This window comes from Aeromonas sp. ASNIH1 (assembly GCF_002934285.1).
Classification (GTDB): Bacteria; Pseudomonadota; Gammaproteobacteria; order Enterobacterales; family Aeromonadaceae; genus Aeromonas; species Aeromonas caviae.
Window position 1 is genome coordinate 3,363,715 of record NZ_CP026228.1, and the last position, 56,612, is coordinate 3,420,326.

Sequence of the window (56,612 nt, forward strand, 5' to 3'; positions counted from 1 at the left end):
GGATGAACTTCTCGGTGATCGCCTGGCGCTGGGCCGGGGCCATGCCGTTGATGATGTTGGTGGTCAGGTTGCCAAGGACCATCAGACTGAGATCCACCGGTGCCTTGTGTTTCTCCAGGGCGGTGATCAGGTCGTTCATCAGGGCGTCAAACTGCTCGTTATTGTACTTTGATACGATGGGCATAATCTTGGGTTCACCTCGGTTCAAAGCGCCTTATAATACTTCACCCTTTCGGCTAACACTATGGCTTTGTGACATGAGTCTCGATATCGACAAGATCATTCTTCACTCCCTGCGGGCGGGCAACGATGGCCAGCCCCACGCCGATACCCGCAGCCAGACCCTGCCTGCCGACGAGGCGGTACAAGGGCTGATGGCGGAGCTGCATCGCATCTACAACGGCAAGGGGGGAAAGGGCTTTGGCTTCTTCGCCGATCCCGAGGCCGCCGTCGCCGAGCTGGCGGAGGGGGAAGACGCCCCCAAGCAGCCTTCCCCCGCCTTTCGCATCGCCCTGGAGCAGTTGCTGGCGGAGCAGACCGAGTTCGTCCCCTTTTCCGTCAACCTGACCCAGATGCTGGTCAAGCAGCTGGTGGAGCATGCCCTGGACGAGCAAGGGGTGTTGCTGATTGCCAAGTACAACTATGTGGGGGTGGATTACCTGATGATCGCCCTGCTGGAAGGCAAGGAGAGCGTCACCGTGAGCGAGGCGCTGGAGCTGCGCCACATCCAGTACCTGGATATCGGCAAACTCAATCTGGTGGCCCGCATCGATCTCACCGAGTGGAAAACCCAGGGGGATTCGCGTCGTTATATCACCTTCAGCAAGGGCCGGGTCGGTCGCAAGCTGGGGGATTTCTTCATGGATCTGCTGGGGGCCCGGGAGGGCATGGATGCCAAGATCCAGAACAAGGGGTTGCTGCAGGCGGTGGACGATTACTGCGACAGCCGCCAGCTCGAACCGGCCGAACGCAATGACTACAAGAAGCAGGTCTTCAAATATTGCACCGAGCAGGCCAGCGCCGGCGAGGAGATCGAGATCAAGGAGCTGTCGGCGGAATTGCCCGGTGATGGGGACCTCGATTTTTACAGCTTCATCGGTCAGGAGTACGAGCTGGAGGAACGCTTCCCGGCGGACCGTTCCACCCTGCGGGGCTTGACCAAGTTTGTGGGCTCCGGTGGCGGCCTGACTCTGAGCTTCGAGCAGAAGTTGCTCAACAGCCGGGTCTTTTACGATCCCCAGACCGACACCCTGACCATCAGGGGAGTCCCGCCCAATCTCAAGGATCAATTGCTGCGCCAGTCGTAATGTGATCCAGCCGTCATTTCTTGCAAAAAGGCACCGGAGTCCGCTCCGGTGCCTTTTTATTTAAGGGGGTGATGTAGATGGAAACCACCTCAGTACTTTTGTTAACACATTGAACAAAATATCGGGAATGAAAGGGTTTTCAGTGGGGTGAAATCCCTTTCGATGACGTAAATTGATTTCCTTTCTGTAATTTAATTTCCATATCTTGGCAAAAATATGGGGATATCCCTTCCTAAGTCGCTGAAATAAGAAAATGTTTTCATAACTTTCTGGAAGAAAATACGTAATTGCATTTCAAAAATGCGAGGCGTGTCATGTGAGGCATTGACTGCTTGGGATAATATGCATCTGCACACAATGCTCTTACAGCGCGGAACTAATACAAGGAAAGGCTCATGAAAAAGAAATTGCTGTCATCCCTGATCGGTCTGGCTACCCTGGGCGTGGCCTGCTCTGCCACTGCTGCCATTGATGAAGGTCAGCTGACCATCTGGATCAACGGTGACAAGGGCTACAACGGCCTGGCCGAAGTCGGCAAGAAGTTTGAAGCCGAAACCGGCATCAAGGTCACCGTCGCCCACCCGGATCAGGTTGAAGTCAAATTCCAGCAAGCCGCCGCCACCGGCAACGGCCCGGACATCTTCTTCTGGGCTCACGACCGTTACGGTGAGTGGGTCAAGTCCGGTCTGCTGGTTCCCGTGACCCCGAATACCGCCACCAAGGCCAAGTTCGAGCAATTCGCCTGGGATGCCATGACCGTCGATGGCAAGACCTATGGCTACCCGGTCGCGGTAGAAGCCGTCAGCCTGATTTACAACAAGGATCTGTTGCCCAACCCGCCGAAGACCTTCGAAGAGATCGCCAAGATCGACGAAGACCTGAAGAAAAATGGCAAGCGCGCCATCATGTGGGCCTATGACACCCCCTACTTCAGCTACCCCCTGGTGGCTGCCAACGGTGGTTACGCCTTCAAGAAGACCGCCACCGGCTATGACGTCAAAGACACCGGCGTGAACAACGCAGGTGCCAAGGCCGGCGTCGGCTACATCTCCGAGATGATCAAATCCGGTCACCTGGAGAAGGGCATTGACTACGGTGTGATGGACGCCAAGTTCAACAAGGGCGAAGTGGCCATGATGATCAACGGTCCCTGGGCTTGGAGCAACCTGGACAAGAGCGGCATCAAGTATGGCGTAGCCCAGCTGCCGACCCTGAAAGGCAAGCCCGCCAAGGCCTTCGTTGGCGTACTGGGTGCCACCATCAACGCCGCCAGCCCGAACAAGGATCTGGCCATCGAGTTCCTCGAGAACTACCTGCTGACCGATGCCGGTCTGGCGCCGATGAACGCCGACAAGCCGCTGGGTGCCGTGGCCCTGAAGTCCTTCCAGAAGACCCTGGAAGCCGACCCCAACATCAAGGCCACCATGCTGAACGCCCAGAACGGCGAACCGATGCCGTCCGTGCCCGAGATGAGCCGTTTCTGGTCCTCCTTCGAAACCGCCCTCAAGAACATCACCTCTGGCCGTCAGGGTGTTGACGAAGCCCTGGATACCGCTGCCAAGCGTATCGTCCAGTAAGCATGCACTACCCGGGAGGCCTTCGGGCCTCCCACTCTCTCAATCTCTCTTGGCGCAATAAAGGTTAATTGGCATGGAAGTAGTACCTTCTATCGAATCCTATGCCGGTCCGAAGAAAGACAAGTACGTCTGGCTGAAATGGACCATGGCGGCACTGATCGCAGTGCTTAATGGTTATGCGGCCGTGATGATGTATGCCAGCGGCGAGTGGGTATTTGCCCTGCTCGATCTGGTGGTCGTCTCCGTCGGTCTCTATGTCTTCATGAACAAGAAGACCTATGCCCACCGTTATATTTTCCCCGGTGTGGCAGGCATGGCTGTTTTTATCATCTTCCCTCTTGCCTACACGATCGGCATCGCCTTCACCAACTATTCGGGATCCAACTTGCTCTCCCTTGAGCAGGCACGGGATTACCATCTGAAAAAAACCTACAAGGTGACCGGCGGTGAATTCGATTTCACCCTCCTGGGTGGTGAGAACAATCAGTTTCAGCTGCTGCTGAAACAGGACGACCAATCCTTTATCAGTCAACCCCTTACCTTGCTGAACAACAAGGCGCGTACCCTGGCCGTCCGTGAAGGACGGGTCCGTGACGAGCCCCAGGTTGTTCAGTTGCAACCCCTGGCCGGGGAGGCGACCGACAAGGCGGCACCCATTCGTGCCATCGTCGATCACCGCACCCACCTGAGTGCCCTGGATGTGGTACTGCCCGAAGGCAATATCCATCTGACCCTGAGCAGCCTGCGCAAGTTCGCCGCCCAGAAACAGCTCTATACCCAGCTGGTCGACGGCGCCGTGCTCAAGTCCGGCGTCATGATCAAGGACAGCAACCTGCTGCGTGACAACCAGAGCGGCGAGCTGATGCAGCCCAACGGTGACACCGGCTTCTACCAGTACATCGATGCGGAAGGTCACTTCGTCGGCAAGGGCATTGCCCCCGGTTTCGTGGTGAGCGTGGGTTGGAAAAACTTCATGCGCATCATGACGGACCCGGGTATCCAGAGTCCCTTCATGCAGATCTTCGTCTGGACCGTGATCTTCTCCGCCTGTTCGGTGGCGTTCACCCTGGCGATTGGCATGGTGTTGGCGTGTCTGGTGCAGTGGGAGCAGCTCAGGGGGCGTGGTTTCTACCGGGTCATGCTGATCCTGCCCTATGCGATACCGGCGTTCATCTCCATCCTGGTGTTCAAGGGCTTGTTCAACCAGAACTTCGGTGAAATCAACCTGTTCCTGGAAGCGGCCTTCGGCATCAAGCCGGACTGGTACACCAATCCCTTCCTGGCCAAGGTGATGATCCTCATCGTCAACACCTGGCTCGGTTACCCCTACATGATGATCCTCTGCATGGGCCTGCTCAAGGCGATTCCGGAAGATCTCTACGAGGCGTCTGCCATGGACGGGGCGGGGCCGGTACAGAACTTCTTCAAGATCACCGTACCGCTCTTGATGAAGCCGCTGACACCGCTGTTGATTGCATCCTTTGCCTTCAACTTCAATAACTTCGTACTTATCCAGTTGTTGACGAACGGGGCGCCGGACATCATCGGGGCCACCACGCCGGCCGGGACCACCGACTTGCTGGTGAGCTACACCTACCGGATCGCGTTCCAGGGCTCGGGTGGTCAGGACTACGGTCTGGCCAGTGCCATCGCCACCGCCATCTTCCTCATCGTGGGTGCGCTGGCCTTGCTCAACCTGAAATTGTCCAAAGCCGACAAGCAACTGTAAGGAGGCTTCAACATGGCAATCGTACAACCCAAATCAGTCAAATACCGGGTGTGGGCAACCCACCTGGTGATGTGGGGCTTCCTGGCACTGATCATCTTCCCGCTGATCATGGTCATCGCCATCTCGTTCCGTAACGGCAACTTCTCGGTGGGGGAGATCATCCCCACCAATCCGACCCTGGATCACTGGAAGCTGGCGCTCGGAATGTCCATCACCAACGCCGATGGCAGCATCACGCCGCCGCCGTTCCCGGTGCTGACCTGGTTGTGGAACTCCATCAAGGTGGCGGGCATCACCGCCCTGATGATAGTGGTGCTCTCCACCACCTGTGCCTACGCCTTCGCCCGTCTGCGGTTCCGTGGCAAGTCCACCATCCTGCAGGGCATGCTGATCTTCCAGATGTTCCCGGCGGTGCTGGCACTGGTGGCCATCTACGCGCTCTTCAACAAGATCGGTGACTACATCCCCTGGCTGGGTCTCAACACCCACGGCGGCCTGATCCTGGCCTACATGGGGGGCATTGCCCTGCACGTCTGGACCATCAAGGGCTACTTCGAGACCATCGACTCTTCCCTGGAGGAGGCGGCGGCCATCGATGGCGCTACTCCGTGGCAGGCGTTCCGCCTGATCCTGCTGCCCCTGTCGGTGCCCATTCTGGCGGTGGTGTTCATCCTGGCCTTCATCGGCTCCATCACCGAGGTGCCCATGGCCTCCATCCTGTTGCAGGATGTGAACAATCTGACCCTGGCGGTCGGGGCCCAGCAGTACCTCTATCCGCAGAACTACCTGTGGGGTGACTTCGCCGCAGCCGCCGTGCTGTCAGGCTTCCCCATCACGGTCGTCTTCCTGCTCGCCCAGCGCTGGCTGGTGGGCGGTCTGACCGCAGGCGGCGTGAAAGGTTAACGGTTCATGGCCGGGGGAGCTGGCTCCCCCCGTCATCACGATTTGCAAAGATTCAAGAGCGGAGCTCGACATGGCTGAAGTAGTACTCAACAACGTTCGCAAAAATTACGACCCGGCTGTCCACAAGGACACCCTACGCAGCATCAACCTCGATATCAAGGAAGGGGAGTTCATCGTCTTCGTCGGCCCGTCCGGCTGCGGCAAGTCCACCCTGCTTCGGATGATCGCGGGTCTGGAAGACATCACCAGCGGCGAGCTGACCATCGGCGGGCGCTACATGAACGATGTGCCGCCGGTGGAGCGCAACGTGGGCATGGTGTTCCAGTCCTACGCCCTCTACCCGCACATGAACATCTACGAGAACATGGCTTTTGGCCTCAAGCTCAAGAAGATGGACAAGGAGAACATCCACAAGCGGGTGATGCGCGCCGCCGAGATCCTGGGTCTCGAGCCGCTGCTGGACAGAAAGCCCAAGGCCCTTTCTGGCGGTCAGCGTCAGCGGGTGGCCATCGGCCGCAGCATAGTGCAGCAGCCGCAGGTGTTCCTGTTTGACGAACCCCTGTCGAACCTCGACGCCGCCCTGCGGGTCAAGATGCGCATCGAGATCGCCAAGCTGCACAAGGAGCTCAACTCCACCATCATCTACGTGACCCACGACCAGGTGGAGGCCATGACGCTGGCCAACCGCATCGTGGTGCTGAGCCCGCTCAAGGGCGAGGCGGCCACCAACCTGGAGCAGTTCGGCACCCCCCTCGAGCTCTACCACAACCCGGACAACAAGTTCGTGGCAGGCTTCATCGGCTCTCCCAAGATGAACTTCCTGGCGGGCGAGCTGGTGGAGATCGGCGAGCAGGAGTGCGTGGTCAAGCTCACCTCCGGCGATACCGTGCGTGCCCGGGTGGATGCCCGTCGCGGCGCGGTGGGCGACAAGGTGGAGCTGGGCATTCGCCCCGAGCACCTGGTGCCGCTGGGTCATGCCCATGCCGACAGCCGCGTGAGCGGCGTGGTGCAGGTTGCCGAACACCTGGGGGCCGAGTCCTTCGTCTACATGGACGTGGATGGTCATGACTTCACCGTCAAGGCGAGCTCCGACATCGACGTGGCCACCGGCCAGGAGTACAGCGTCGGCATCCCGGCCGAAGCCTGCTACCTGTTCGATGCCAAAGAGCAGGCGTTCCCGCGCACGGCCAAATATATCCGCGCCTGAGAGGGCGAGAGTGCCAGGTTTTCCTTTCTATACGTTCAATGCCTTTTGCCGGTCGCAAGACCGGCTTTTTATTGCCCGTCATCCGAGGCCCGGGTTCCGGCCAGCGGGCGGCTGGCCGGGGCCCGTCACTGTCCGTGCTTGTCTGACTCGAGGGCGGCGGTGACGTCCGGCACGAAGTGCTGGCTGGTGAGCGGCGGGCGCTCATACCCTTCGGTCTTGATGGGGGGCAGGGTGATAGGTTCGTAGTGGATCGCCTCGTAGGGCACCTTGCCAAGGAGGTGGGAGATGCAGTTGAGGCGGGCGCGGCGCTTGTCGTCGGCGTCCACCACGAACCAGGGGCAATCCTCGGTATCCGTGTAGGTGAACATGTCATCCTTGGCGCGGGAATACTCGACCCAGCGGGAGCGGGATTGCAGATCCATGGGGCTGAATTTCCAGCGCTTGATGGGGGTGTTGATGCGCTCCTTGAAGCGTTTCTCCTGCTCTTCGTCGCTGACCGAGAACCAGTATTTGATGAGGGTGATGCCGGAGCGGATCAACATCCGCTCGAATTCGGGGCAGGCACGCAGGAATTCGCGATACTCGTCGTCGCTGCAAAAGCCCATCACCCGTTCGACCCCGGCCCGGTTGTACCAGGAGCGGTCAAACAGCACCATCTCGCCCGCCGAGGGCAGGTGCGCCACGTAGCGTTGGAAGTACCACTGGGTGCGCTCCCGATCCGAGGGGGCGGGCAGGGCGGTGACCCGGCAGACCCGGGGGTTGAGGGGTTCGGTGATCGCCTTGATGACGCCCCCCTTGCCCGCGGCGTCGCGCCCCTCGAACAGCACCACCACTTTGAGCCCCTCCTGCTTGACCCACTCCTGCAACTTGACCAGCTCCTCCTGCAGGTGGGTGAGGTGATGTTCGTAGGTCTTCTTGTCCAGACGCGGGCGTTTCTTGCTCTTTTCCTTGGCCATCATCCTCTCCTTGGTGACTCCTCGTTGTGAGTCTCTCCAGCTTGCACCAGGCGGGCACCCCTGCCAAGGGTGGCGTGTTACACTGCCGCCTCATCAGCCGCTGGCAACAGAAAAACAGGAAAGCCAGTTTCATCGCCGCTGGCAACAGGAGAAAACATGAAGCAGTTTATGGAGATAGCGGGCCGCCGCATGGCCTATCTGGACGAGGGGCAGGGTCCGGCACTGCTCTTTGGCCACAGCTACCTGTGGGACAGTGCCATGTGGGCACCGCAAATCGAGGCCCTCAAGGGGCAGTATCGCTGCATCGTGCCCGAGCTCTGGGGTCACGGGGATTCCGATGTGCTGCCCGAGGGGCCCTGCACCCTGGCGGCCCTGGCCCGGGATCACCTGGCGCTGCTCGATGCCCTCGGCATCGACGAGTGCGTGCTGGTGGGGCTCTCCATCGGTGGCATGTGGGGCGTGGAGCTGGCGCGCATGGCACCTGCTCGCCTCAAGGGAGTGGTGCTGATGGACAGCTTCGTCGGCCTTGAACCCCAGAGCACCTGCGAGCGCTATCTCGACATGCTGGCGATGATCGAACAGGTCGGCGCCGTGCCTGCGCCCATCGCCGATCAGGTGGCGCCGCTCTTCTTCGCCCATCAACCGGACGCGGCCCTGATGGCCGGTTTCAAGGCACGGCTGGCCCAATGGCCCGCCGACAAGGTGGCGAGCCTGGTGGCGGTGGGGCGCAGCTTCGTGACCCGGGAGGATCGCATCGACTGGCTCGAAGAGATGAGGCTGCCCGCACTGGTCATGACGGGGTGCGAGGACAAGGCTCGCCCTGTGCTGGAGGGGTATCTGATGGCCGAGGTGCTGGGGTGCCCGTTCAGGGAGATCCCGGGGGCCGGTCACATCTCGACCCTGGAGAATCCCGTGTTTATCAACCGGGCGCTGTCGGCATTTCTCGCCGAAGTGGCAGGGTGACGCTGCGCCGGATAGCCGTAAAAAAGGAGCCATGGGCTCCTTTTTTGTTGCCCAGTCCGGATGGGGCTACCAGATGTAGCCCACCCCGAAGCCTGCATAGAGTTCTCCCTGATGCTGGACGATGGGGCTGTCGGCGATGTCGTCGTCGTAGCGTTCGTAGTTGATGCCAAAGCCGCCAATCCAGTTGGCGCTGAAGCGATAGCTGCCGATGAGGGAGACCATGGGGGAGAGGGTGGTGCCCGTGTTCCACGCCGGCCTGTCCGCCCTCGCTTCGTCTTGAGAGACACCGCCGAAGTAGTAGTTGGCGAGGTTGTGGCTGCGCAGCATGACGCCGGCTCCCGGCATCAGCAGCAGGGGGCCGCGGATGATGGGGAAGTTGGCCCACAGCATCAGCTCCTGACCGTCGCTGGTGCCGGTCACATCCGTGGTGGCCCGCACGCTCCAGAGGGCGTAGGGAGTGATGAGATCGGCCCCAACACCGGCCTCGAACTGCCCCTTGCGCTTCTCCATGCCATGGAGGAAGGGATCGTCGTCCGGGTCCAGGTTGCCAAAGCGCATCCGGCCGAAGGCATAGGTCGAGAGGTTGCCATCCCGGCTGAGGTAGTAGCGGGCCCGATCCCCCAGATACATCAGGTTGTCACCAAAATAGAGGGCCCCCGGGATGGGCATCAGGGTGTCGTCCTGGTGCTGGTAACGGGCCTGACCGCCGATGACGGCCCCGCCCAGCACCAACCCCTTGGGAATGGGGCTGTCGGGGCTGTCGCTGGAGAAGGTGCTGAGGGCCCCGATGTCGAGGTCTGCCCGGACGGGTGAGCAGAGCAGCAGTGCCAGAAAGGCACCCAGAGAGGCATGGCGCAGGGCAGGGAGTGGGGGCATGACAGATCCTTGTCGGTGGGTAGGCAGTGGTAACGAATCAGACCAGCGTAGCAAGTCAGACGGATGTCGGCTTTCAATTAAACCCGACAAGGCAAGCATGAGCCAGCGTCACGGAGGTGCTGCTGGTGGCCGGTATCTGGAAGGGGCGAGACCCGGCCTCGCCCCTTGCCAGGGTCAGGGGGCGGGGCGGGGGAGATCTTCCCGCTTGGGCCAGGCGTTGAGCACCGCTTTGACCAGTGTGGCGAGGGGAATGGCGAAGAAGACGCCCCAAAAGCCCCACAGACCGCCAAACACCAGCACGGCGATGATGATGGCTACCGGGTGCAGGTTGACCGCCTCGGAGAAGAGCAGGGGGACCAGCAGGTTGCCGTCGAGGGCCTGGATCACGAGATAGGCCACCATCAGCCAGGCGAAGTCGGGGGTCAGCCCCCACTGGAACAGGGCCACCATGGCCACCGGCACGGTCACCGCGGCGGCGCCAATATAGGGGATGAGCACGGAGAAGCCCACCGCGACCGCCAGCAGGGCGGAGTAGCGCAATCCCATCAGGGCGAAGGGCACATAGGTGGCGATGCCGACGATGACGATCTCGATCACCTTGCCGCGGATGTAGTTGATGATCTGGTCGTTCATCTCCACCCAGACCCGGTTCACCAGGGTGCGGTTGCGGGGCAGGAAGCGGCGCAGGCCCCCCATCAGCACCTGTTTGTCCTTGAGCATGAAGAAGACCATCAGGGGCACCAGGATGGCGTAGATGAGGATGGCCACCACGTTGATGAGGGAGCTCAAAGAGGCACTCACCAGTTGTTCACCGCCGGTCAGGATGCGCTGGCGAATGTTGTCGATGATGGTCTCCACCAGGCTGACGTCGATGATCTCGGGGTATTTTTCCGGCAGGGTGCGGACATAGTCCTGGGCATGGGCCAGCATGGCGGGCGCCTCCTTGGCCAGGTTGACCCCCTGGCTCACCAGCGTCGGGATGAGGCCCAGCAGCATCAGGGTCGTCACCGTGATGAACAGCAGCAGGACCAGGCTGGTGGCGACGGTGCGAGAAAGGCCGCCCCGTTGCAGGCGACTCACCGGCCACTCCAGCAGATAGGCCATCACCAGGGCCACCAGCAGCGGTGCCAGCAGATCCCCAAACAGCCAGAGCACGGCAAAGCAGAAGACCAGCAGCAGGAAGAGGGTGACGGCATCGGGGTCGGAAAAACGGGTCTGATACCAGCGCTTCAATACATCTAACATCGAGGCTTCCTTGAATGGCGGCTCACGGGGTGGGTGGCATGGGCTCGGGGGCGAGCAGGGCGTCCCGGGTGGGACGGGCAACGACGAGCAGCAGGGAGAGGCGGGCAGCTGACTCTTCCCGGGTCTGGACATGGTGACCCTGACGGCGCAGATAGGCGGGAATGTCCTGCCGGGAGCCTGCATCCCCGAGCTGGATGCACACGGATTGACCGGGCCGGGCCTGGCGCAACCAGAGCTTGAGCCGGATGAGGGGCTCGGGACAACGCCAGGGGGTCAGGTCGAGCTGTTCCATGAGAACTCCATCTCGTGCGTGGCGGTCATTATGGCCGTGATGAGAGGATGAAACAACGCTTGTGGGCCTTGAATGGCAAGGGTATTCTGCCGATGCCCGCTGGGGTCTGATTGGAGATAGAGATAACGTGGCACGTTTTTCCCCCCTGATAGCATCGCTTCCCCTGTTGGTCACCCTGATGGGGGCGACCTTCCACGCCCAGGGGAGCAACCAGTTGCCCGACATCGGTACCGCCGGGGTCGCCGCACTGCCCATCGAGCAGGAGGTGCGCTACGGCAACGCCTTCATGCGTTTTGCCCGGGCGGGCCTGCCCATCATCGATGACCCCGTGCTCAACGAATACATCGACGATCTGGGCCAGCGGCTGCTGACCAATGCCGACGGGGTGCGCTTCCCGTTCACCTTCTTCCTCATCAATGATTCCAGCATCAACGCGGCGGCCTTCCTCGGTGGCCGGGTCAAGGTGCACACCGGCCTCTTCCTCTACGCCGAGAGCGAGAGCGAGCTGGCCTCGGTACTGGCCCACGAAATCACCCACGTGACCCAGCGTCACATCGCCCGTTACATGGAGGCACAGGCGAGCAGCTCCGCCATGACCCTGGCCGGCCTGGTGGGCTCCATTGCACTCGCGGTGATCAACCCCACCGCCGGCATCGCGGCCTTGCAGACCACGCTTGGTTTGTCGATGCAGTCGGCCATCAACTACACCCGGGACAACGAATACGAGGCGGATCGCATCGGCATGAAGACGCTGTATGACGCCGGGTTCGATCCCATGGGCATGGCCAACTTCTTCCAGAAGCTGGCGGCGGAGTACCGCTATGCCAGCAAGCCGCCGGAGATGCTGCTGACTCACCCCCTGCCGGAGACCCGGATCAGCGAAGCCCGTGCCCGGGCCGGGAGCTATGGCGCGCGCGCCCTGCCGCCGAGCCTGGACTTCTGGCTGGCCAAGGTACGCATCCAGGTGCGCTATGGCACCGAGACGCCCCAGGCGCTGCTCACCTACTTCGACAGCCGCCTGCAGAAGGGGGATTACCCCCTCAAGGATGCCGCCATCTATGGCAAGGCGCTGGCCCTGTTGCAGCTCAAGCGCACCGACGAGGCCGATACCCTGATGCAGGAGCTGGCGACCCGTCACCCGGAGGATCTCTTCGTGGTGGATGCCCTGACCGACATCGATCTCGCCAAGGGGCGCAGCGCCCAGGCCATCGCCAGACTGGAGCGCTTCCGCACCCGGATGCCGGACAACGAGGTGGTGGTGGTGAACCTCGGCAACGCCTATCTGGAGGGGGGCAACTACAAGAAGTCCATCGCCATCCTGGACCCTTATGCCCGAGAGCACGACGAGAACAGCCTGGCCTGGAGCCTGCTGTCGGACGCCTACCGCAAGGCGGGCAGAATGACGGACCTGCACATGGCACGGGCGGAGACCCTTTCCCTGCGCGGGGACTACCAGGCGGCCATCGACGAACTGATCGTGGCGCGGGGCACCACCAGTGACAAGCTGACCCTGGCCCGCATCGAGGCGCGCATCACCCAGCTGGAGCGGGCCAAGAAGGATCTGGACAGCCTCAAGGGCTGAGTCCGGAGCGGGTTGATGGCAGGCGGGGTGCTCCTTTGGGGGCACCCCGCCTTGTTTTGCAGGCTAAAATAGGGCCTTTCATCGGTTTCAACGCATCTTGATGATGAAGAAATGAGAGTGATGGATGGCTCTGCTATGGGGCGCTCGCCACGCGGCGTTTTATCTCGGCGAGCTTCTGTTCGTCCAGCTCCCCCACCAGGGTCTCCAGCAGCGTGCCCCTGGCATCGAGCAGATAGCTGGTGGGCAGCGCCCCGGGCCTTGGGAACGGGAGGCGGGCGTCGTCATCCGGGATCATCAGGGGAACCCTGATGGCGTGGCGCCGTGCCAGCTCGGTCAGTTCGGCGGGGGAGGCGGGGTCATAGTTGATGGCGATCACCCGGATCCGCCCTTCCTGGTGCAATGTTGCCAGCAGGGGCATCTCCCGCAGGCAGGGGGCGCACCAGGGGGCGAAGTAGTTGACCAGCAGCGGCTTGCCACCGAGATCCGCGAGGCTGACCTTCTTTCCCGCGCCGTCGGTGAAGTCGGGTGCCGGGCTGCAGGCCCCCAGCAGGGTTGCCACAATCAGCCAACAGATCCGTTTCATTTCCATAGCCTTCCCGCTTACCCTGACCATCCGTTTCCCCTACAATAGCGCCATTTCTTGTCCCATCTTGCGATTAATCAGGGAGTTATCATGAGCGAGACCCAAATCTACCACAATCCGCGCTGCTCCAAGAGCCGTGAAACCCTGGCCTTGCTGGAACAGCATGGGGTCGCCCCCGAGGTGGTGCTCTATCTGGAGCAGGCACCGAGCGAGGCACAGATCCGCACCCTCCTGAGTCAGCTTGGCTTCACGGATCCCCGGCAGCTGATGCGCACCAAGGAGGATCTCTACAAGGAGCTGGGGCTCGGCGAGGTGAGCGGCGATGACCTCATTCGTGCCATGCACCAGCACCCCAAGCTCATCGAGCGCCCCATCGTCATCAGAAACGGGCAGGCCCGCATCGGTCGTCCGCCCGAGCAGGTGCTGGAGATCCTCAAGTGAGCACCCGCTTCGCTCGCCTGCTGACCCTGGCCGGTTTTTTCGGCCTGCTGGCCTGGGTGCTGCTCTGGCACCTCTGGCTCTCGCCCCACCCCGACCTCAATCCCTGGCTGTTGCCGGTGATCTGGACGGTGCCGCTGCTCTTCCCCCTCAAGGGCATAGTGCAGGGCAATCCCTACACCCACGCCTGGGGCAACTTCGTGCTGATGCCCTACTTCCTGCACGCCCTGACCCTGATCACCACGGATGAGGGGGAGCGGTGGTTGGCGGTGGTGGAGCTGGTGCTCACCACCCTGGCGTTTGTGGGCACCATCTATTATGCCCGCCTGCGCGGCCGCGAGCTGGGGCTGAGTATCCGCAAGAAGGAAGGCTGAGCCCCTCCCTGTCCGCCTGCTGGCGGGCAGGGTATGTGTCTGAAACCGACGCAAGCCAGCGAATGGCATCTTGCCGTATCGCCCCGAAGTGGCTTGCTTATCTCTTTGATTAATTTATGGATATTGATCGCTGATTGGCAGGGAAGCGCCTCTGTTGACAGATCTGCCACCTGGCTTGCCAGCCTCAGTCAGCCCCTGTTATGCAAAAAGGGGTATGCTTGTGTTTTCACCAGACTCGAGTGATCCATATGACAATCCTGCGTTCCCCCCTGTTGCACAAGACCCTGCTGGCCCTGACCGTCTCCCTCTCCGTCAGCTCCCTCGCCGATGCCTGTACCCGCGCCGTCTATCAGGGGGAGGGAGCGCTGGTGGTGACCGGTCGCACCATGGACTGGCGCAGCGCCATGCCGACCAATCTCTGGGCGCTGCCCCGTGGCATCGCGCGGGAAGGGGAGGCCGGCGCGCACTCCATGACGTGGACGTCACGCTACGGCTCCGTGGTGGCGGCAGGCTTCGATGCAGGCACCGCCGACGGCATGAACGAGAAGGGGCTGGTGGCCAACCTGCTCTATCTGACCGAGTCCGAGTATGTGACCCCGAGCGACAAGGATCCGCGCAAGACTCTCTCCATCTCGCTCTGGGCCCAGTACGCGCTGGACAACTTCGCCACCGTGGCCGAGGCGGTCGAGGCCCTGTCGAAGGACGAGTTCTATGTGGTGACCACCCTGACCCCGGATGGCAAGCCGGGCCAGCTGCACCTCTCCCTCTCCGATGCGAGCGGCGATTCCGCTATCTTCCAGTACGTGGGGGGCAAGCTGCAGATCTACCACGACCGCAGCTATCAGGTGATGACCAACTCGCCGACCTTTGACAAGCAACTGGCTCTCAACGACTACTGGGAGGAGATTGGCGGTCTCACCATGCTGCCCGGCACCAACCGCTCGGCGGACCGTTTTGCCCGCGCCTCCTTCTACATCAAGACCCTGCCAAAGACCGACCAGGCCAACGAGGCGGTGGCCGGGGTGATGAGCGTGATGCGCAACGTCTCGGTACCCATGGGGATCAGCACCCCGGATCAGCCCAACATCTCCACCACCCTGTGGCGCAGCGTGGCGGATCAGCAGCATCGCCGCTATTTCTTCGAGCTGACCCATCTGCCCAACACCTTCTGGGTGAGCATGGACAAGCTGGATCTCGCCGCGGGGGCCCCGGTGCGCAAGTTGCCCCTGACCGAGCAGCAGCTCTATGCGGGGGAGACGGCGGAGAAATTCGTCCCGGCCAAGGCGTTTCGCTTCCTGCCGGCCAGCCCCAAGGCCTGAGCGTTCCCCCGATGACAACGCCCCGCTCGGGGCGTTTTTTTATGGCGGGGATGAGGTGGCAGTGCGATGGGCGGCGATCTGCGCCTCGCAAAAGCGCATCAGCTCCGGGTAGAAGTGCAGGAAGGCGTGCTCGGCCTCGGTCCAGCGAGCCTGATCCAGGGCGTGGAGCGCCTCCCCGAGCGGCACGGGGCGGCGCAGCCGACGACCGATGCCGTTGAGGGCCGCCCCCACCCCTTCCCGGTACTGGTAGGAGGCCAGCCAGTCCTGCTCGGCCATGCGCCGCAGGGCCATCGGCAGGCCCTGTGGCAGGCTGTGATGATCCAGGAGAAGTTGACCATAGCTCTGCGCCAGAAAGTGGGGCAGGGGGGCTGCGCTGAACCTCTGCCAGTGCTGGCTGAGCCAGTGATCGTAGAGCATGTCCACCACAATGCCGCCGAAGCGGCGCCAGGGGGGGGCGAAGCTCGCCACGGCGGCCCGATGGGCCGGGTGGGCATCGGTGAAGGCGTCTATCTTGCGGTGCAGCCAGATCCCCTCGTCGAAGTGGTCAGCCAGACCCGTCGGCAGCGGGCCCTTGATGAAGTCCCCCAGCAGGTTGCCGGTGAGGGAGCTGCCGGTATGGGCCGCCAGATGGAGATGGGCGAGAAAATTCATGGGATGGGGCTCGCGTGCCTGGGCGTGAACGGGTGATCCGAGCCTAACGAATCGTGGCCGGATTGACCATGGGCAGGATGTTTCATCCCCAAGTCCCCTTGCCGGGCAAATTTGAGGCGTGGTAAGGTGCTTGCCATCTTTGTCACAGGACGCGACAAATCACCATGATGCGCAAAGCCAGAGGCTTTTTTCTGGCCTTCTACTTCAAGCCTTTCTATCTCTCCGAGTGGTTCGACGAATAGGTCGAGGCCCCGGAGCAGTTCATTGACGCCCATGGCGGCGTAATCCCGCTCATCTGCAATTTGCCGTTTGTTGGCCATCGCTTGCCTCTGCCTGCGATGCCTTGACCGCGCCTGTGCGCTTTTTATGTAATGGAGTACTCACGATGAAGACCACACTGACCCTGTCAGCCCTTGTTGCTGCCTGTCTGCTCGCTGCCCCCGTCACCGCCAAGGAGTGGAAGACGGTACGCTTTGGCGTGGAGGGGGCCTATCCACCCTTCTCATGGACCGATGCGTCCGGAGAGATCAAGGGATTTGACATCGATCTTGCCAACGCCCTGTGCCAGCAGATGGCCGTCAGGTGCGAGCTGGTGGCCCAGGATTGGGACGGCATGATCCCGGCCCTGCTGTCGCGCAAGTACGACGCCATCATCGCTGCCATGTCGATCACCGACGAGCGGCGCAAGAAGGTCGACTTCACCGAGAAATATGCCCACATTCCCAACCGCTTCGTGGCGGCCAGGGGCACCGAACTGACGCTGACGCCGGAAGGGATGGCGGGCAAGCGCATCGGCGTGCAGCGGGCCACCACCCACGACAAGTACCTGACCGACAACTTCGGCTCCAGCGTCATCATAGTGCGTTACGGCAGTGCCGATGAAGCCTACCTCGACCTGAAGGCGGGACGGGTGCTGGCCCTGCTGGCAGACGCCTCAGCCATCGAACAGGGGTTGCTTGGCAAGGAAGGGGGCGACAAGTTCGACTATGTGGGGCCGGCCCTGACCGACCGTCAATGGTTTGGCGACGGCATGGGGATCGCGGTGCGCAAGGGGGATCAGGATCTCAGGGCCAAGCTGAACGACGCCATCAAGGCCCTGCGCGCCAACGGCAAGTATCAGGAGATCAACCGGAAGTACTTCAAGTACGATATCTATGGCGGTTGATGGGTAACAGTCGGAGGGAGCCTGCTCCCTCCTTTTTCATGCAGCAAGGAGAGACCCCATGTTGACCCTGATCGAGGGTGCGCAGATCCATAGTCCGGCCCCGCTCGGCCAGCAGGATCTGCTGGTGGCGGATGGCCGCATCGCCTGGATGGGCAAGGGACTGACGGTTCCGGTCGACTGGCCACTGACGCGGGTGGACGCTGGCGGCCGCTATCTGGTGCCCGGACTGGTTGACCCGCTCGCCCATATCACGGGAGGCGGCGGTGAGGGAGGCTTCGGCTTTCGCACGCCGGAGCTCTTGGCAAGGGAAGCTCTGGCGGCGGGGGTTACCACGCTCGTGGCGGCGCTCGGCACCGACAGCCTGACCCGCAGCCCGGCCCAGGTGCTCGGCAAGGTACGCGAGTTTCGCGCCGCCGGGGTGAGCGCCTTCATGTACACCGGCTCCTACCACCTGCCGGTCAAGACCCTCACCGGCACGGTGGAGTCGGACATCATGCTGATCCCCGAGGTGCTGGGGGTAGGGGAGGTGGCCATCAGCGATCACAGGTCCAGCGCCCCCACCCACGACGAGCTGGCGCGGCTGGCGAGCGAGGCGCGGGTGGCCGGGCTGTTGTCCGGCAAAAGTGGCGTCAGCTTCTTTCACCTGGGGGATGGCCGCGGGGCGCTGGCGCCCCTGCGGGCCCTGCGCGATGACACCGACATCCCGCTTCGCCAGCTCTACCCCACCCACTGCAACCGCAATCCCTGGCTCTTTGCCGAGGCCATCGAGTGGGGTCGGGCAGGTGGCTGGGTCGACCTCACCACGTCGAGCTTCCCGGATCTGCTGGATGACGGGGAGCGGCTCGCGGCCGACGCCCTGGTGGCGTTGCTGGCGGCGGGCGTGCCCGTGGATCGCATCAGCTTCAGCTCGGACGCCAACGCCAGTCTGCCGCGCTTTGACGGCGAGGGGCGACTCATCGAGCTGCGCTGCGGCCAGATAGGGAGCCTGTGGCAGGAGGTGGTGGCGGCCTGCGGCAAGGGGGTGGCGCTGGAGATGGCACTGGCGGTAGTGACGGCCAATCCGGCCAGGGCGCTGGGGCTTGCGAGCAAGGGTACCCTGGGGGTGGGGCAGGATGCGGATCTGCTGCTGATCGACCCTGATACGTTCGCCATCGAGCGGGTGATGAGTGGGGGCCGGTGGCGCACCTGAATACCGGCGTCTGTCATCCAGCCCGCTCAGTTCATCAAAAAAAGCCCGGCAGCAGTGCCGGGCTTTGTCGTGCCATGGGGTTCAGATGGCCAGGAACCCCAGGATCAGAATGGGGCCGAGCAGGCTCAGGATAAAGCCGGAGACGATGGCCACCGGCACCACCTGGATGCCGCCGGATTTCTGGATGACAGGCAGGGTGAAGTCCAGCGCCGTGGCGCCGCCGTAGCCGATGGCGGCGCTGGGGTGGCGGCGCATCAGCACCGGGATGATGAGGATGGCGATAAGCTCGCGCCCCAGATCGTTGATGAAGGCGGCGGACCCCAGCACCGGGCCCAGCTTGTCCGCTACCAGGATGCCGGAGAGCGAATACCAGCCAAAACTGGAGCTCATCGCGAGGCCATGGGCAAAGGGCATGCCGAGCAGCTGGGCGGCCAGCAGGCTGCCGAGCCAGCTGCTGAGGATGACGGTGAGCGCGATCTTCATGCCCCAGGGATTGAGCAGGATCTGGCGCAGGCGCATGCCGGAGTTGCGCATCTGGATGCCGATGAGCAAGAGCAGCAGCATCAGGGCCCACTCGCTCAACTTGTCGATGGGCAGGGCGCGCAGGTCCACCACCAGCCCAAGCAAGACGCCCCCCAGCACCACGAAACAGAGCTGGAGGGATTCCCACAACAGGTGCAGCTTGCTCGGCATCTTGCCGTCACTGGCCTCGTGGGTGGGGGGGCTGCGCTTGTCCAGCCACCACAGGGCCAGCAGGTTGCAGAGGGTAATGGCTGCGAGCATCACCCCTGCCACCTTGAAGATCACTGCCAGGTTGCTGCCCAGGTTCTCCACATAGGCCAGCCCCAGACCCATCAGGAACAGGATGAGGTAGACCATCTTGCCCAGGGACTGGTTGACCAGTTTGATCAGACGGGCGGAAGAGAGGGGAACCAGATAGCCGATCACGAGCGGCAGCAGGATCAGCAACACATTGAGCAACATCGGGGCCTCGATCACAAAACGTGGAAAAACGGCACCTTATCACGACTTGTTGCACCTGTGTCACGGATCTGTGCATCAGCATGGCCCATACGGGACTTTTTTATCATATTGTTGTGTTTTTTGATGACAGTCGGCTCTGTACGCAAACGGGGAAAGAGGGCCACATCACCTGAGAAATCAATTTCATCCCCATGAAATGACGAGAGAAGGGGAATCTGCCTGGGTGAATAAAGTCCTTTTGGATGACATCTGGCGGATATGGTGAAATATGCTTGCTACCAGTGCGCTGCGGGTATAAAAGAGCGGTAGGTAAGGTGCGACAAAAAATGGATTTTATGCAGACAAAGTGCTGAAAAATACTCAATAGGCCAATAAAAATACAGATAAAACACCAAATACCTCGGTTCTGTATTGTTTTTTCACTACCTCAATGATATTTTCGCTGAAGGTTGCCATCGGTTAACGTTTTGTTAAATGGACGATGGTGGAGTCACGCCGAAGCGGCGTCTAGGGACAGACAAGGTTGTAATGGATGAGCGACGTTGCCGCACTGGAAGTTCGTGATCTGCACAAGTATTTTGGCACCCACGAAGTGCTCAAGGGCATCGATATGACGGCCCACAAGGGGGATGTGATCTCCCTCATCGGCTCCTCGGGTTCGGGGAAGTCGACCTTTCTACGCTGTATCAATCTGCTTGAAACCCCCTCATCGGGCAGCGTCTCCCTCCACGGGGAGCTGATCCGGATGAAAACCAGCCGTTCCGGCGAACGCCTGCCGGAAGACATGCGCCAGGTGGAGCGCATCCGCAGCCGGCTGGCCATGGTGTTTCAAAGCTTCAATCTCTGGTCCCACATGACCATCATGCAGAACATCATCGAAGTGCCCATCCAGGTGCTCAAGGTGCCCCGTGCCGAGGCCATCGCCAAGGCGGAGCATCTGCTCAACCGGGTGGGGCTGTGGGAGCGTCGCGACTATTATCCCGGTCATCTCTCCGGCGGTCAGCAGCAGCGGGCCGCCATCGCCCGGGCGCTGGCGGTGGAGCCCGAGGTGATGCTGTTTGACGAGCCTACCTCGGCCCTCGACCCTGAACTGGTGGGGGAGGTCCTTGGCCTGATGCGCGAGCTGGCGGAAGAGGGGCGTACCATGATGGTGGTGACCCACGAGATGTCCTTCGCCCGCGACGTATCGAACAAGGTGATGTTCCTGCACCAGGGGCGCGTGGAGGAGGAGGGCAATCCCAAGGAGATCTTCGCCCATCCCAAGTCGGAGCGATTCAAGCAATTCATCTCGTCCATCTATTGATGGACGGGATTCAATTTCAACCATCCGTACTTTCAACGATCGACGTGTTTATCAAGGAGAGATACATGAACAAGCTGATGCTGGCGACTGCCGTGATGACGGCCCTGTGTTCCGGTAGCCTGATGGCCAAGGAGTGGAAAGAGGTGCGGATCGGGGTGGAAGGGGCCTATCCCCCCTTCTCCTGGACCGAGCCGAGCGGCGAGGTGAAAGGCTTCGACATCGACATCGCCAACGCCCTGTGCGACGAGATGAAGGTGAAGTGCACCCTGATCAAGCAGGACTGGGACGGCATCATTCCGGCGCTGCTGTCGCGCAAGTATGACGCCATCATCGCCACCATGGACATTACCGAAGAGCGCAAGAAGAAGGTGGACTTCACCCAGAAGTACCAGCACATCCCGGCGCGCTTCGCCGCCAAGAAAGGGACCGAGATCCAGCTCGACAAGGCCTTCATGGACGGCAAGACCATCGCCGTGCAGCGTGCCACCTCCATGGATACCTACATCACCGACAACTTCCCCAACGCCACCATCAAGCGCTACGGCACTGCGGATGAAGCCTACCTCGATCTGAAATCCGGCCGTGTCGACTACGTGATGGCCGACTCCGCCGCCATCAGCGACGGCCTGCTGAAGAAGGAAGGGGGCGATGCCTTCGAGTTCATCGGCCCGAAACTGACCGATCCCAAGTGGTTTGGTGAGGGTGCCGGCATCGCGGTGCGCAAGGCTGACAAGGATCTGAAAGAGAAATTCAATGCTGCCATCCTGGCCCTGCGTGCCAATGGCAAGTACAAGGAAATCAACGACAAGTACTTCGACTTCGACGTGTACGGCGAGTAAGCCGACGTCAGGCGAACAACGACAGGTTGATCCCGTCAGTAGTCATCGGGCCCGTTGCCTTCCGCTGGGAGTGACGGGCCCGATTGCGATGGAGCTGCATTGCATATGTTTGATTTGAAAGGATACGAAACCTCTCTGCTGGAGGGGGCCTGGATCACCCTGGAGGTGGCGCTCGCCTCCCTGCTGCTGGCCCTGGTGCTCGGCATGCTGGGGGCCCTGGCCAAGCTCTCTCCCTACAAGTGGGCACGCGGCATCGCGGCGGCCTACACCACCGTCATTCGCGGCATCCCGGATCTGGTGCTGATGATGCTGCTCTTCTTCGGCGGCCAGGTGCTCATCAACGGGATCTGCACCTGGGTCAACGAGGCCTACAACAACCACCTGCTGGCGAGCAACCCGAACCAGGAGTGGGTCTCCCTGCTGCCCGATTACATCGACATCAGCCCGTTTGCGGCCGGGGTCGCTACCATCGGCTTCATCTTCGGTGCCTACATGACCGAGACCTTCCGCGGCGCCATCCTGGCGGTGGACAAGGGGGAGCTCGAGGCGGCCCGTGCCTTCGGCATGCGGGCAAGCCAGGTCTTTGTGCGGATCCTCTTTCCCCAGATGATGCGCCACGCCCTGCCCGGGTTTGGCAACAACTGGCTGGTGCTGCTGAAAACCACGGCCCTGGTCTCCATCATCGGGCTCGATGACATGGTGCGAAAGGCGTCGCTCGCGGCGGGCTCGACTCAGCAGCCTTTCACCTTCTACATGGCGGTGGCGCTGATCTTCCTGGTCTTCACCGCAGTCTCTACCTCGGCGCTCAAGTGGGCCGAGCGTCACTACGCCATCAAGACGAGGTAAGCCATGGATTTCTCGATCATTCTCAAGGAGTGGCCCACCTACTGGGAGGGGCTCTATACCACCATCTGGCTGGTGGCCGCCTCGCTCATGCTGGGGCTCATGCTGGCGGTGCCCATGGGCATACTGCGCAACAGCCGCAACTGGTTGATAAAGGGGCCAATCTGGGCCTATATCTACTTCTTCCGTGGCACCCCGCTCCTGGTGCAGCTCTTCATCATCTACTACGGTGCCGCCCAGTGGGAGTGGCTCAAGAACAGTGCGGCCTGGTCCCTCTTCTCGGAAGCCTGGTTCTGTGCCCTGCTGGCGTTCACTCTCAACACCGGCGCCTACACCGCCGAGATAGTGCGTGGCGCCGTGATGAACATGCCCAAGGGGCAGATAGAAGCGGCAAGCGCCTTCGGCATGACCCGCTGGCAGACCCTCACCCGCATCATCCTGCCCAACTCGTTTCGCCGTGCGCTGCCGGCCTACAGCAACGAGGTGATCTTCATGCTGCAGGGGTCGGCGGTGGCGGGCATCATCACCATCGTCGATCTGACGGGGGCCGCGCGGATCATCAACTCCCGCTACTACAGCCCGTTCGAGGCGTTCCTGACCGCAGGTCTGCTCTACATGCTGCTCACCTTCGTCATCGTCTGGTTGTTCAAGAAGTGGGAAGCCCGCTGGCATGCCCACCTGCGCCCGCGCAGCGTCTGACTGCCAGCAGAGAAAAAGCCCGCAACTGCGGGCTTTTTTTATGGACCACGGGCAGGCTCAGCGCCCCAGGTACTCCCTGTCGAAGAAGGTGTTGACCCAGTGGGGGCGATAGACGGCGAGCAGGGTCATGGTCATGCCGTTGAGGAGCGCCTCGGGGAAGAGCAGCAGCGGCCAGATGGAGAGGTAGTCGGCGCTGATGGTGTGCCAGGAGTAGGTGCCGCTCACCCCCATCAGCAGGGCGCTGGCGATCACCTTGGCCGAGATGCTCAGCGCCCCCCCGAGAAATGCCGCCACGAACAGATAGACGAAGAGGTGGCGAGGCAGCCAGGCCCAGCTCCCCAGAAACAGCAGCCAGCTGGTGGCCACCGGCAGGGCGACGCCGATGAGGGCTTGCCAGCCGATGTCGGCCAGGGGGATGACCCCGAAGTAAGCGAGGAGCAGCAGGGTGAGGCAGGGGGCAAGCAGGGCGAGGCGCCAGCCCAGCAACAGGGTCAGGCTGGTGAGGCCGAGAAAGTGGATCTCGAGCCCCTCGTGCAACCCGGCCCGCAAGGTCCACAGCGGTACCAGCACGATGGCGCCGCCGAGGCAAAGATGCTGATAGAGCGGGTGGGCGCCAAGGGTGCGCAGCAGGGAGGCGTTCAGACTGAAGGCGAGCAGCACCAGCCAGAGCAGGAGGGCGGCGACTTGTCCTTCACTCATGAGCGGTTCCCCCGGATGCGGCTGTCGGTGATGGCGCCGTGGCGAACGCCAGCGCAATGAAAAGAGGCCGCCCTCTGCCGGGCGGCCTCCTGTCTCAATACTTCACGTTGGGGTGATACTTGCCAAGGATGCCCTGGACCCTGTCCATGGTCTCCTTGCTGGGGGGCTTGATGCCGACCAGATCATAGGTATCTCCCAGCACGTCCCACTTGTGCTTGCCAAGTTCGTGGTAGGGCAGCAGCTCCACCTTCTCGACGCACTCCCCCAGCTCGGCGATGAACTGGCCGAGTCCTTCTGCGCTCTCGTCATCGTCGGACCAGGTGGGCACCACCACGTAGCGGATCCACATGGTCTGACCGCGGGAGGCCAGGTAGCGGGCGAACTCCAGGGTGTATTTGTTGCTGACGTGGGTGAGGGGAATGTGCTTCTCGTCGTTGATCTGCTTGATGTCGAGCAGCACCAGATCGGTGTTGTCCAGCACCTGGTCGAGCAACTCGTCGTAGTGACGCACGAAACCGTTGGTGTCGAGGCAGGTGTGGATCCCCTGGGCCTTGCAGGCGGTGAACAGTTCGGCGATGAACTCCTGCTGCAGCATGGCCTCGCCGCCGGAGGCGGTCACGCCACCGCCGGAGGCATTCATGAAGTGGCGATAGCTGGTGAGATCCTTCATCAGCTCGGGCACGGTGACCTCGCGGCCGCCCTGGGTGTCCCAGGTGTCCCGGTTGTGACAATACTTGCAGCGCATCAGGCAGCCCTGCATGAACACGATGAAGCGGATGCCGGGGCCGTCGACGGTCCCGCAGGTCTCGACGGAGTGGATCCGGCCAATGATGTCGGTAGTGCCGGTGTCGCTGGCTTCAACGGTCGGGATCCGCTGCGTGCCGGGGGTGGCAGGTCCCTTGGATTCAACGGCGGGGATCCGGTTAATGACTGACATAGACGACTCCAATGGTGCGGACAAGGTTCGAGCGGTCGTTATTTTATGACAGAAAGCCCTATAAATCCTACCAGTTTAGCCCGCAGGGGTGGCACCCAGCAGGCTCTCCAGTGCCTTGACGGGGAGCGGCCGGCTGGTGAGGAAGCCTTGATAATGCTGGCATCCCAGGGCCTTGAGCACGGCGAGCTGCTCCTCTTCCTCCACCCCTTCGGCGGTGACGGTGAAACGAAACACCCGGGCGAGATCCAGGATGGCCTTGACGATGGCCTTGTCCTGTTCGCTGTGGACCAGGGTCTGGATGAAGCTTCTGTCGAGCTTCACCTCGTCGGCGGGCAGATCCCGCAGATAGGCCAGGGACGAGTAGCCCGTGCCGAAGTCGTCGATGGAGATGAGCAGGCCGAGGGCCTTGAGCTGGCGGATCCTGGCGATGCTCTCCAGCCGGTTTTCCAGCACCACGGACTCGGTGATCTCCAGCAGCAGGCGCGACGGGGGCACCCCGGTGTCCCGCAGAATGTACTCCACCTGCTGCACGAAACCGGCGGTGTGGAACTGGCGGGCGCTGACGTTGACCGACAGATGGGGGATGGCGAGACCGTTGTTGAGCCAGAAGCTGTACTGGGCACAGGCGGTCTTCATCACCCAGTAGCCTATCTCCTGGATCAGGGTGGTCTCCTCGGCGATGGGGATGAACTCCCCGGGGGGCACCATGGTGCCGTCGGCCTTCTGCCAGCGCAGCAGCGCCTCTATGCCCGAGAGCGTGCCGTTGTCGACCCGGTATTGGGGCTGGTAGTGCAGCACCAGCTCGTTGTTGCGCAGGGCATCGCGCAGCTGGTTGTTGAGAGAAAGCTTGCTCTTCTCTTTTTCCGCCATGGCTTCACTGAAGAAGATATGGTTGCCCTGGCCCGCGCGCTTGGCCATGTGAACGGCGGTATCGGCCTGCTGCATCAGGACAAGGTGATCCTTGTCGTCATCGCTGAACAGGCTGATCCCCACGGAGGCGCTGCAGTGCAGCTTGTGATCGCCGATGTCAAAGGGGGCACGGAAGATCCCCATCAGCTCCCGGGCAAAGTGCTCCGCCAGGATCTTGGCGGTGATATAGCCCTGGCCCAGTGCCGTGAAGAGCAGGGCAAATTCGTCACCCGAGGTGCGGGCGAGCACCAGGTTCTCCTGGGGCAGGGACTTGAGTCGCACCACCACGGCCTGGAGCAGCAGATCGCCGCAGGCGTGACCGAGGGAGTCGTTGATGGATTTGAAGTTGTCCAGATCCAGCAGCAGCAGGGCCCCCCACTGGCCACTCGGGGTCTGCAGGGTGCGCTGCATGATGTCGGTCAGGCTCCGCCTGTTGTAGAGATCGCACAGGTCGTCGTAGTAGGCGAGACGCTCGATGTGGCGGGCGGTCTCCTTCTCCTGGGTGATGTCGTGGAAGCTGCAGACGAAGTGGCTGATCTCCTCCTCCTCGTCCTTGACCCCGCTCACCATGAGCCGCACCGGGAAGAGGTGTCCCTCCCGGTGCAGGCATTGTTCCTCCCCGAGCCAGTATCCCTGCCGGTTGACCGCCGCGATCACCTCCTCCTTGAGGGTGTCGCCATAGTAGGTGGGCCTCAGGGCGTCGATGTGCAGGCCCAGCATCTCCTCGCTGGCAAAGCCGGTGATGCGGCTGAAGGAGGCATTGACCTTGAGGATGATGCCCCCGTGATCCATTACCAGCAGGCCGTCGTGGGTGTTGAAGGCCACTTCGGCCAGGCGCAGGGCATCGTCATTGGCCAGGCGCTGCAACTCGCTGGCGGCCCGCTCGCGCTGTTCGTAGAGGACGTCCAGCAGGGGCGCGGGATCGGCCAGAGGGGTGGCGAGCAGCAGGGTGAGCTGCCCCAGGGGGAGACCGTTTGGCCCCGGGAAGGGGATGCCGACATAGGCCTTGGCGTCGAGGGCCAGCAGCTGGCTGGACTGGGGATAGCGCAGGGCCAGATCTTCCACGTAGAGGCTCTGCCCGTGCTGGAAGATCTCCCGGCCCGGGCCGATGTCCATGGGCATGGGTTTGACGACGGCGAAGGTCTCCCCCTCCACCACGCAGCGGGGAATGAGCCAGAGATCCTGGCCGCGAGGCTGAAATTCGCCGATCCAGCCCATGTGGGCACCGCTCAGGCCCATGGCCCAGCGCAGCAGGGCGCGGCAGTAGTCGTTGCCGGTCAGGTTGGCAAGCCCCGGGGGGGGCGCGAGGTCCGGGGTGTCGGTCGCCACGGGGTCCGGCTGCCAGTGGCCGAGCAAACGGGCGCAATGACGCACCAGTTGCAGGGTGTCATCGCTGATGAGGGTGCTCTCGGCATACTCCAGGCTGAGCACGCCGATGAGCTTCTCCTGCTCCAGCAAGGCGCCGTCCAGGCGGGAGCAGACATTGGCATCGGCCAGATAGTAGTGCTGGCTCAACATGGGCTGGTGGGCCGCCTCCGAGAAGCTCAGGGCGCCCCGGGCGCGCAGGGCCCGGATGTAACGGCTGTCTCCGCGAATGGCACCGAGCGCGTCCACCCCCAGGGTGAATACCGGGGTCAGCTGTTCGCCGCCAAGGGCGCCATGGGCCTGGTAGTGCCAGAGGATCAGGCGATCGGCCCCCAGGCACTCCTTGAGGCTCTCCAGCATGGCGTCATACTGCTGCTGGCTGGCCATCTGGCTCAGGCGCGGCAGTTGCAGGGACAGGCTGGCGGCGCTCTCCTGGGACTGGGTCTGCAGGCAGATGAGCCAGAAGGCGTCCTGCTCGTGGGAGAGGGAAATGTGCCAGAGGAGGGCGTCAAAGCGCAGCACCAGCTTGCCCCCCTTGCCGCTGGCCAGCCGCTGCTCGATGGGCTGGCGCAGGGCGTCCGGCAATTGGGCCGGCCAGGCACTGCGGGGCTCGTCGAGCCAGTGGAGCGGCGTCTGCATCACATCGGTCAGGGCGACCAGCCGTTGACTACGGGTATCCAGGCGGAAGAACAGGGGCGCCTGGCTGGCGGTCGGAAGATGGCTGAGCGCGGTAGACGACATGAACTGACACTATCCTGTTGAGCAATTGTCGGAGGGCAAGAATACTGCAAATCCGTGGCAAACAAAATTTCATTGAATTCTAAATTAGATAAGTCTAATTTATTGGTCATTTCCTGTTGAGTGGAGTCTTGCAGATGAAACGGATCCTGATTGTGGGTGGTGTGGCCGGGGGGGCGTCCGCCGCCGCCCGTGCCCGCCGTTTGAGCGAAGAGGCGGAGATCGTGATGTTCGAGCGGGGCGAGTTCGTGAGCTTCGCCAACTGCGGTCTGCCTTATCACATCGGGGGGGATATCCCGGATCGGGATGCCCTGCTGCTGCAAACGCCGCAAAGCTTCAAGCGCCGTTTCAACGTGGATGTGCGGGTGTTTCACGACGTCATCGAGATAGACAGGGCCGGCAAGAGCCTGCTGGTGCGCAACCTGCTCACCGGCGAAGAGCGGCGCGAAGCCTACGACGTGCTGCTGCTGAGCCCGGGCGCTGCCCCCATCCGGCCTCCCTTCCCCGGCATCGAGAGCCCGGGGGTACACACCCTGCGTAGCATTCCCGACATGGATCGCATCCTGGCGGCGCTGGCGCACGACAAGCCCCGCCACGTCACCGTGGTGGGGGGCGGTTTCATCGGGCTGGAGATGATGGAGGCGCTGCACCAGCGCAAGCTGGATGTCACCCTGCTGGAGCTCTCCGATCAGGTGATGGCGCCGGTGGACAAGGAGATGGCCAACCTGCTCCACGCCCGCATCCGGGAGGAGGGGGTCGATCTTCGCCTGCGTACCGGCCTCGCTGCCATCGAAAGCCTGGAGGTGCCTGCCGAGAAGACCGCCGCCGTGGCGACCGCCCAGCGGGGTGGACTGCGCCTGACCCTCAATGACGGCTCTCATCTCGACACCGGCCTTCTGATCCTCGCTATCGGCGTCAAGCCCGAGACTCTGCTCGCCGCCAAGGCGGGGCTGGTGCTGGGACCGCGGGGCGGCATCAAAGTGGATGCCGGGATGCGTACCTCGGATCCCTGCATCTTCGCGGTGGGGGATGCGGTGGAGGAGATCGATTTTGTCACCGGCGAGTCCGTGCTGATCCCGCTGGCGGGCCCCGCCAACCGCCAGGGGCGCATCGCCGCCGACAACATGCTGGGGCGAAGCGAAACCTACAAGAAGACGCAAGGGACCGCCATCTGCAAGCTGTTCGATCTGGCGGTGGCGAGCACGGGGCTGAACGAGAAGCGACTGGTGCAGCTGGGGCTGCCGTTCGAGAAGGTCTATGTCCACCCGGGCAGCCACGCCGGCTATTATCCTGGCGCCCATCCGGTCAGCCTCAAGCTGCTGTTTGCCCCCGATGGCAAGATTTACGGCGCCCAGGCCATCGGCAAGGATGGCATCGACAAGCGCATCGACGTGCTGGCGGTGGCCCAGCGCGCCGGCCTCACCGTATTTGATCTGCAGGATCTGGAGCTCACCTATGCGCCGCCCTTTGGCTCAGCCAAGGATGTGATCAACATGGCGGGCTTCGTGGCGAGCAACCATCTGAAGGGGGACACCCTGCTCTGCCACGCAGCCGAGGTGCAGGCTCGCCACCCCCATCAGCAGGTGGTGGATGTGCGAAACGGCCCCGAACTCGACAAGCTGGGACGCATTCCGGGGGCGATGCACATTCCTCTGGACGAGCTGCGCGACCGTCTTGATGAGCTGCCCAAGGATAAAGAGCTGCTCATCAGCTGCCAGGTGGGACTGCGGGGTCACGTGGCCTGCCGCCTGCTGAGCCAGCACGGTTTTCGGGTCAAGAACCTCTCAGGCGGTTTCAAGACCTGGCAGGCGGTGATCGCCGAGTAGATCCTCCAGGCTGACATGGCCCGATTGATCACTCTGTATGCAAACGGGCCACTCCAGTGAGTGGCCCGTTTTGTTGCCGCAGGTGGCCCCTCGCTCTCAGGGGGGGCTGTCAGCGAGCTGATTGCGAATGTGGTGCTGCAAGACCGCGAGCATGGAGGCGCCGGAGAGGCCTATCATCAGGGCACCGTTGACCGCCTCCAGGGGGCCGAGCAGTTTCCACTGCGGGCTCATGACTATGTCGCCATAGCCCAGAGTGGCGAAGTTGACCCCGGAGTGATAGACGGCCTCCTGCAGGGTATCGAACTCCCCGAGCCACAGGAAGAGCCCGCCCCAGACGCCGATCTGGGCCAGGTTGCCCAGCATCACCAGAGTGATGATGCCAAACAAAGCCAGCATGCCGGCCAGGGCCCCCTCGCGTCGATTGAATCGCTTGACGTAGAAGCGGATGCACCAGACGGATACCAGGGATTGCAGCAGCATGTTGACCAGGATCACCGGGATGCCGACCAAAAAAATCGTTAACATATCAATCTCCTAGCTTGGCTTCTGCCAGTGGGCGGCCGACTGGCCACCACTGTTCGAGCAGCAAGATACAGAGCCAGCCATAGCCGGCCACCACCAGATAGAGGCCGCAACGCATGGCGGCCGCCAACCACACATCCTTGCCGGTGGCGCTGTCCTCGATGGCCGGGCCAAACAGGATGAGCGCCGTGATCCAGGCGTTGCTCCAGAAGGATGGCGGGAAACGCCCCGCCACCAGCCGCACCAGGCGCCGCGCCAGCCAGAGGGTCATCAGGGCCAGTATCAGCACCAGCATCAGGAGCGAGGGCCAGAGGCTGAGCCCGAGCCAGAGTGCGAACGCCAGCAGGGCGCCCATCAGGGTCGAGAGCACCAGCTCCTGGCCCGCCTGTCTGGCGTTGAGGGAGGTACTCTGCTGGGCCAGGGTCACCGTCTTCATCACCGCCGGAATGTAGAACGCCGGATTGCCGAGGGCCAGCAGCCACATCGGCAGTACCATGGCGACGGCGCGCAGCGCCAGCCGCTCGGGATGTTCGGGGGGCAATGGCACCGGTCTTGCCGCCGCTCCCGCCACCTGCAGGGGAGGGAAGAGTGCGTGGGCCAGGCGGTTGACCAGGGTGCCTATCAGGATCCCCAGTCCCATCATCTGGGCAAGGGCGATGGCAAGGGACTGCTCGATGAGACCGGCCACCGGGATCACCGTGATGGCCATGATGAGCAGCATGGCGGCGGCCCCCTTGCCGGCCATCGCCTGCTGCATCAGCAGGTAGAGCAGCAGGGCGACGAGCAGCACGGCCGCCAGGGCATAGTGGGTCAGCAGGGGCACCAGCAGCACGCCGCCGACCATCACGGCCAGCAGCAGAGCGCCACCCAGCAACCCTTTGCCAAGGCTGAGCGGCTCGCCGGGTCGGCACAGCACCACCCAGGCCATGATGACCCCGAGGTGGGGCATGGGCAGCGCCAGGCCGTAACAGATCCCCGTCGCGAGCCCGATGCCCGTGCCAATGCGCAGTACAGCCTTGTCGGCGTTATGCATCTGGTACCTCAATAGAGGAAGGAGAAGAGGCTCATCAGGCGGATATAGAGTGCCCCCAGGAGGTGCATCACCCCGCTCTCGCCGGTGTAGACCAGCACGTCGGCCTGGCCACCGATCCGCAGCGCCTCGACCGGGGGGAAGTCGTCGCTCTGGAAGGCGACCTTGACCGGGAAACGCTGGGCCTGGCGCAGCCAGTCGCGGTTGTTGTCCACCGTGGGCAGGGTACCGGCGGGCTGGTTCTTGCCATCGCCCACCCCGTAGCCGACGCTGCGGATCTCCCCCTCGAATAGCTGTCCAGGCAGGCTGTCGAGCAGGATGGCGACCTTGTCCCCTGGTCGAATGTTGCCGAGGTTGTTCTCCGTCAGATCCGCCGATACCCAGACGTCGTGGATGGCGATCAGGGTCATGGCCGGGGCGCCGGCCCCGATAAACTGGCCCGCATCCGTGCTCAAGTCGGTGACAAGGCCCCGACCCGGCGCCACCACGCGGGTGTTCTGGCGATCCAGCTCGGCCTTGTGCACCGCCGAGCGGGCACTGAGCAGCTGGGAGTTGTCATCGCCGCTCGCCCCGGCGGCCTCGATGGTGCGGCGAACGTCGGCTTCGGCCGCCGCCACCTGACTCTTGGCGGTCTCGCGGCTGGCCTGGGCCACCTCCAGGCGACGCACCGAGATGGCCCCCGGATCCTCCCGATAGAGCCGCTCCTGGCGCTCGGCATCCTTGGCCGCGTTGTCGTAGGCAGCGCGCATGGCCATCAGTGAGGCCTCGGCCGCCTTGACCCCTTCGGTATTTGCCTTGACGCCGCTCAGCACCGTCTGGTAGTCGGATCTGGCCTTGGCCAGGGCGATGTCATAAGGCTCGGGATCGATCTCGAACAGGGGGGCGCCAGCCTCCACGTCCTGATTGTCGTGGACATAGACCCGCTTGATCTGGCCTGCCACCTCGGCGGCGACGGGAACCACGAAGGCCTGCACCCGGGCCTGGGAGCTGTAGGGGGTCAACCTGTCCGCCAGCAGATACCAGATGAGCAGGAGGAGGATCGCGGCCAGCAGCCCGAGGGTGGCGCCGCGGCTGGCCTGACCGGGAGAGGCTGTGTCAGTCATGGGAGTTTGCCTTCTGTGTCATGGGGGAGTGGGCTGCGTCGAGCAGGGGGGTCCAGTCGGCGCGCGTGCGCAGTTGAGCCTCCACCTTGGGGGTCACCAGGGGACGTTCGCGCCCCTGTTCCCAACCGCCACCCAGTGCCTTGTAGAGGGTGATGAGGTCGCGCATCCGGGCACCGCGGCTGTTGACCAGGCGCTCCTGCTGGTTGAACAGAGCACGCTGGGAGTCGAGCACCCGCTGGAAGTCCGCCATCCCCTCGCGGTACTGGGTGTTGGCGATTTCGAGGGAGCGGCGGGCGGCTTCGCCGGTCTGGGTCAGCAGGGCGATCTCCTCCTGGCCGTTGGCATAGGCCACGGCCGCGTCATCCACCTCGCGGGCCGCCTTGAACACGCTGTCGCGATAGCGTTCGTGAAGCTGCTGGAAGCGGGCGTCCTGCACCAGGATCTGGTTGCCGAGCCGCCCCTGATCCAGCAGGTTCCAGCTCAGCGACGGCCCGACGGCCCAGGAGAAGGTGCCACTTTCCCCGCCGCTGGCATTGACTCCCAGGGTGCCGAGCAGGGTGATGGAGGGGTAGAGCTCGCTCTCGGCCACCCCGATGAGGGCCGACTGGGCGGCCAGCTGACGCTCCGCCACCCGCACGTCGGGACGGCGGCGCAGCAGATCCGCGGGCATCTCGGTGACCAGGGCCAGCTCGCCCTGGGGGATCTTGCCGGTGTTGGTGGTCATCTCGGGCAGGGGCCCCGGGGCGCGGGCGAGCAGGGTGGAGAGGGCGTTCTGGCTTTGGCGCAGGCTGGTCTCGAGCTGGGGAATGCCGGACAGGGTGCCCAGGTACTGGGTCCTGGCTTGCTGCACGTCCAGCTCGGCGCTGTTGCCGCTCTTGAACAGTCGCTCGGTGATCTCCAGGCTGCGCCGCTGGATGCGGGCATTCTCCCGGGCGATCTGGAGCCTGGCCTCCAGGGTACGGATGCTCACATAGAGCTGGGCCACCTGGGCGGCCATCAACACCTGGATGTCGTCATATTGGGCCAGGGTCGCGAAATAGCTGGCATCCGCCGCCTCGACTCCGCGCTGGAACTTGCCCCAGAAGTCAAGTTCCCAACCGAGGTTGAAGCCGGCGCCGTAGCTGTTGCCCGCGCTGCTGTGGCCGCCCCGGGTCTGACCTGCCTGGAGGAATTCTGCCGTTCCCACCGTCGCCTGGGGGCCGAGCAGGCTCTCGGCGATGCCAAGCTGGGCCTGGGCCTCGAGGATCCGCAGGCCGGCGATCCGCACGTCCGGATTCTTGAGGAAGGCCTCCTCCACCAGGGCGCTCAGCACGGGATCGTGCAAGTTGTCCCACCATCGTCGGTAGTCGGTCACCGTCACCGCCTGCTGACCCTCGCTGGCGCTGTGCCAGTTGGCCATCTCCTCGACACCGGGGGCCTGATAATCGGGCCCGAGCAGAGTACAGGCACCGAGCAGCAGGCAGGTGCCCCCTGCAAACAGGGGGCGAAGGAGAGAAAGTGCGTCGGCCATGGGGTTATTCTTCCGCGTTGGCCAGACCGTCGTTGACCCAGGCCATGAAGATGCGATAGCCGATGGAGAGCAGGGTGGCACCGATGAACATGCCGAGGATGCCATTGGTGGCCATGCCGCCGAGGGCCCCCAGCAGCACTACCGGCATGGGCGCATCGACGCCACGCCCCAGCAGCAGCGGCTTGAGCACGTTGTCGGCCATGCCGGCCACGACCAGCAGCACTGAGTAGATGACGTTGAGCAGGGTGCCGTGATCCCCCGCCATCCACATGAAGGCAATGGCCGGTCCCGTGATCAGGATGACGGGGACCTGGGCGATACCCAGGATCAGCGCCAGGACGAAGAAGATCCCGACCGCCGGGATCCCGGCGAGGGACATGATGACGCCAGCCAGCAGGGCCTGGATGAAGGCGACCCCGATGACCCCCATGGCCACGGCCCGGATGGTGCTGGTGCACAGCTTGGTCAGGGCGAGGCCCTTGCGCTCATCGGTGATGCGCATGGCGATGCGCTCGGCGCTGATGGCACCCGGTGCCCCCCAGGCCATGATGATGCCAGCCACGATGAAAGAGGCGACGAAGCCCAGCAGGCCGCCCCCCATGCTGGCGAGCATGGCGACAGTCTGCTTGGCCATGTCGCCGAGCTGCGGCTTGTAGCTGATGAGGAGGCTCGGCAGATCCACGGATGCCTTGGTCCATAAGGCGTGCAGCTTGGCACCGATCAGCGGGATGCTGGCGATGTCGGCGGAAGGCGCCGGAATCACCAGAGTGTTGTTGTTCACCTTGTCTATCAGGGCGCTGACGCTGTCTCCCAGGGAGCCGAGCATGGCAACGGTGGGGGCCACGATGAGCAGGATGCCCAGCAGGACCAGCAGGGTGGACGACTGGCCCTGTTTTCCCCCGAGTCGGGCGGCAAAGCGCTGATGGAGGGGGTAAAGGGTGACCGCCAGGATCAGGGCCCACAGCATCATGTTCATGAAGGGGGAGAACACGGTGAAGCAGAACGAGCCTAGCGCCAGAATAAGGCCAAATTTGATGAACATGTCCAGGAATCGGGCAACCAATCTTTTTTCGACGAGGGACAGATCGTTATTTTCCATGCTGATATGACTCCAGAGAGGGATGGATGCATGACCCCGCTGACCCTGTGTGAACTCAAGGTCGGCATTCTGGTCGATGGACAATTAATAAGTTTGTTTTCAATGGTTGAGGCATACATCGAGCGCACCTGCACGTTATGTATGGCACAGGTGTTCAAGGCTTAAAAAATATTTATCTGCTTGATATGTCGTTGATTGGAAGGCCTGCGTTGAGCAGGGCCGAGAATAATGAATGGCCCGATCGCGCTCAAGTGAACAGTGGTGCCCGGTTTAGCCTGGGTTCAGAAAATCACGACAATCCTCTTTCATGGAACAGGACATCGCATGAAGGGTCTCGAATAAACCTCGCGGTTCACGGGGCGTCGCGCTCCCGTTCGAGGCGATGCGCCCATCTCTGTTGGCCGATGCCGCCCGATATGGCAGTTGGTGTTCCCGGGAGTGACGCTTTATTCTATTGGCTCCTGCGCTGCGGCGATCCAACCCGGGATGAACACCATGCACCTCTCTCTCTCCTGCCCCGTGACTCGTCTTCCCCGTGTGGCCTGGCTGGCGGCGCTGCTGCTGGCTGGTTGCGGCCCCGACAAGCCTGCCAGCCAGGTGCCGACGACAGAACCGATGGCCCGGCAGGAGGCGGGAGCGCCCGCCTCCGTGGTGCAGGCCAATGCACGCCAATACCGCGATGCCCCGGCGCTGGCCCTGGTCTTCTCCGGCCCATTGGCGCCCAAGGCAAACTGGCAGAGCTGGCTTTCTGTGAGTGAAGGGGGCAAGCAGGTGCAGGGGGAGTGGATCCTCGCCGACGATGGCCGCACCCTCTATTTCCCGAACGTGCAACCCGACAAACGCTACGAGGTGAGCCTCAAGGCGGGGCTGGGCCCATCCCCCCAGCGCTGGACCCTCAAGACCCGGCCGCTGGAGGCAGGGGCGTCGTTTACCGCGAGCGGCATGGTATTGCCGCTGCGCGACGAGCTGCGCCTGCCCATCAGCGCGGTCAATGTGGACGAGGTCAATATCGACTTCTTTCGGGTCGATGCCGAATACCTGCCCCGTTTCCTGGCCGAGTATCGCCCCGGTGCCGGCATGGGCAACTGGGAGCTTGAGCAGATCACCAAGCGGGCCAGGCGGGTATTCAGTGGCCGCTATGCGCTGGAGCTCGATGCCAACCGGCGCGAGACCCGCCTTATCAATGTGAAGGAGCCGCAGTTGGCGGAGGCTGGCGTCTACTTTGCGGTGATGTCCCCCCTTGGCAACTACGACTGGCGCAAGGAGACCACCTATTTCGCGGTGAGCGACATGGGGCTCAGTGCCCGCCGTTACCGCGATGAGCTGGAGGTGTTCGTGAGTTCCCTGGCCAGCGCCGACCCGCTCAAGGATGTGCAGCTCTCCCTGCTCGACGAGAAGGGCAACCGGCTGCAGGTGCAAACCACCGATCCGCAGGGCCATCGTCGCTTCGATCAGGTGCAGGGGGCTCGCTTGCTGCTGGCCGAACAGGGCAACCATCTGGCGGTGCTGCGTCTCGATGGGGCTGCGCTCGACCTCTCCACCTTCGATCTCGGCACCCAGCCCTGGCAGGCCCAGCAGTTGTATCTCTTTAGCGGGCGCGACCTTTATCGCCCCGGCGAGCGGCTCGACAGCGAGATCCTGCTCAAGGGACAGGATGGCCAGCTGCTGCCGGGGATGGCGGTGGAACTGGAGGTGAAGCAGCCGGACGGCCAGCTGCTCGAGCAGAAACGGCTTCTGCCGGACAATTTGGGCGCGGCCCACTACGGTCTGCGTTTGCCGGATGATGCGCCGCTCGGGCGCTGGACCATCAACCTCAAGACCGCTGCTGGCAGTCGTTTCGAGTGGCCTTTTCTGGTGGAGGAGTTTTTGCCGGAGCGGCTCAAACTGCAGCTTGGCAAGGGGCCGGATGGTGAAGTGACGGATCTGGACGCCGCCCTCACCCTGCCACTGCAGGGGGACTATCTCTACGGCGCGCCGGCCAGTGCCACCAAGGCCAAGGCGGAGGTGAAGTTAAGCCGCGCCACCATGCCCTTTACCCAGTGGCAGGAGTTCACGCTGGGGGACGTGCTGCTCGCCGAGCAGGCCAAGGATCTCGAGCCGCGGAGTCTCACCCTCGATGCGCAGGGGCAGGGGACTTTTTCGCTTGCTGATGAGCTCGATGGGGTGCGCGCCCTCGGGCCGCTGGAGGTGGCTTATCGGGTGTCGCTCTCCGAACCCGGTGGCCGCGCCGTCAACCGCAGCCGTACCCAGTATGGCTGGCCCGCGGGCAGCCAGTGGCCTGCGCTCAAGGCCGACTTCGTGGCGGATCGGGTAGAAGGGGGCAAGCCGCTCCCCTTCCAGATCCTCAACCTCGATGCGCAAGGCCAGCCGGTGGCGGGGGCGGTGAAGGTGCGCCTCATCAACGAGTACCGCGACTACTACTGGCACTACGCCGATGGGGAGGGGTGGAAGTACGAGTTCAACAGCCAGCCCTATCTGGAGCAGGAGCAGACCCTGCAGCTGGATGGCAAGGGGCCGACCCCGCTCACGCTGCAACTGGCGGCGGGCTGGTATCGATTGGAGGTGGAGAACAGTCAGGGCCATCAATCGAGCCTGCGGGTGGAGATAGGCAGTTACGCCTGGGGCGGCGGTGGGGAGCAGGCGCGGCCTGACAAGATTGCCATCACCCTCGACAAGCGCGCCTATCTGGCGGGTGACAAGGCCAACGTGACGCTGGTGGCGCCGCGCCCCGGCAAGGGGTTGCTGCTGGTGGAAGATGGCGACGGCCTGCGCTGGTGGCAGCGCATCGAGCTCAAGGGCGCCGGCGGCGATGCCAAGGATGCCCGTGGCGAGTTCGAGATCCCGGTCAGCCCCGAGTGGCAGCGTCATGACCTGCATATCTCGGCCCAGATCGCCGCGCCAGACAGCGCCTCCAAACCGGCTGGCAAGCAGCAGGGGCAAAGCCTGCGCTCGGTCGGGCTGGTGCCGCTCACTCTGGATCGGGAAGCGCGCCGTCTGCCGCTTACCCTGAGCGCGCCGGATAAAGCGGTGCCGCTCACCCGGCTAGAGGTGACCGCCACTTCCACCCCCAACAGTCAGGGGCGGGTGGTGCTGGCCGCGGTCGATCGGGGCGTGCTCAATATCAGCGATTACCAGCCCCTCGACCCGTTCGAGATCTTCTTTGGCCGCAAGCGCTTCGCCCAAGATTTGTTCGACAACTACGGCCAGGTGATCCCGCCGCAGGATGGCAAGCTGGCCCGCCTCAACTACGGGGGCGATCGGGCGCCGCTGAAAAAGGGCGGCGCGCTGGAGAGTCGGGTCGAAATAGCAGCGCTCTGGAGTGGCGAGGTGAGTTTTGATGAACAGGGCAAGGCGGTGATCCCGCTCGATCTGCCCAACTTCAACGGCGAGCTGGCACTGATGGCGCTGGCCTGGAACGAACAGCAAGTCGGTGAGGCCGAGCGCGCCGTCAAGGTGGTGGCGCCCTTGGTGGCCGAAATTGGCTGGCCGCGCTTTGGCGCCAGAGGGGATGAGACCCGGGCGCTGGTGCAGCTGCGCAACATGAGCGGTGAGGATCAGACCCTCTCCCTTGCCTGGACCCTCAACGGCGGGCTCAAGGCAAACGGCGAGCTGCCCGGCACCCTTGCCCTGAAAAACGGCGAGGAGCAGTGGCTGACCCTGCCGCTCACCGTGACCGGGGCGAGCGGTGTGGCAAGCCTGCAGTTGGCGGCCAGCGGCAAGGATTTTGCCATCAGCCGCGACTGGACTTTGCCGCTGCGATCCCCCTGGCCGGCCGAGACTCGCCAACGCTACCAGATGCTGGCCCCCGGCCAGCAGATGAGCTTTGCGCCAGCTGAGCTGGCCGGGCTGGATCCCGCCAATCTGCAGGGGCTGCTCAGTCTTTCCGGCACTCCCCCCTGGGATCCGGCAGCCCAGTGGCAGGCGCTGGCCGACTACCCCTATGCCTGTCTGGAGCAGACCCTGTCCCGTGCCTGGCCTTACTTGCTGACCACGGCCGATGAGCGCACCGCCTGGAGCAAACCCGCAGAGGGCAAGAAAGCGGCGAGCGAGGCGGATGTGCAACGCGCCCTGCTGCAACGGCTGCAGCGGTTGCAACTGCCAAGCGGCGGCTTTGGCCTGTGGGATGGTCGCTCCGACGAGGAGCAGTGGCTCACCGCCTATGCCGTCGACTACCTGCTGGCGCGCAAGGAGGCGGGCGACGCCGTACCGGAGGCGATGCTCAATCAGGCGCTGAACCGGATGCAAAGCTATCTCACCGACAGTCAGTATGGTGAGCGCTGGAGCAGTGCCCCCGAGCACAGCCGGCTGGCCTATCAGGCTTACAGTGCCTATGTGCTGGCCCGAGTGGGCAAGGCCCCACTCGCTACCCTGCGCCTTATCTGGGAGCAGCAGGCCGATCACGCCCGCTCCGGTTTGCCGCTGCTCCACCTCTCGCTGGCGCTCTCGGCCATGGGGGATGAGCAGAACGCCGCCAAGGCCCTCAGCCGGGCATTGACGACCGAGCGCGGGGACGACTATCTCGGGGATTACGGCTCGCCGCTGCGCGATCAGGCCCTTGAGCTTTCGTTGTTGCGCCAGCACAAGCTGGCTGCGGAGCGCTGGCCGGCCCTCAGTGCCAAGGTGGCCGATACCCTGGCCCATCGTCAGTGGCTAAGCACTCAGGAGCGGCTCGCCCTGCTGCGACTCGCCCGCGTCGATCCGGCCGTCGACTGGCAGGCCAGGGTGGCTTCCTCTCTTGGCAGTGGATCCCTGAGCGGTTCGGCTCCGCTGCAGCAGGGCACCCCTGAGGCGCTGGCGGCGAGCGCCGTCACCAACGAGGGCAAGGGATCCCTCTATGTGCAGCGCACTCTGGTCGGTTACCCCGAGCAGGCGCCAGCACGGATCAGCATGGGAATGAGCGTGACCCGCAGCTGGTTCAACAGCGATGGTCAACCGTTTGATCCCGCCAAGGTGAAGGTGGGCGATCTGGTGGTGGTGCGGCTCAATGTCAGCAGTGAATCGGCGGTGCCCGATGCCCTGCTGGTGGAGATGGTGCCCGCCGGCTTCGAGCTGGAGAATCCGGCCCTTGGCAACAGCATCAAGCTGGAAGAGCTCTCCATCGAGGGGAAACCGGCGTGGCAGAACGAGTGGAACGATTACCTCAAGCATCAGGAGTTTCGCGATGACCGCTACACGGCCGCGCTGGATCTGAGCGAGGGGAGCAACCAGCAGCTGGTTTACCTGATGCGGGCGGTGACGCCGGGCCGCTATCAGGTGCCGCCGACCCAGGTGGAGGATATGTACCGCCCCGAGCTGCGGGCTGTGGGTGAGGATATCCACGAGGTGCGTATCTCTGAGTAACAAACCCTCCCTTGAGCGGGTTCGCCCGCTCACTTTCTGGCAGAGTGGCTGGCTGAGCCTGGGTCGCGCTGGCTGGCACTGGCTTGGTGGCCTGCCACGTTGGCTGCGCTTTTCGGTGCTGGGCGTTGTAGCACTGCTCCTGTCATTGCTGGCGCTGGATCGACTCTTCCCGCCGCCACCACTCGACCCGGCCTATGCGCGGGTGGTGCTCGACATGAAGGGGCGGCCGCTGCGCGCCTTTGCCGATACCAGCGGCGTGTGGCGCTACCCCGTGACCCTGGAGCAGGTCTCCCCCCGCTATATCGAGGCGCTGCTGGGCTACGAGGATCGCTACTTCTGGCGTCATCCCGGGGTCAATCCGGTGGCCATGGTGCGCGGGGTCTGGCAGTGGTTGCGCTACGGGCGCGCCGTCTCGGGCGGCTCGACCCTCACCATGCAGGTGGCGCGCCTTATCGAGCCCTACCACAGAAGCGTGCCCGGCAAGCTGCGCCAGATGGCGCGCGCGCTGCAGCTGGAGTGGCACTACGACAAGCGCACCTTGCTCACCGTCTACCTCAACCGGGCGCCGTTTGGCGGCAACCTGGAGGGGGTGCAGGCGGCAAGTTTTGCCTATCTCGGCAAGAGTGCGGCCAAGCTGACCTATGCCGAGGCGGCTCTGTTGGCGGTGCTGCCGCAGGCTCCCAGCCGCAACCGGCCGGACCGGCATCCCGAGCGGGCCCGCGCCGCCCGTGACAAGGTGATGCTGCGGCTGGTAGCGCAGGGCGCTTGGCCAGAGCAGGTTTGGCAGGAGGGACGCATCGAGCCTGTGCTGGCCCGAGGTCACTTCACGCCGATGGAGGCGCCGCTCTTTGCCCGCCTCGCCGCCGACCATCAGGCCGGGGAGCTGGTGCATACCACCATAGACGGCGATCTGCAGCGCTGGTTGGAGGGACGGGTGGCGAGCTACATTCGCCGCTTCCCCGAGCAGACCTCAGCGGCGTTGCTGTTGGTAGACAACAAAACCATGGCGGTGCGCGCCTACGTGGGCAGCGCCGAGTATGGCAATTTGCGCCGCCACGGTTACCTCGACATGGTGCAGGCGATCCGCTCTCCCGGCTCCACCCTCAAGCCCTTTATCTACGGTCTGGCCATGGATGAAGGGTTGGTGCATTCGGCCTCCCTGCTCTCCGATGCGCCAAGGCTGGGCTCGGACTATAGACCCGCCAATTTTTCCGGCGCCTTTCAGGGGCCGGTGACCCTCGCCCAGGCGCTGCAGCAATCCCTCAACGTGCCGGCAGTGCAGGTGCTGGAGGCGCTGGGGCCCGACAAACTGGTCAGCCGCCTCGACAACGCCGGGGTGCGGCTGGCCCTTTCCGACAAGCCCAATCCGGCCATTGCGCTGGGAGCGGCGGGGATCCGGCTCGAGCAGCTGGTGGCGCTCTACAGTGCGCTGACCCGGCAGGGGCAGGTGGCAATGCCGGTCTGGCTGGCGGGGCAGCAGGCGGTGTCGCGCCCCTTGTTGAGCCCGGGAGCGGCCTGGATCATCTGGCAAATATTGAGCGCACAGGGGCGGGCGGACCAGCCTTTTGCCAGCGAGGCGACCGGCCGGGTCAACCGGTTGGCCTGGAAGACCGGTACCAGCTATGGCTATCGCGATAGCTGGGCGATGGGGGTCTCAGGTCGCTGGACTATCGGCATCTGGCTGGGACGCCCCGACGGTACCCCTTTGCCCGGTTTTTACGGCCAGAGCGCAGCGGTGCCGTTGCTGCTCTCTGTCTACTCGCGGCTGGCTGACAACAGCCCCTTGCCGGCGCAGCCCAACACGGTGAGCGAGGCCGAGATCTGCTGGCCGCTGGGGCGCAAGGCCAGCGCGACCCTGCCAGAGGCCTGTTTGCAGCGTCAGAGCGCCTGGCTGCTGGAAGGGCGGGATCCTCCCACCTTGCCGGATCCCATGGACTGGCCCTCGCCGCTGCGCCAGGTTGCGCTCACTGTCGACGGCAAGCCGACGCTGACCCGCTGCCACGATGCGGCACAATCCGCTTTTAGAGCGCTCTGGCCGCTGTCGCTGGAGCCATGGCGCTCACCGGGCGAGCGGCGTCAGGCGCTGCTTGCCAGCGGTTGTGCAGGGGAGGGGCAGAGCGCCGAGCAGCAGGCCCCCATCCGCATCCTGGCACTGGGGGAGGGCAACCTTATCCGCAGTCAGCGTTATCGGTTGCAGCCCAGGGTGCTGGGCGGTGTCGGCAAGCCGGCATGGTTTCTCAACGGCCAGCGGCTGCGCTGGGACGGGGATCAAGTAGTGAGCAAGGCGGGCCGCTATCAGCTGGTGGTGGTGGATGAGGCGGGAAACAGCGATCGCATCGAGTTTCGGCTGGAAAACCCCTCCTGAGGGCGTGGTGAGCGCCAGAATATTGACGGCATCGGGGATGGTCCCGATGCCGTCAGTTGATTGTCGATTCCCCGGCAGAGGCGGGGAGTCAGGGCTTGACCTGCCCCAGCCGGGTGAAGAAATGCCGGCTCTTGCGCTGGTGGAAGTGGCTCTTCTTGATGGGATGAAATACCAGGTCGCTCTGTGGGTGACTCCCCTTGAGGTGGTGGATCATCGCCATGGCCGGTAAGCCAGTACTGACGAGGGTGGTGAGCGGCAGGGTGACGGTCTCGGGTCCCAGCAAGGGTGTGAACCCCTGCTGGGCCTGCTCGAAGCGGGTCAACACGGCGGGTTCGGCGTAGCCGCTGCCCAGCATGGCGAGCAGGGCATCGAGGGCCTGATGGAACTCGGCGAGCTGCTGACGAAAGCCGCTTCGCCCCCGCAGGGCAATGAGCTCTGCAAACGGGATGTCGGCCAGGTGAGTGGGCACTTGCAGCGGGATCTCGAGGTGGAAGCAATCCTGACCGCCGCGATTGTGGTAGCGGGATTCGAGCAGGTGAAGCAGGCGGTCGAGATAGTCGTGATCGGTAATAAGCGCCCCGTCATTGGCGAGTGCCCACTCACGGGCGAGGCGCATGGAGAGCAGGTTGGCAAAGCGGCGCGCCATTCTGATCCCCCCTTCATCCTGCGTCGCAAAGCCGTGGGTCAGACAAAACCCGTGCAGCCGCTCCAGTCCCGCCTGAGCCGGGCAGAAACAGTCGTGGTTGGCGGCTGAACGCCAGCGGGCGATGAGCTCTCTGTTGCCAAACACTTTGTGGCGGACAAAATCGGGGGCGACCAGGCCGGCAATCTGGCTCTCGACCTGGGGCGTGATATGGGCGAAGAAGGCGGGTTGTGGCGGCTCGGCCAGCAGGTCGGTTTGCTGGCGCAGGGTCTCCAGCAGGGCGGTGAGACCGCTCTTCTCACTGACGGTGAAGACGAAGGCGAGCCGCTCCAGATAGAGCAGGGCAAACTTGAGCCAGAGCTCGTCGCGTACCTCCATGCCGGGGTAGTAGATATGGGTTTTCATGGATGCTGTGTTGCCAGGATGCAGGGGTGGGAATATACGCATGATTGCCCGGATGCGGCAAACTTTGCGTGGGGGAATGTGAGCGGCCGCTCATGCAGTAGGCGCTGCTCACAAAGTTCTGATATAATTCGCGCCCTTAAATCAAGGCCACCCGAGTCATTACCATGAAGTTCATTATCAAGCTGTTCCCTGAAATCACCATCAAGAGCAAGTCGGTTCGCCAGCGCTTCATCAAGATCCTGCAGGGCAATATCCGCAATGTCCTGCGCCGCTTTGACGACGATGCCCGGGTGCGGATGGATTGGGACAAGCTGATCGTTAGCTCCCGCAATGACCAGTTCCGCGAGCAAGCCATCGAAGCCCTGGCCTGCATCCCCGGCATTCAGGCCTTCCTCGAGGTGCAGGCCAGCAAGTTTACCGACCTGCACGACATCTTCGAGCAGGTGAAAGCCGTCTGGGGTGATCAGCTCGAGGGCAAGACCTTCTGCGTGCGTGCCAAGCGCCACGGCAAGCACGAGTTCTCCTCCCTCGAAGTGGAGCGCTACGTGGGCGGTGGTTTGAACCAGCACTGCGTGAGCAACGGCGTGCGCCTCAAGAACCCGGATGTGAAGATCAACCTCGAGATCGACGGCGAAGAGCTCTTTATTGTCAGCGCCATCCATCAGGGCCTGAGCGGCATGCCCATCGCTACCCAGGAGGATGTGCTGAGCCTCATCTCCGGCGGTTTTGACTCCGGTGTGGCCTCCTTCCAGTTCATCAAGCGCGGCTGCCGGGTGCACTACTGCTTCTTCAATCTGGGTGGGGCGGCTCACGAGATTGGCGTCAAGCAGGTGGCCTATCACCTGTGGAACCGTTTCGGCTCCTCCCACCGGGTGCGCTTCACCGCGGTGGACTTCGAGCCCGTGGTGGCCGAGATCCTCGAGAAGATCGACAACGGCCAGATGGGGGTGGTGCTCAAGCGGATGATGATGCGTGCCGCTGCCAAGGTGGCCGACGAGTTCCAGATCCCGGCCCTGGTGACCGGCGAGTGCGTTGGCCAGGTTTCCAGCCAGACCCTCACCAACCTGAACGTCATCGACCGGGTGACCGACAAGGTGATCCTGCGCCCGCTCATCACCTGGGACAAGCCGGACATCATCAGCGAAGCCCGCCGCATCGGTACCCTGGAGTTCGCGGAGACCATGCCGGAGTATTGCGGCGTGATTTCCAAGAAGCCGACCGTGAAGGCCGAGCTCTCCCGCATCGAGGCGGAAGAGGAGAACTTCGACTTTGCCATTCTGGACAAGGTGGTGGCCGAGGCCCGTTACCTCGACATTCGTCGCATCGGTGAAGAGACCGCCGCCGAGGTGCAGGAGGTGGAGACCACCGCCGAGAGCGGTGACGACGAGGTGATCCTGGACATTCGCTCCATGGAGGAGCATGACGACAAGCCGCTGGTGGTGGAAGGGCGCGAGATCATGCATATCCCCTTCTTCAAGCTGGCCACCGCCTTTGGTGACCTGCCGAAAGAGAAGACCTACCTGCTCTATTGCGATCGCGGCGTGATGAGCAAGCTGCAGGCGCTTTACCTGAAAGAGAAGGGCTTTGCCAACGTCAAGGTCTACCGTCCGTGATGTGACGGCAAGACGCGTATAAAAAATCCGGCCAAGGCGCCGGATTTTTTATTTCACTCAGATGAAGGTAGATGCTCAGGGGCAGGGGACCGGGGTGAAGGTTTCCTGACCCTGACAGCGCCAGCCCATCTCGGCCTGACGCATCTGCCACAGGTTGTTGCTGCGAAACAGGGTCAGGATGTAGAGCATGTCGCTGCGCTGGCCATCAAGGGCCACCGAGAGCACCAGATCGTTGTCCAGCTGCTGGGCATGGATACGGGTAGGTACATCTTCATGGCCCACGAAGCGGCGAGCCACTTCGCGATAGTCGTTGACCCAGCCTTGCTGACTGCTGCTCGCCTGACGGATCTGCTGGTTGAACTGCTGAACCGGGGTGGATGCCAGACGCCCGAACAGGGCCTGTGCCCCCGCATGAGCCGCTGCCACCATCATCAGAACAAGCGTGGTAATGAGCCCAAGTTTTTGCATGAGGTTTTCCGGCTTGAAACGACCCCTGTATGACAACAGAAAAGCCGGCTTGGTTCAATCTTGTCCCTGCCGGGATGGGATCTCGCCCACTCTGAGGCTTCTCAGTTGCGCTGCAGCGAGAAGGTGGGCAGGGAGAGGTGCCAGTAGATGGCCGCCACCCGCAGACCAAACACCCCCAGCATGCTGATGAGCATGGCGCTGACCCTGTCTACCCCGACCTCCAGCGACAAGGTATAGAGGATGCCGCCCAGAATGCAGGCGGTGGCGTAGATCTCCTTTTGCAGCACCATGGGCACTTCCCGGGCCAGCACGTCCCTTATCATGCCCCCAGCGACCCCTGTCATGGTGCCCATCAATACGGCGATAAGCCCAGATGTACCAAAGTTGAGGGCTTTTTGTGCCCCGATCACGGTAAAGAGCGCCAACCCGAAGGCGTCCGCCACCGGCAGCACGTACCAGGGCATGCGACGGGGCAGTTTGACCATCCACATGCCGATGAGTGCCGTGGCAATGACCACCCAGATATAGAGGGGGTCGCGCACCCAGAAGACGGGGGTTGCCCCCAGGATCATGTCGCGGATGGTGCCGCCCCCGATGGCGGTGACCGCCGCCAGCACCATGACACCGAAACCGTCCATCCTGAGACGGCCGGCCACCAGTACGCCCGAAAACGCGAATACCGCAGTACCAAACATGTCGCTGATGTAAACAATCTGCTCAACCAGTGTCTGCATGGAGAACAACTCACGTCCAATAGATGATGGGGCGGCGATTTTAGGGGCAAGGTGTGGGGATGAGCAATGCTGGCGTGCAAAAGTGGGAGCCAGCGCCGGTTTCTGAAGGCTGGGTGAATATCACGCTCCCGCCTTGTCTGATGCGGGCTGTGGGCACTATGGCTCGGGGGGCGGGCTGTCAGGTGACAAAAAATCCCGATTTTTTTCTCAAGGGAAGGGAATAGAGGCCGATATATAGGTTAGGCGGCGATTACTGCCATAAAGGCAGAAAAAAGAAATTAAAGTCTTGTGAAAAGGCGCCGTTAACTAAACATATCAGGCACAAAACACAATAAAGCCTGAGTGAATTAAAGTTAAATTTTAATAGCTTAGGAGAAAAATCATGAGTCTGTATATCAATACCAACGTTTCATCGCTCAACGCTCAGCGTAACATGATGAACAGCACCAAATCCCTGGATACCTCCTACACCCGTCTGGCCTCCGGCCTGCGCATCAACAGCGCCAAGGACGATGCGGCAGGTCTGCAGATCTCCAACCGTCTGACCTCCCAGATCAACGGTCTGGACCAGGGCAACCGCAACGCCAACGACGGCATCTCCCTTGCTCAGACTGCTGAAGGGGCGATGGACGAAGTGACCGGCATGTTGCAGCGTATGCGCACCCTGGCCCAGCAATCGGCCAACGGCTCCAACTCCGACAAAGATCGCGATGCCCTGCAAAAGGAAGTGGATCAACTGGGTGCCGAGATCAACCGTATCTCCACCGCGACCACCTTCGCGGGCACCAAGCTGCTGGATGGTTCTTTTAGCGGCACCTTCCAGGTCGGTGCAGATGCCAATCAGACCATCGGTTTTAGCCTCAACCAGTCCGCTGGCTTCAGCATTTCTGGTATAGCTGCCGCGGCGGGAACTACGATTAGTGTCTTGAATGCAGCTAGCGCTGTGACAACTGTCGCTATAACAAATATTTTCGGTAGTGGTAGTGCCGGTGGGATCAGCATCAGCACTCAAAGTAAAGCTCAAGAGGTCTTAGCCGCAGCAGATGCCATGCTGAGTGTGGTCGATGGCAAGCGTGCAGAACTGGGTGCGGTACAGAACCGTCTGGATTCCACCATTCGCAACCAGGCCAATATCTCCGAAAACGTCTCGGCAGCTCGTTCCCGTATTCGTGACGCGGACTTCGCGACCGAAACCGCGAACATGACCAAACAGAACATCCTGCAGCAGGCGGCCTCCAGCATCCTGGCCCAGGCCAACCAGCGCCCGCAGTCCGCGCTCTCCCTGCTGCAAGGTTAATACGCTCAGAGTGAGAAAAAGAAAAGGGCGGTTGTTCAGGCCGCCCTGGCAAAACAAGATGGAACAATGGGGTGTTCGGATTTACGCCTTGTTCTATCGAAAGAGAAGTTCTCTTATTGGTATACCCCTCGAGTGTTGCGCAGATCGTTCACTCTGTCATCCCCCGAGGTTGTTCTCCTGAGCGTAAGCTCTTCTTTGGCCGACATTGTCGGCCTTTTTTATGGGCGTCGAAAAATCGACGGTCCACTATTAAAGGCATAAAACGTGCCAGCTTGTTTGGCGTCCTTAGGTAATGCGAACAAAGAGTAACGACAAGGAGATCGGCGGCCTCATGATGGAACTTCCTCTTGTCGTCTCTACTTTGGGCGGATGGTGTTTGCCTCTTTGTTGGTGAGAGCGGCAATAAATTTCCTAAAGTTACCGACAGAACTGCCGTTACAGAGTGTGAAGCAAATTGAGGGGTGTTCGGAAATCCAGCATTTGCGCAACTGCGGGTTCGATGTCTGTTCAAACAGAGGACCCGCCAGATGAGACAGATCTGTTCAATCTGTCCATCTGAACGGTGGGAGCCTGATTGTGTGTGACATAACAAGCAGGGCCCGCAGTGTCTTGTTCATCAGGAGAAACTTTTATGGCCATGTTTATCAACACCAACACTTCATCACTGAATGCTCAACGCAACTTGATGAATACCAGCAAATCGATGGATACCTCTTATACCCGTCTGGCATCCGGCCTGCGCATCAACAGCGCCAAGGACGATGCGGCCGGTCTGCAGATCTCCAACCGTCTTACCTCCCAGATCAACGGTCTGGATCAGGGTAATCGCAACGCCAACGACGGCATCTCCCTGGCGCAGACAGCGGAAGGAGCGATGGATGAAGTGACCGGTATGTTGCAGCGCATGCGCACCCTGGCGCAGCAATCTGCCAACGGCTCCAACTCCGACAAGGACCGTGATGCCTTGCAGAAGGAAGTAGATCAGTTGGGGGCTGAAATCAACCGTATTTCTAACGATACTACCTTCGCCGGCACCAAGCTGTTGGATGGTAGCTATACCGGCAGTTTCCAGGTTGGTGCCGACGCCAACCAGACCATCGGTTTTAGCCTGAACCAGTCCGCTGGCTTCAGCATTTCTGGTATAGCTGCCGCTGCGGGAACTACGATTAGCGTTTTGAATGCAGCCAGTGCTGTGACAACTGTTGCTATAACAAATATTTTCGGTAGTGGCAGTGCAGGTGGGATCAGTATCAGCACTCAAAGTAAAGCTCAAGAGGTTTTAGCTGCTGCCGATGCCATGCTGGGGGTGGTGGACAGCAAGCGTGCCGAGCTGGGTGCGGTGCAAAATCGTCTGGATTCGACCATTCGCAACCAGGCCAATATCGCGGAAAACGTCAGTGCAGCGCGCTCCCGTATCCGCGATGCAGACTTCGCGACCGAAACCGCGAACATGACCAAGCAGAACATCCTGCAGCAGGCGGCTTCCAGCATCCTGGCTCAGGCCAACCAGCGTCCGCAGTCTGCGCTGCAACTGCTGGGTTAAGCGGGTCATACCGTCAACATCACTGATACAAGGAGCAGCAGATGGCCACTGAATCGATAGCCATGCCCTCTGTTACTTCGACGCTCACTCAACATGGCGGCCTTCAGGTCGCCATGCCTGTTTCTCCCCCCGTTTCGGGTGGACATGATGTGGTCGAGCAGAAAGACGTCGAATCGCCAGCCCAGGTATCGCAGGCGCCATTGACACACATCAGAACAGCAGAGCCGCGTCTGGACAAGGCTGATATAGAAAAACAGGCCCAAGAATTGCAAGAAAGATTGGACAACCTGAGCAAAATGAAAGGGTGGACGATCAACTTCAACCTGATCCCCGAGTTCGATCAGCCGGTGATCAAGGTGATAGATGCGGAGACCAAACAGGTGATCCGCCAGATCCCGAGCGAAGAGATGCTCGTGATTAGCAAGAGGTTACAGTCCATGGAGCAGTCGGGAAACACGGTATCCAGCCTCTCCGGGCTGCTGTTCGATGGTCAGGTGTAACCCATTTTTTAGGTCGAAAGAAAGGAGGACGTGATGGCAATTACCTCTGCGGGGGCGGGGTCTGGAATCGATCTTGAGAGCGTGATCTCGGCGAGTGTGTCAGCGAAAAAAGCCCAGCTGCAGCAGCCGATCATTACCAAGCAAAACAGTACCCAGATCACCTTGTCTGGCATAGGTCAGCTGAAATCCTCCATCTCTGCCTTTACCGACATTCTTGATAAACTGAGTGCGCCTGGTGCATTCAACAAGCGCGCCATCAACATCACCCAGAGCAAGGATGACCCTGTTCTGAAGGTGGAGAGCAAGTCTGGCGCCTCCAATGGGCAGTACAACATCACCGTCAACAAGTTGGCGGAAACGAGTCGTCAGGAAGGGATCTTCGATAGCTCCACCACTTCCCTGGTTACTCAGGATGGGCAACTGACCTTCCAGGCCGGCGACAAGACCTTCAAGGTGGATGTGAAAGCGGGCGATACCCTGCAAGACATTCGCAAGAGCATCAACAGCAATGGCGACAACTTCGGTCTCAGTGCCAACATCGTCAACACGGCGGATGGCAAGGCCAAGCTGGTGATCGACTCCGGCATCTCGGGAGATGGCAAGGATCTGACCATCACCGGGAACACGGCCGAACTCGCCATCTTCGAGGCCGGCGGCGGTGTCATGAGCCAGACCCGGGCGGCCAGCAGTGCCGAGATCAACGTGGATGGCAACGTCCTCAAGAGCGACACCAACACCTTTGACGACTCCATTCAGGATCTCAAGGTGACCGTGTTGCGGGTGTCGGACAAGGACAGTGTCGGAGATCTCAAGGCCAACAAGGTAGATATCACTACCGACAAGACATCCATTCAGGAGCTTGTCCAGCAGTTCGTGGATGGTTACAACACTCTGCAAGACAAGATGAATTCCCTGGGCAAACGCAACACCTTCGTGGGTGGTGTGAAGCAGGACGATGGCGGTGCTCTGGCCGGGGATTCCACCACCCGAGCGATCGAGTCTTTCATGAGCAACCTGCTGGTCAGCCCTTCTCAGAACAGCGGTACTTATTCCACCGTCTTTGAGATTGGCATCAAGATGGACAACAAGGGAAAACTGTCCCTCGACAAGACCAAGTTCGGTGAGGCGGTCGACAAGAACTTCGATCAGGTGGTGGCGCTCTTTGGTGAAGAGAAGGGGCTGGCGGCCACCTTGAATACCGGCCTGAAAGAGTACACCAAGAGTGGCGGCATGCTGGCACAGCGGGAAGATGTCCTGAACTCGGATTTGCGTGCGCTGACCCAGAAAACGGCGACGGCCAATGCTCAACTGGCGAAATATGAAGCGGCATTGCGCGCCCAGTACGGCAGCCTGGATGCCCTGCTGGTCAAGATGAACAGCTCAGCCTCGGCACTGGCGACCTTGCAGACGAATTATCAAAACTCTTGATAGATCGAGAGAATTCAAACATGTACAAACGCAATATCAAAGCATATACGGCGGGTAACCTTGCCGCCGATCTGGCCACGGCGGATCCTCATCGCGTCATCCAGCTGATGATGCAGGGCTGCCTGGAACGTCTGGCGCAAGCCAAGGGAGCCATAGAGCGCAACGACATGGAGGCCAAATCCATCGCCGTCTCCAAGGCCCAGGGGTTGCTGCATGGTCTGCAGGATGCGCTGGACATGAGCCAGGGCGCCATGGCTGAAGACCTGTATGGGCTCTACGCCTATATGGACGAACGTGTCTGGGACGCCAGCCTGACCCGTGATGTCGCGCCCCTTGAAGAAGTCATGACACTGATGTTGACCATCAAGTCCGGTTGGGATCAACTGCCGGAGTCAGAAAAGCAGCAAGGATTCCAGATGAGACAACAGTTGGGCGAGCTGTGAGCGCCACCCTCGCCGCCCTCGAAGAGGCCCTGAACGAGAATGCCCGTCTGGTGGAGGGGCTGTTGCAACAGCAGCAATATGACGAGGCGTTGCAGTGCATGGATGAGCGGCTGGCATTGATAGAGAGCCTGATGCAACTGGTTGGCCGGGAGCCGGCGCAACGGTCGGCCGCGGTGGCGCTGGCTGGCAGATTGTCCATGCAGGAAGAGAGCATGCAGGCCCTGGCCGCCAGCCACCATCACGCTATTTTCGAACGCTTGGCTCTGGTCGGTAGAGCCAACAAGGCCGGGCAGGCCTATCGTGTGAACAGCAAGGAGTTCTGATGCCAGGCAATATTGATGCGGCCCTGATAAAAGCGGAACAGGAAGCGCAGCGGCTTCGGCAGCAGGCGGAGCAGGAAGCGGCCATGGCGGTGGCTTTGCCGCTGCGATTTGAACAGAATATGGCGGCGTTTCGTCAGTATATCCCCCATATCGCCGACATGTATGAGCACTACCAACCCTCCCGCCCATTCAGGTTTTTCTGCAACGAGAATGGTCAGCCCAATCTGGCCTGGCTCGACGATGATGTCGCCGTCTACGGCAAGGAGCCTTACCTCATCTGCGAGACTCTGGTGACCGAGTTCATGGAGAAGGGGGGGCTCTCCAAGTTCTCTTTCGGCCAGGAGGCGAATCCCCTCGGTTTCATGCACGTCGAGTACCTCAACAGGCTCAATGCCTATCTTGACGACATTTCTGTGAAGGAAGCGCAGCTGGCCCATGTGCCCAGCGAGGTGCCGAGTGCCCTGGTGTTCGGGGTCGGGCTGGGGTATCACCTTGGCTATCTCTATGAGCGCTGCAAAATAGGCACGCTGTTTTTGTTCGAGCCGGACCTGGATCTCTTCTACGGATCCCTGTTCTGCTTCGACTGGGCCCCCTTGCTGGCTTACCTGCATCAGGAGAATCTGGGGCTGCATATCCTGCTGGGTCAGGATGAAGATAGCATCGTCAGGGACTTCGCTTCGGCCATTCACAGCCGAGGCTCTTTCCTGGTGGCCAACGCCTTCATCATGTGGGGCTATCAGAGCGACAAGATCAAGAAACTGATAGAGAAGGTGCAGCAGGAATATTATTTGTTGGTAATGGGATGGGGTTTCTTCGACGACAACCTGATCGCCTTGTCCCACACCATCAAGAATATCGAGCGCGGGGTTCCGTTCCTGCAAAAAGATCGACGGGTCTCTCCCCAGTATCAGCGTACCCCGGTTTTCATTGTCGCCAACGGCCCCTCGCTGGACGAATCCATTGCTGTCATCGAGCGCAACAAGGACAAGGCCGTCATCATCTCCTGTGGCAGTGCCATATCGGCGTTGCACAGGGTGGGGATCAAGCCGGATATCCACGTCGAGACCGAGCGCACCAAGATTGTCTACGACTTCCTGGTGAATCTGGAAGACCCCGAATATCTGCGTGACGTACTGTTCCTGAGTACGGACGTCATCCACCCCGACTGTGCCACCCTGTTCAACCGCTCGGCACTTGGGTTCAAGTTCAGTGAACCTGGAGGGGCTCTTTATCAGAACTTCTTCTATCAACTGGATCCTCGTGCTGTGCTTGGTGGGGTCAATCCTCTGGTAGGCAACATCGGCATCAGTGCCCCCGTCCACTTGGGCTTCAAGCTGCTCTACTTGTTCGGTCTGGACAATGGTTACAAGCACAAAGGACACCACCACTCCAAACTCAGCTCCTACTACAACGACGAAGAGAACGCGGGTGCTCTGGGGGAGATGATGTATGGCGACAGCCTATGGCAGCGGGAAGGCAACTTTGGCGGCACCGTCATCAGCAATGCCATGTTTGATACCTCCCGCCGCGTGATGGAGCAGGTCTTGGCAAACGACGAGGTACGCTGCTTCAACTGCAGCGATGGCGCCAGGATTGCCAATACCAGGGCCTTGCCAAGCGGTGAGATAAGCCTCTCCCAGCATGTCAACAAGGCCGCCCTGCTCGATGAGATTGCTGCGCTCTGTGCCCCTATCCCCTTGTCCAAGGACGATTTCTCGTCACTGCTCGACGTCGAGTTCTTCAATATCTTCGTCGACAAGATGATGGATGAGTGGCGTCAACCCTTCTCCTCCCGAAATGAGCTGAACCAGCTGATGCTGCGCAACTTTGGCTATCTCGCCCAGATAGCTGCCACGCGCCAGCAGCATATCTCCCAGACCATGGTGGGATCGATGAACTATGTCTTCACCCTGTTGAGCTCCATTCTCTACTCCTTTGAGGGGGAAGAGGAGACGCTAGCCCTGATGAAGCCCGCCATCGAACTCTGGCTGGAGTTTCTGGAGAAGGCGAGGGAGATGTATCCCAGGGCGCTCGACAGCGTCGACATGGTGGATAACGAAGTGATGGCACTGTTCAGAAAGAAAACCGTGAAAAGCTGACTGGACGCGCGGGAGTGCCGCGAGATGAGCTGATGCCGTTCCCGGAGCCAGAAGTGAAGCAACAAAATACCGACCCTGAGGTCGGTATTTTTTATCTTGCAGGGTAGGGGTTCTGCGCCGCGAGCAGCCTCGCATCTTTGCGCAGGATCTGCACCGAGATCAGCGCATCCGGCTCGAGTTCGGTGCCGCCGTCGTGATGCTGCACATGCTCGAACAGACGGTGGTAACCCGGATGCCAGGCAAACAGATCGCCGTAGTTCATCTTGTAGCTGAAGAGACTGGCGTGATGCTGATAGTCGTTGCGATAGTGTCCGGCCGGCGGGTTGAAATCCAGTATGGTCATCAGGCCCCGATCGGCCAGTAGCGCATCGCTGCCAGCGGCAATCTTGAACAAGTCTTGGGGATCGCACAGATAGAGGCAGAAACCGAAGATGATGAGATCGACAGGTTCTATATCGGGCAGACTGTCGGCCGTTCCGACTGCAAGGTGCAACCCGGGATAGCGTGTGCTCCCGTCTTCAATGGCGCTGGCCGAAGGGTCCACCCCATAGCATCGGGCACCGTAGTGCTCGGCCAGCTGCGCCAGCCGCCAGCCATTGGCACAGCCTATCTCCAGAATCCTGGCAGGTTTGCAGCCCAGATACGCCAGCGCCTTGAAGATAGGGTCGTTGTCCAGTGTCTTGCCGAGAATGGCGCTCTTGTTGCGCTCATACCATTCATTCCCTTCCCGGGCCATGAAGACATTTTTCTGATCCATGGGATGTTCCTTGCAGTCAGACAATCAATGACCATGCCAGCGGCGTGCCGGCCTGAATATCCTGGCTGGCATGGCGACCCAGCAGGGATGGAAGATGAACCGGGGGCAACCCATCGGCAGGGCGGATGGAGCGGACATTGCGTGACGTGAATGCATCCCCGGCTTTCATGTCCTCACAGACGAAGAGAGAGCGAGCGAATCGCCGGTTTCGCAGTGTCTTGTCGTTGAGGTGATAGCTGACATTCCCCAGTGCAGCCTCGACTTGCCGTACTCCCTCGACCATATGAGCGAATTCATCCGGTGTCATGGAGAAGGAGGCATCCGGCCCGCCCAGGGTGCGGTCCAGAATGAAGTGTTTCTCTATCACGCGTGCTCCCAGGGCGGTTGCGGCCATGGCCACGGCCTCTCCCAGGGTATGATCCGACAAGCCCACTTCGACTCCGAAAGTCTGCTTCATATTGGGCATGGTGAGCAGGTTGGCCTCTTCCACCGGCGCTGGATAGGAAGAAGTGCACTTGAGCAATGTGATGTCATGATTGCCCACGCGGCGGCATGCCTGCACGGCAGCATCAATGTCGGCCAGGGTCGCGATACCGGTCGAGATAATCATCGGTTTTCCCTTGCTGGCGGTGTACTCGATCAGAGGAATGTCGGTGATTTCAAACGAGGCGATCTTGTAGAGAGGGACGTCGAGCGTCTCCAGAAAATCGACGGCACTGGTGTCGAAGGGTGTAGAGAAGAAGACGAGCCCCTCTTTGCGGGCCTCGGCCTGGATGGCGGCATGCCACTCCCAGGGGGTATAGGCCTCCTGATAGAGTTTGTGGAGCGTGGTGCCATCCCAGATGGTGCCCTGATTGATCTGGAAATATTCATTGTCACAATCAAGGGTGATGGTGTCGGCCGTATAGGTCTGGATCTTGATGGCATCGGCACCACACGCCTTGGCTGAGCGCACCGTCGCCAGCGCCGTCTCCAGTGAGTGGCCGTGGTTGGCAGAGAGTTCGGCAATAATGAAGCATCGCGTCGGATTGAAGGTGCGAGTCATGGTTTGGGTCATGAATTATTCCACTCCTGTTCAGTGATCCCCATGAGCACGAGATCCACATAGTTTGATGTCTGAGGGCGATACACGGCTTCCCGCCAGACCCCTTCATGGCGAAAACCGGATCTCAGATAGGCTTTGATGGCCCTTTCGTTGTCTGCCGCGACTTCCAGCTTGAGGGTATGCAGACGGGCGATGTCAAAGGCGAGCTGGTTCACGGCGCTCAGCAGGCGTGCGCCCAGCCCCTTGTCGAGGCGAAAGGGATTGCGATAGATCCCGAGCCAGGCGAGGCGATTGTGCCAGTCCAGCCTGTGCAAGGAGATGACTCCGAGGGGGCCCGCGTTGTCCTGGCAGAGATAGTTGATGTTGCGGGTATCCTGATGCTGGCGAGCCATGAAAGCGAGATGCGACTCCAGGCTGATGTCGCCGCCACTGTTCATCCAGTGGGCAATGTCGGGATGCGTGCGCATCTGCCAGACGGCAATTTTCTGTTGTTCGTCCAGCATGGCGAAGGGGGTGAGTGTGGCACCGGACAGCGTTAGGTGGCGCTGCAGGTTCATCTCTGGTTGAGCCATGAAAGTGCCTCCAGAGTGCCGTTTCCTGTCATGAGTTGCTGCAGCCCCTGTGACCGCCTTGCCCGTTCGTCCGGTGCAGACAGCGCTGTCAATCCTTGCTCCAGCCGGGAGAGCAAGGCGGTATCGTGCCACCACCCAGCCGACATGAAAGCGTCCGGGCCGCACCAGCCAGCCAGCTGACGACGCTGGTTGTCTGCCACGCCGACGAGAATGCCGGGGAGACCGCAGCGTGCCAGTTCATAGGTCACCTGTCCGGCGGCGCTGATGGCCAGATC

At 61.8% G+C, this 56,612-nt stretch carries 52 protein-coding genes (2 of these 52 only partly in view); 28 read left to right on the forward strand and 24 right to left on the reverse strand.

Annotated features, from left to right (window positions below):
• Positions 1-184, reverse strand: the 5' portion of a protein-coding gene (locus tag C2U37_RS16590; RefSeq protein ID WP_039038627.1) for a YejL family protein. The gene continues 44 nt to the left of window position 1, outside the view; only the first 184 of its 228 coding nucleotides appear in the window; it begins with the start codon at positions 182-184; its stop codon lies off the left edge, out of view.
• Between the two features lie 73 nt (positions 185-257).
• Between C2U37_RS16590 and yejK the strand changes: the two genes are divergently transcribed.
• The 5 genes from yejK to C2U37_RS16615 all read left to right on the forward strand — a co-directional run bounded on the left by yejK (position 258) and on the right by C2U37_RS16615 (position 6,723).
• Positions 258-1,307, forward strand: coding sequence for a nucleoid-associated protein YejK (gene yejK, locus C2U37_RS16595; protein ID WP_039038628.1), 1,050 nt, complete (start codon positions 258-260; stop codon positions 1,305-1,307).
• Positions 1,308-1,702: 395 nt separating this feature from the next.
• The gene (malE, locus tag C2U37_RS16600) at positions 1,703-2,884 is read left to right on the forward strand and encodes a maltose/maltodextrin ABC transporter substrate-binding protein MalE (RefSeq protein ID WP_041212786.1); all 1,182 of its coding nucleotides are present in this window, start codon (positions 1,703-1,705) and stop codon (positions 2,882-2,884) included.
• A 73-nt stretch (positions 2,885-2,957) separates the two neighbouring features.
• Positions 2,958-4,613 carry a maltose ABC transporter permease MalF gene (gene malF / locus C2U37_RS16605; RefSeq protein ID WP_104452733.1) on the forward strand — a complete coding sequence of 552 codons (1,656 nt, stop codon included), beginning with the start codon at positions 2,958-2,960 and terminating at the stop codon, positions 4,611-4,613.
• A 12-nt stretch (positions 4,614-4,625) separates the two neighbouring features.
• Positions 4,626-5,516 (forward strand): maltose ABC transporter permease MalG, encoded by an 891-nt coding sequence (gene malG, locus C2U37_RS16610; RefSeq protein WP_010674251.1) that lies wholly within the window; start codon positions 4,626-4,628, stop codon positions 5,514-5,516.
• A gap of 70 nt (positions 5,517-5,586) precedes the next feature.
• Positions 5,587-6,723 carry an ABC transporter ATP-binding protein gene (locus C2U37_RS16615; RefSeq protein ID WP_010674252.1) on the forward strand — a complete coding sequence of 379 codons (1,137 nt, stop codon included), beginning with the start codon at positions 5,587-5,589 and terminating at the stop codon, positions 6,721-6,723.
• Between the two features lie 125 nt (positions 6,724-6,848).
• Here the strand turns inward: C2U37_RS16615 and ppk2 are convergent, their stop codons facing one another.
• Positions 6,849-7,679: a polyphosphate kinase 2 gene (gene ppk2 / locus C2U37_RS16620; RefSeq protein ID WP_104452734.1), complete on the reverse strand. Its 831-nt coding sequence runs from the start codon at positions 7,677-7,679 to the stop codon at positions 6,849-6,851.
• Positions 7,680-7,835: 156 nt separating this feature from the next.
• Between ppk2 and C2U37_RS16625 the strand changes: the two genes are divergently transcribed.
• Positions 7,836-8,642, forward strand: a complete 807-nt coding sequence (locus tag C2U37_RS16625; protein ID WP_104452735.1) for an alpha/beta fold hydrolase — start codon at positions 7,836-7,838, stop codon at positions 8,640-8,642.
• Between the two features lie 66 nt (positions 8,643-8,708).
• Here the strand turns inward: C2U37_RS16625 and C2U37_RS16630 are convergent, their stop codons facing one another.
• The 3 genes from C2U37_RS16630 to C2U37_RS16640 all read right to left on the reverse strand — a co-directional run bounded on the left by C2U37_RS16630 (position 8,709) and on the right by C2U37_RS16640 (position 11,055).
• Positions 8,709-9,518 carry a MipA/OmpV family protein gene (locus C2U37_RS16630; RefSeq protein WP_233768411.1) on the reverse strand — a complete coding sequence of 270 codons (810 nt, stop codon included), beginning with the start codon at positions 9,516-9,518 and terminating at the stop codon, positions 8,709-8,711.
• 174 nt (positions 9,519-9,692) lie between these two features.
• Entirely contained in the window at positions 9,693-10,763 is a 1,071-nt protein-coding gene (locus C2U37_RS16635) for an AI-2E family transporter (protein WP_039038634.1), read from the reverse strand.
• A 22-nt stretch (positions 10,764-10,785) separates the two neighbouring features.
• Positions 10,786-11,055: a sulfurtransferase TusA family protein gene (locus C2U37_RS16640; RefSeq protein WP_104452736.1), complete on the reverse strand. Its 270-nt coding sequence runs from the start codon at positions 11,053-11,055 to the stop codon at positions 10,786-10,788.
• Positions 11,056-11,182: 127 nt separating this feature from the next.
• On the opposite strand from C2U37_RS16640, the gene C2U37_RS16645 reads away from it, so the two are divergent.
• Positions 11,183-12,637, forward strand: coding sequence for a beta-barrel assembly-enhancing protease (locus C2U37_RS16645; RefSeq protein ID WP_233768412.1), 1,455 nt, complete (start codon positions 11,183-11,185; stop codon positions 12,635-12,637).
• Between the two features lie 133 nt (positions 12,638-12,770).
• Here C2U37_RS16645 and C2U37_RS16650 read toward each other — a convergent pair whose 3' ends face one another.
• Positions 12,771-13,250, reverse strand: coding sequence for a TlpA family protein disulfide reductase (locus tag C2U37_RS16650; protein WP_104452737.1), 480 nt, complete (start codon positions 13,248-13,250; stop codon positions 12,771-12,773).
• Positions 13,251-13,310: 60 nt separating this feature from the next.
• On the opposite strand from C2U37_RS16650, the gene arsC reads away from it, so the two are divergent.
• From arsC to C2U37_RS16665, 3 genes are all read left to right on the forward strand, one after another.
• Positions 13,311-13,661, forward strand: coding sequence for an arsenate reductase (glutaredoxin) (arsC, locus tag C2U37_RS16655; protein ID WP_104452738.1), 351 nt, complete (start codon positions 13,311-13,313; stop codon positions 13,659-13,661).
• Entirely contained in the window at positions 13,658-14,032 is a 375-nt protein-coding gene (locus C2U37_RS16660; RefSeq protein WP_010674261.1) for a DUF2069 domain-containing protein, read from the forward strand. Before arsC ends, C2U37_RS16660 begins: the two co-directional genes overlap by 4 nt.
• A 248-nt stretch (positions 14,033-14,280) precedes the next feature.
• Complete coding sequence (locus tag C2U37_RS16665; protein WP_104452739.1) at positions 14,281-15,351, forward strand: linear amide C-N hydrolase; 1,071 nt, start codon at positions 14,281-14,283, stop codon at positions 15,349-15,351.
• Positions 15,352-15,390: 39 nt separating this feature from the next.
• On the opposite strand, the gene C2U37_RS16670 is transcribed toward C2U37_RS16665, so the two are convergent.
• Positions 15,391-16,002 (reverse strand): acyl carrier protein phosphodiesterase, encoded by a 612-nt coding sequence (locus C2U37_RS16670; protein ID WP_042015939.1) that lies wholly within the window; start codon positions 16,000-16,002, stop codon positions 15,391-15,393.
• Positions 15,999-16,322 carry a hypothetical protein gene (locus C2U37_RS16675; protein WP_029314324.1) on the reverse strand — a complete coding sequence of 108 codons (324 nt, stop codon included), beginning with the start codon at positions 16,320-16,322 and terminating at the stop codon, positions 15,999-16,001. The genes C2U37_RS16670 and C2U37_RS16675 overlap by 4 nt, the downstream gene beginning before the upstream one ends.
• 65 nt (positions 16,323-16,387) lie before the next feature.
• Here C2U37_RS16675 and C2U37_RS16680 point away from each other — a divergent pair, with 65 nt between their 5' ends.
• On the forward strand, positions 16,388-17,167 hold the full coding sequence (locus tag C2U37_RS16680; RefSeq protein WP_104452740.1) for an ABC transporter substrate-binding protein: 780 nt from the start codon (positions 16,388-16,390) through the stop codon (positions 17,165-17,167).
• 58 nt (positions 17,168-17,225) lie between these two features.
• Positions 17,226-18,356, forward strand: a complete 1,131-nt coding sequence (gene iadA / locus C2U37_RS16685; RefSeq protein WP_104452741.1) for a beta-aspartyl-peptidase — start codon at positions 17,226-17,228, stop codon at positions 18,354-18,356.
• Between the two features lie 81 nt (positions 18,357-18,437).
• On the opposite strand, the gene C2U37_RS16690 is transcribed toward iadA, so the two are convergent.
• A complete protein-coding gene (locus C2U37_RS16690) occupies positions 18,438-19,340 on the reverse strand; it encodes a lysine exporter LysO family protein (protein WP_041215456.1) in 903 nt (300 codons plus the stop codon).
• Positions 19,341-19,872: 532 nt separating this feature from the next.
• Here C2U37_RS16690 and C2U37_RS16695 point away from each other — a divergent pair.
• The 4 genes from C2U37_RS16695 to C2U37_RS16710 all read left to right on the forward strand — a co-directional run bounded on the left by C2U37_RS16695 (position 19,873) and on the right by C2U37_RS16710 (position 23,024).
• Positions 19,873-20,643, forward strand: coding sequence for an ABC transporter ATP-binding protein (locus C2U37_RS16695; protein ID WP_010674267.1), 771 nt, complete (start codon positions 19,873-19,875; stop codon positions 20,641-20,643).
• Between the two features lie 65 nt (positions 20,644-20,708).
• Positions 20,709-21,482: an ABC transporter substrate-binding protein gene (locus tag C2U37_RS16700; RefSeq protein WP_041212797.1), complete on the forward strand. Its 774-nt coding sequence runs from the start codon at positions 20,709-20,711 to the stop codon at positions 21,480-21,482.
• A 105-nt stretch (positions 21,483-21,587) separates the two neighbouring features.
• On the forward strand, positions 21,588-22,328 hold the full coding sequence (locus C2U37_RS16705; protein ID WP_010674269.1) for an ABC transporter permease: 741 nt from the start codon (positions 21,588-21,590) through the stop codon (positions 22,326-22,328).
• Positions 22,329-22,331: 3 nt separating this feature from the next.
• On the forward strand, positions 22,332-23,024 hold the full coding sequence (locus C2U37_RS16710) for an ABC transporter permease (protein ID WP_010674270.1): 693 nt from the start codon (positions 22,332-22,334) through the stop codon (positions 23,022-23,024).
• Positions 23,025-23,081: 57 nt separating this feature from the next.
• On the opposite strand, the gene C2U37_RS16715 is transcribed toward C2U37_RS16710, so the two are convergent.
• From C2U37_RS16715 to C2U37_RS16725, 3 genes are all read right to left on the reverse strand, one after another.
• On the reverse strand, positions 23,082-23,723 hold the full coding sequence (locus C2U37_RS16715) for an energy-coupling factor ABC transporter permease (RefSeq protein WP_041215455.1): 642 nt from the start codon (positions 23,721-23,723) through the stop codon (positions 23,082-23,084).
• A gap of 94 nt (positions 23,724-23,817) precedes the next feature.
• Positions 23,818-24,660, reverse strand: coding sequence for a pyruvate formate lyase 1-activating protein (gene pflA, locus C2U37_RS16720; RefSeq protein ID WP_104452742.1), 843 nt, complete (start codon positions 24,658-24,660; stop codon positions 23,818-23,820).
• A gap of 75 nt (positions 24,661-24,735) precedes the next feature.
• Entirely contained in the window at positions 24,736-27,675 is a 2,940-nt protein-coding gene (locus C2U37_RS16725) for a sensor domain-containing phosphodiesterase (RefSeq protein WP_104452743.1), read from the reverse strand.
• A 134-nt stretch (positions 27,676-27,809) separates the two neighbouring features.
• On the opposite strand from C2U37_RS16725, the gene C2U37_RS16730 reads away from it, so the two are divergent.
• Positions 27,810-29,498: an FAD-dependent oxidoreductase gene (locus C2U37_RS16730; RefSeq protein ID WP_104452744.1), complete on the forward strand. Its 1,689-nt coding sequence runs from the start codon at positions 27,810-27,812 to the stop codon at positions 29,496-29,498.
• 96 nt (positions 29,499-29,594) lie between these two features.
• On the opposite strand, the gene C2U37_RS16735 is transcribed toward C2U37_RS16730, so the two are convergent.
• From C2U37_RS16735 to C2U37_RS16755, 5 genes are read right to left on the reverse strand one after another with little or no spacing between them, the layout of a single operon-like run.
• Complete coding sequence (locus tag C2U37_RS16735; protein ID WP_029314329.1) at positions 29,595-30,023, reverse strand: ion channel; 429 nt, start codon at positions 30,021-30,023, stop codon at positions 29,595-29,597.
• A 1-nt stretch (position 30,024) separates the two neighbouring features.
• Positions 30,025-31,053, reverse strand: coding sequence for a DUF2955 domain-containing protein (locus C2U37_RS16740; RefSeq protein WP_104452745.1), 1,029 nt, complete (start codon positions 31,051-31,053; stop codon positions 30,025-30,027).
• Between the two features lie 8 nt (positions 31,054-31,061).
• The gene (locus tag C2U37_RS16745) at positions 31,062-32,153 is read right to left on the reverse strand and encodes an HlyD family secretion protein (protein WP_104452746.1); all 1,092 of its coding nucleotides are present in this window, start codon (positions 32,151-32,153) and stop codon (positions 31,062-31,064) included.
• Positions 32,146-33,663, reverse strand: coding sequence for an efflux transporter outer membrane subunit (locus C2U37_RS16750; protein WP_104452747.1), 1,518 nt, complete (start codon positions 33,661-33,663; stop codon positions 32,146-32,148). Before C2U37_RS16750 ends, C2U37_RS16745 begins: the two co-directional genes overlap by 8 nt.
• Positions 33,664-33,667: 4 nt before the next feature.
• On the reverse strand, positions 33,668-34,762 hold the full coding sequence (locus C2U37_RS16755) for an AI-2E family transporter (RefSeq protein ID WP_104452748.1): 1,095 nt from the start codon (positions 34,760-34,762) through the stop codon (positions 33,668-33,670).
• Between the two features lie 30 nt (positions 34,763-34,792).
• Between C2U37_RS16755 and C2U37_RS25270 the strand changes: the two genes are divergently transcribed.
• From C2U37_RS25270 to pbpC, 3 genes are all read left to right on the forward strand, one after another.
• Positions 34,793-34,927: a hypothetical protein gene (locus C2U37_RS25270; protein ID WP_010674281.1), complete on the forward strand. Its 135-nt coding sequence runs from the start codon at positions 34,793-34,795 to the stop codon at positions 34,925-34,927.
• A 330-nt stretch (positions 34,928-35,257) separates the two neighbouring features.
• Positions 35,258-40,102, forward strand: coding sequence for an alpha-2-macroglobulin family protein (locus C2U37_RS16760; protein WP_233768413.1), 4,845 nt, complete (start codon positions 35,258-35,260; stop codon positions 40,100-40,102).
• Entirely contained in the window at positions 40,068-42,467 is a 2,400-nt protein-coding gene (gene pbpC, locus C2U37_RS16765; protein WP_199770462.1) for a penicillin-binding protein 1C, read from the forward strand. The genes C2U37_RS16760 and pbpC overlap by 35 nt, the downstream gene beginning before the upstream one ends.
• An 88-nt stretch (positions 42,468-42,555) precedes the next feature.
• On the opposite strand, the gene C2U37_RS16770 is transcribed toward pbpC, so the two are convergent.
• On the reverse strand, positions 42,556-43,515 hold the full coding sequence (locus tag C2U37_RS16770; RefSeq protein ID WP_043156350.1) for a hypothetical protein: 960 nt from the start codon (positions 43,513-43,515) through the stop codon (positions 42,556-42,558).
• Between the two features lie 164 nt (positions 43,516-43,679).
• On the opposite strand from C2U37_RS16770, the gene thiI reads away from it, so the two are divergent.
• On the forward strand, positions 43,680-45,128 hold the full coding sequence (gene thiI, locus C2U37_RS16775; protein WP_104452750.1) for a tRNA uracil 4-sulfurtransferase ThiI: 1,449 nt from the start codon (positions 43,680-43,682) through the stop codon (positions 45,126-45,128).
• A 75-nt stretch (positions 45,129-45,203) separates the two neighbouring features.
• Here thiI and C2U37_RS16780 read toward each other — a convergent pair whose 3' ends face one another.
• Together C2U37_RS16780 and C2U37_RS16785 are read right to left on the reverse strand one after the other, a co-directional pair.
• Positions 45,204-45,596 (reverse strand): hypothetical protein, encoded by a 393-nt coding sequence (locus C2U37_RS16780; protein ID WP_041212809.1) that lies wholly within the window; start codon positions 45,594-45,596, stop codon positions 45,204-45,206.
• Positions 45,597-45,697: 101 nt separating this feature from the next.
• Positions 45,698-46,330, reverse strand: a complete 633-nt coding sequence (locus C2U37_RS16785; protein ID WP_041212810.1) for a trimeric intracellular cation channel family protein — start codon at positions 46,328-46,330, stop codon at positions 45,698-45,700.
• A gap of 382 nt (positions 46,331-46,712) precedes the next feature.
• Between C2U37_RS16785 and C2U37_RS16790 the strand changes: the two genes are divergently transcribed.
• From C2U37_RS16790 to C2U37_RS16820, 7 genes are all read left to right on the forward strand, one after another.
• Positions 46,713-47,627 carry a flagellin N-terminal helical domain-containing protein gene (locus tag C2U37_RS16790; RefSeq protein ID WP_104452751.1) on the forward strand — a complete coding sequence of 305 codons (915 nt, stop codon included), beginning with the start codon at positions 46,713-46,715 and terminating at the stop codon, positions 47,625-47,627.
• 631 nt (positions 47,628-48,258) lie between these two features.
• Positions 48,259-49,170, forward strand: coding sequence for a flagellin N-terminal helical domain-containing protein (locus C2U37_RS16795; RefSeq protein WP_104452752.1), 912 nt, complete (start codon positions 48,259-48,261; stop codon positions 49,168-49,170).
• 41 nt (positions 49,171-49,211) lie between these two features.
• The gene (locus C2U37_RS25125) at positions 49,212-49,670 is read left to right on the forward strand and encodes a flagellar protein FlaG (protein WP_233768414.1); all 459 of its coding nucleotides are present in this window, start codon (positions 49,212-49,214) and stop codon (positions 49,668-49,670) included.
• Between the two features lie 33 nt (positions 49,671-49,703).
• Positions 49,704-51,098: a flagellar filament capping protein FliD gene (gene fliD, locus C2U37_RS16805; RefSeq protein ID WP_104452753.1), complete on the forward strand. Its 1,395-nt coding sequence runs from the start codon at positions 49,704-49,706 to the stop codon at positions 51,096-51,098.
• A gap of 20 nt (positions 51,099-51,118) precedes the next feature.
• Complete coding sequence (gene fliS / locus C2U37_RS16810) at positions 51,119-51,541, forward strand: flagellar export chaperone FliS (protein WP_049636147.1); 423 nt, start codon at positions 51,119-51,121, stop codon at positions 51,539-51,541.
• Positions 51,538-51,864: a hypothetical protein gene (locus C2U37_RS16815; protein WP_233768415.1), complete on the forward strand. Its 327-nt coding sequence runs from the start codon at positions 51,538-51,540 to the stop codon at positions 51,862-51,864. The genes fliS and C2U37_RS16815 overlap by 4 nt, the downstream gene beginning before the upstream one ends.
• Positions 51,864-53,963 (forward strand): motility associated factor glycosyltransferase family protein, encoded by a 2,100-nt coding sequence (locus C2U37_RS16820; protein WP_104452754.1) that lies wholly within the window; start codon positions 51,864-51,866, stop codon positions 53,961-53,963. The genes C2U37_RS16815 and C2U37_RS16820 overlap by 1 nt, the downstream gene beginning before the upstream one ends.
• A 91-nt stretch (positions 53,964-54,054) precedes the next feature.
• On the opposite strand, the gene C2U37_RS16825 is transcribed toward C2U37_RS16820, so the two are convergent.
• The 4 genes in view from C2U37_RS16825 to C2U37_RS16840 are tightly spaced (at most 16 nt apart) and all read right to left on the reverse strand, a layout consistent with a single transcriptional unit that may run on beyond the window.
• On the reverse strand, positions 54,055-54,720 hold the full coding sequence (locus C2U37_RS16825; protein WP_104452755.1) for a class I SAM-dependent methyltransferase: 666 nt from the start codon (positions 54,718-54,720) through the stop codon (positions 54,055-54,057).
• A 16-nt stretch (positions 54,721-54,736) separates the two neighbouring features.
• Complete coding sequence (gene pseI / locus C2U37_RS16830) at positions 54,737-55,777, reverse strand: pseudaminic acid synthase (protein WP_233466611.1); 1,041 nt, start codon at positions 55,775-55,777, stop codon at positions 54,737-54,739.
• The gene (gene pseH / locus C2U37_RS16835) at positions 55,774-56,337 is read right to left on the reverse strand and encodes a UDP-4-amino-4,6-dideoxy-N-acetyl-beta-L-altrosamine N-acetyltransferase (RefSeq protein ID WP_104452756.1); all 564 of its coding nucleotides are present in this window, start codon (positions 56,335-56,337) and stop codon (positions 55,774-55,776) included. The genes pseI and pseH overlap by 4 nt, the downstream gene beginning before the upstream one ends.
• On the reverse strand, positions 56,319-56,612 hold the 3' portion of the coding sequence (locus tag C2U37_RS16840) for a hypothetical protein (RefSeq protein WP_104452757.1). Its footprint extends 651 nt past the window's final position; 294 of the gene's 945 nt are visible here — the last part of the coding sequence; its start codon lies off the right edge, out of view; the stop codon is at positions 56,319-56,321. The genes pseH and C2U37_RS16840 overlap by 19 nt, the downstream gene beginning before the upstream one ends.

Coding starts and splice junctions, on each gene's coding strand:
- C2U37_RS16735 (WP_029314329.1), bottom strand. CDS start 30,023: ATGTTAACGATTTTTTTGGTCGGCATCCCGGTGATCCTGGTCAACATG.
- C2U37_RS16820 (WP_104452754.1), top strand. CDS start 51,864: ATGCCAGGCAATATTGATGCGGCCCTGATAAAAGCGGAACAGGAAGCG.
- fliS (WP_049636147.1), top strand. CDS start 51,119: ATGTACAAACGCAATATCAAAGCATATACGGCGGGTAACCTTGCCGCC.
- C2U37_RS16640 (WP_104452736.1), bottom strand. CDS start 11,055: ATGGAACAGCTCGACCTGACCCCCTGGCGTTGTCCCGAGCCCCTCATC.
- C2U37_RS16740 (WP_104452745.1), bottom strand. CDS start 31,053: ATGCATAACGCCGACAAGGCTGTACTGCGCATTGGCACGGGCATCGGG.
- C2U37_RS16780 (WP_041212809.1), bottom strand. CDS start 45,596: ATGCAAAAACTTGGGCTCATTACCACGCTTGTTCTGATGATGGTGGCA.
- C2U37_RS16760 (WP_233768413.1), top strand. CDS start 35,258: ATGCACCTCTCTCTCTCCTGCCCCGTGACTCGTCTTCCCCGTGTGGCC.
- C2U37_RS16630 (WP_233768411.1), bottom strand. CDS start 9,518: ATGCCCCCACTCCCTGCCCTGCGCCATGCCTCTCTGGGTGCCTTTCTG.
- C2U37_RS16710 (WP_010674270.1), top strand. CDS start 22,332: ATGGATTTCTCGATCATTCTCAAGGAGTGGCCCACCTACTGGGAGGGG.
- C2U37_RS16750 (WP_104452747.1), bottom strand. CDS start 33,663: ATGGCCGACGCACTTTCTCTCCTTCGCCCCCTGTTTGCAGGGGGCACC.
- C2U37_RS16670 (WP_042015939.1), bottom strand. CDS start 16,002: ATGAATTTTCTCGCCCATCTCCATCTGGCGGCCCATACCGGCAGCTCC.
- C2U37_RS16705 (WP_010674269.1), top strand. CDS start 21,588: ATGTTTGATTTGAAAGGATACGAAACCTCTCTGCTGGAGGGGGCCTGG.
- pflA (WP_104452742.1), bottom strand. CDS start 24,660: ATGTCAGTCATTAACCGGATCCCCGCCGTTGAATCCAAGGGACCTGCC.
- malG (WP_010674251.1), top strand. CDS start 4,626: ATGGCAATCGTACAACCCAAATCAGTCAAATACCGGGTGTGGGCAACC.
- C2U37_RS16715 (WP_041215455.1), bottom strand. CDS start 23,723: ATGAGTGAAGGACAAGTCGCCGCCCTCCTGCTCTGGCTGGTGCTGCTC.
- fliD (WP_104452753.1), top strand. CDS start 49,704: ATGGCAATTACCTCTGCGGGGGCGGGGTCTGGAATCGATCTTGAGAGC.
- C2U37_RS25270 (WP_010674281.1), top strand. CDS start 34,793: ATGACCCCGCTGACCCTGTGTGAACTCAAGGTCGGCATTCTGGTCGAT.
- C2U37_RS16625 (WP_104452735.1), top strand. CDS start 7,836: ATGAAGCAGTTTATGGAGATAGCGGGCCGCCGCATGGCCTATCTGGAC.
- C2U37_RS16700 (WP_041212797.1), top strand. CDS start 20,709: ATGAACAAGCTGATGCTGGCGACTGCCGTGATGACGGCCCTGTGTTCC.
- C2U37_RS16650 (WP_104452737.1), bottom strand. CDS start 13,250: ATGGTCAGGGTAAGCGGGAAGGCTATGGAAATGAAACGGATCTGTTGG.
- C2U37_RS16635 (WP_039038634.1), bottom strand. CDS start 10,763: ATGTTAGATGTATTGAAGCGCTGGTATCAGACCCGTTTTTCCGACCCC.
- C2U37_RS25125 (WP_233768414.1), top strand. CDS start 49,212: ATGGCCACTGAATCGATAGCCATGCCCTCTGTTACTTCGACGCTCACT.
- C2U37_RS16790 (WP_104452751.1), top strand. CDS start 46,713: ATGAGTCTGTATATCAATACCAACGTTTCATCGCTCAACGCTCAGCGT.
- C2U37_RS16730 (WP_104452744.1), top strand. CDS start 27,810: ATGAAACGGATCCTGATTGTGGGTGGTGTGGCCGGGGGGGCGTCCGCC.
- C2U37_RS16785 (WP_041212810.1), bottom strand. CDS start 46,330: ATGCAGACACTGGTTGAGCAGATTGTTTACATCAGCGACATGTTTGGT.
- C2U37_RS16795 (WP_104452752.1), top strand. CDS start 48,259: ATGGCCATGTTTATCAACACCAACACTTCATCACTGAATGCTCAACGC.
- C2U37_RS16665 (WP_104452739.1), top strand. CDS start 14,281: ATGACAATCCTGCGTTCCCCCCTGTTGCACAAGACCCTGCTGGCCCTG.
- C2U37_RS16680 (WP_104452740.1), top strand. CDS start 16,388: ATGAAGACCACACTGACCCTGTCAGCCCTTGTTGCTGCCTGTCTGCTC.
- C2U37_RS16755 (WP_104452748.1), bottom strand. CDS start 34,762: ATGGAAAATAACGATCTGTCCCTCGTCGAAAAAAGATTGGTTGCCCGA.
- C2U37_RS16690 (WP_041215456.1), bottom strand. CDS start 19,340: ATGTTGCTCAATGTGTTGCTGATCCTGCTGCCGCTCGTGATCGGCTAT.
- ppk2 (WP_104452734.1), bottom strand. CDS start 7,679: ATGGCCAAGGAAAAGAGCAAGAAACGCCCGCGTCTGGACAAGAAGACC.
- iadA (WP_104452741.1), top strand. CDS start 17,226: ATGTTGACCCTGATCGAGGGTGCGCAGATCCATAGTCCGGCCCCGCTC.
- C2U37_RS16725 (WP_104452743.1), bottom strand. CDS start 27,675: ATGTCGTCTACCGCGCTCAGCCATCTTCCGACCGCCAGCCAGGCGCCC.
- thiI (WP_104452750.1), top strand. CDS start 43,680: ATGAAGTTCATTATCAAGCTGTTCCCTGAAATCACCATCAAGAGCAAG.
- pseI (WP_233466611.1), bottom strand. CDS start 55,777: ATGACCCAAACCATGACTCGCACCTTCAATCCGACGCGATGCTTCATT.
- C2U37_RS16695 (WP_010674267.1), top strand. CDS start 19,873: ATGAGCGACGTTGCCGCACTGGAAGTTCGTGATCTGCACAAGTATTTT.
- C2U37_RS16615 (WP_010674252.1), top strand. CDS start 5,587: ATGGCTGAAGTAGTACTCAACAACGTTCGCAAAAATTACGACCCGGCT.
- pseH (WP_104452756.1), bottom strand. CDS start 56,337: ATGGCTCAACCAGAGATGAACCTGCAGCGCCACCTAACGCTGTCCGGT.
- C2U37_RS16770 (WP_043156350.1), bottom strand. CDS start 43,515: ATGAAAACCCATATCTACTACCCCGGCATGGAGGTACGCGACGAGCTC.
- C2U37_RS16675 (WP_029314324.1), bottom strand. CDS start 16,322: ATGGCCAACAAACGGCAAATTGCAGATGAGCGGGATTACGCCGCCATG.
- C2U37_RS16745 (WP_104452746.1), bottom strand. CDS start 32,153: ATGACTGACACAGCCTCTCCCGGTCAGGCCAGCCGCGGCGCCACCCTC.
- C2U37_RS16825 (WP_104452755.1), bottom strand. CDS start 54,720: ATGGATCAGAAAAATGTCTTCATGGCCCGGGAAGGGAATGAATGGTAT.
- malE (WP_041212786.1), top strand. CDS start 1,703: ATGAAAAAGAAATTGCTGTCATCCCTGATCGGTCTGGCTACCCTGGGC.
- malF (WP_104452733.1), top strand. CDS start 2,958: ATGGAAGTAGTACCTTCTATCGAATCCTATGCCGGTCCGAAGAAAGAC.
- yejK (WP_039038628.1), top strand. CDS start 258: ATGAGTCTCGATATCGACAAGATCATTCTTCACTCCCTGCGGGCGGGC.
- arsC (WP_104452738.1), top strand. CDS start 13,311: ATGAGCGAGACCCAAATCTACCACAATCCGCGCTGCTCCAAGAGCCGT.